General features: G+C 70.8%; 49 protein-coding genes and 1 pseudogene. 32 read left to right on the forward strand and 18 right to left on the reverse strand.

The genetic code is table 11. From position 1 onward, the window contains the following. Positions 1-248: 248 nt before the first annotated feature. The 4 genes from ACWD26_RS07995 (at position 249) to ACWD26_RS08010 (ending at position 4,866) form a co-directional block, all read left to right on the forward strand. Positions 249-2,024 (forward strand): protein kinase domain-containing protein, encoded by a 1,776-nt coding sequence (locus ACWD26_RS07995; RefSeq protein ID WP_451267427.1) that lies wholly within the window; start codon positions 249-251, stop codon positions 2,022-2,024. A gap of 63 nt (positions 2,025-2,087) precedes the next feature. Further along, a complete protein-coding gene (locus tag ACWD26_RS08000) occupies positions 2,088-2,870 on the forward strand; it encodes a prepilin peptidase (RefSeq protein ID WP_451267429.1) in 783 nt (260 codons plus the stop codon). Between the two features lie 137 nt (positions 2,871-3,007). After that, entirely contained in the window at positions 3,008-4,207 is a 1,200-nt protein-coding gene (gene mqnC, locus ACWD26_RS08005) for a cyclic dehypoxanthinyl futalosine synthase (protein WP_451267431.1), read from the forward strand. Positions 4,208-4,215: 8 nt separating this feature from the next. Then, positions 4,216-4,866 carry a hypothetical protein gene (locus tag ACWD26_RS08010; protein WP_451267432.1) on the forward strand — a complete coding sequence of 217 codons (651 nt, stop codon included), beginning with the start codon at positions 4,216-4,218 and terminating at the stop codon, positions 4,864-4,866. A gap of 27 nt (positions 4,867-4,893) precedes the next feature. Here the strand turns inward: ACWD26_RS08010 and ACWD26_RS08015 are convergent, their stop codons facing one another. Further along, positions 4,894-5,898: a chitinase gene (locus tag ACWD26_RS08015; RefSeq protein ID WP_451267434.1), complete on the reverse strand. Its 1,005-nt coding sequence runs from the start codon at positions 5,896-5,898 to the stop codon at positions 4,894-4,896. Positions 5,899-6,060: 162 nt separating this feature from the next. On the opposite strand from ACWD26_RS08015, the gene ACWD26_RS08020 reads away from it, so the two are divergent. From ACWD26_RS08020 to ACWD26_RS08035, 4 genes and pseudogenes are all read left to right on the forward strand, one after another. Next, on the forward strand, positions 6,061-6,246 hold the full coding sequence (locus tag ACWD26_RS08020) for a hypothetical protein (protein ID WP_451267436.1): 186 nt from the start codon (positions 6,061-6,063) through the stop codon (positions 6,244-6,246). After that, a pseudogene (locus tag ACWD26_RS08025) lies at positions 6,237-6,407 on the forward strand (acyltransferase family protein); the annotation flags it as partial. The gene ACWD26_RS08020 and the pseudogene ACWD26_RS08025, both read left to right, overlap by 10 nt. Before the next feature lie 56 nt (positions 6,408-6,463). Further along, positions 6,464-7,162 carry a demethylmenaquinone methyltransferase gene (locus ACWD26_RS08030; protein WP_451267438.1) on the forward strand — a complete coding sequence of 233 codons (699 nt, stop codon included), beginning with the start codon at positions 6,464-6,466 and terminating at the stop codon, positions 7,160-7,162. A 198-nt stretch (positions 7,163-7,360) separates the two neighbouring features. Further along, positions 7,361-9,190: a zinc ribbon domain-containing protein gene (locus ACWD26_RS08035; protein ID WP_451267440.1), complete on the forward strand. Its 1,830-nt coding sequence runs from the start codon at positions 7,361-7,363 to the stop codon at positions 9,188-9,190. Between the two features lie 209 nt (positions 9,191-9,399). Here the strand turns inward: ACWD26_RS08035 and ACWD26_RS08040 are convergent, their stop codons facing one another. Continuing rightward, positions 9,400-9,723 (reverse strand): PASTA domain-containing protein, encoded by a 324-nt coding sequence (locus tag ACWD26_RS08040; protein WP_451267442.1) that lies wholly within the window; start codon positions 9,721-9,723, stop codon positions 9,400-9,402. Positions 9,724-9,873: 150 nt separating this feature from the next. Further along, the gene (locus ACWD26_RS08045) at positions 9,874-10,380 is read right to left on the reverse strand and encodes a GNAT family N-acetyltransferase (protein ID WP_451267444.1); all 507 of its coding nucleotides are present in this window, start codon (positions 10,378-10,380) and stop codon (positions 9,874-9,876) included. A gap of 180 nt (positions 10,381-10,560) precedes the next feature. On the opposite strand from ACWD26_RS08045, the gene ACWD26_RS08050 reads away from it, so the two are divergent. Continuing rightward, the gene (locus tag ACWD26_RS08050; RefSeq protein WP_451267446.1) at positions 10,561-11,853 is read left to right on the forward strand and encodes a geranylgeranyl reductase family protein; all 1,293 of its coding nucleotides are present in this window, start codon (positions 10,561-10,563) and stop codon (positions 11,851-11,853) included. A 245-nt stretch (positions 11,854-12,098) separates the two neighbouring features. Here ACWD26_RS08050 and ACWD26_RS08055 read toward each other — a convergent pair whose 3' ends face one another. Beyond that, the gene (locus ACWD26_RS08055) at positions 12,099-12,935 is read right to left on the reverse strand and encodes a C40 family peptidase (RefSeq protein WP_451267448.1); all 837 of its coding nucleotides are present in this window, start codon (positions 12,933-12,935) and stop codon (positions 12,099-12,101) included. A gap of 713 nt (positions 12,936-13,648) precedes the next feature. Between ACWD26_RS08055 and ACWD26_RS08060 the strand changes: the two genes are divergently transcribed. From ACWD26_RS08060 to recQ, 15 genes are all read left to right on the forward strand, one after another. After that, positions 13,649-14,008 (forward strand): NADH-quinone oxidoreductase subunit A, encoded by a 360-nt coding sequence (locus ACWD26_RS08060; protein WP_009310323.1) that lies wholly within the window; start codon positions 13,649-13,651, stop codon positions 14,006-14,008. A 14-nt stretch (positions 14,009-14,022) separates the two neighbouring features. Next, on the forward strand, positions 14,023-14,577 hold the full coding sequence (locus tag ACWD26_RS08065; RefSeq protein ID WP_003998928.1) for a NuoB/complex I 20 kDa subunit family protein: 555 nt from the start codon (positions 14,023-14,025) through the stop codon (positions 14,575-14,577). Next, positions 14,574-15,344 (forward strand): NADH-quinone oxidoreductase subunit C, encoded by a 771-nt coding sequence (locus ACWD26_RS08070; protein WP_451267451.1) that lies wholly within the window; start codon positions 14,574-14,576, stop codon positions 15,342-15,344. Before ACWD26_RS08065 ends, ACWD26_RS08070 begins: the two co-directional genes overlap by 4 nt. Then, on the forward strand, positions 15,341-16,681 hold the full coding sequence (locus ACWD26_RS08075) for an NADH-quinone oxidoreductase subunit D (protein ID WP_451267453.1): 1,341 nt from the start codon (positions 15,341-15,343) through the stop codon (positions 16,679-16,681). Before ACWD26_RS08070 ends, ACWD26_RS08075 begins: the two co-directional genes overlap by 4 nt. Positions 16,682-16,710: 29 nt before the next feature. Next, a complete protein-coding gene (gene nuoE, locus ACWD26_RS08080; protein WP_451268012.1) occupies positions 16,711-17,541 on the forward strand; it encodes an NADH-quinone oxidoreductase subunit NuoE in 831 nt (276 codons plus the stop codon). After that, positions 17,538-18,896, forward strand: coding sequence for an NADH-quinone oxidoreductase subunit NuoF (gene nuoF / locus ACWD26_RS08085; protein WP_451267455.1), 1,359 nt, complete (start codon positions 17,538-17,540; stop codon positions 18,894-18,896). Before nuoE ends, nuoF begins: the two co-directional genes overlap by 4 nt. Next, entirely contained in the window at positions 18,893-21,397 is a 2,505-nt protein-coding gene (locus ACWD26_RS08090; protein ID WP_451267457.1) for an NADH-quinone oxidoreductase subunit G, read from the forward strand. Before nuoF ends, ACWD26_RS08090 begins: the two co-directional genes overlap by 4 nt. Beyond that, positions 21,394-22,755 (forward strand): NADH-quinone oxidoreductase subunit NuoH, encoded by a 1,362-nt coding sequence (gene nuoH, locus ACWD26_RS08095; protein ID WP_451267459.1) that lies wholly within the window; start codon positions 21,394-21,396, stop codon positions 22,753-22,755. Before ACWD26_RS08090 ends, nuoH begins: the two co-directional genes overlap by 4 nt. Beyond that, positions 22,748-23,389: an NADH-quinone oxidoreductase subunit NuoI gene (gene nuoI, locus ACWD26_RS08100; protein WP_451267461.1), complete on the forward strand. Its 642-nt coding sequence runs from the start codon at positions 22,748-22,750 to the stop codon at positions 23,387-23,389. Before nuoH ends, nuoI begins: the two co-directional genes overlap by 8 nt. Then, positions 23,386-24,264 carry an NADH-quinone oxidoreductase subunit J gene (locus ACWD26_RS08105; RefSeq protein ID WP_451267463.1) on the forward strand — a complete coding sequence of 293 codons (879 nt, stop codon included), beginning with the start codon at positions 23,386-23,388 and terminating at the stop codon, positions 24,262-24,264. Before nuoI ends, ACWD26_RS08105 begins: the two co-directional genes overlap by 4 nt. Then, the gene (gene nuoK / locus ACWD26_RS08110; RefSeq protein ID WP_009310327.1) at positions 24,261-24,560 is read left to right on the forward strand and encodes an NADH-quinone oxidoreductase subunit NuoK; all 300 of its coding nucleotides are present in this window, start codon (positions 24,261-24,263) and stop codon (positions 24,558-24,560) included. The genes ACWD26_RS08105 and nuoK overlap by 4 nt, the downstream gene beginning before the upstream one ends. A 15-nt stretch (positions 24,561-24,575) precedes the next feature. Further along, a complete protein-coding gene (gene nuoL / locus ACWD26_RS08115; RefSeq protein ID WP_451267466.1) occupies positions 24,576-26,549 on the forward strand; it encodes an NADH-quinone oxidoreductase subunit L in 1,974 nt (657 codons plus the stop codon). Positions 26,550-26,554: 5 nt separating this feature from the next. Further along, positions 26,555-28,126, forward strand: a complete 1,572-nt coding sequence (locus ACWD26_RS08120) for an NADH-quinone oxidoreductase subunit M (protein ID WP_451267468.1) — start codon at positions 26,555-26,557, stop codon at positions 28,124-28,126. Then, positions 28,123-29,772, forward strand: a complete 1,650-nt coding sequence (gene nuoN / locus ACWD26_RS08125) for an NADH-quinone oxidoreductase subunit NuoN (protein WP_451267470.1) — start codon at positions 28,123-28,125, stop codon at positions 29,770-29,772. The genes ACWD26_RS08120 and nuoN overlap by 4 nt, the downstream gene beginning before the upstream one ends. Positions 29,773-29,968: 196 nt before the next feature. Then, positions 29,969-32,113, forward strand: coding sequence for a DNA helicase RecQ (recQ, locus tag ACWD26_RS08130; protein WP_451267472.1), 2,145 nt, complete (start codon positions 29,969-29,971; stop codon positions 32,111-32,113). Positions 32,114-32,259: 146 nt separating this feature from the next. Here the strand turns inward: recQ and fahA are convergent, their stop codons facing one another. Then, entirely contained in the window at positions 32,260-33,525 is a 1,266-nt protein-coding gene (fahA, locus tag ACWD26_RS08135) for a fumarylacetoacetase (RefSeq protein WP_451267474.1), read from the reverse strand. A 237-nt stretch (positions 33,526-33,762) separates the two neighbouring features. On the opposite strand from fahA, the gene ACWD26_RS08140 reads away from it, so the two are divergent. The 3 genes from ACWD26_RS08140 to ACWD26_RS08150 all read left to right on the forward strand — a co-directional run bounded on the left by ACWD26_RS08140 (position 33,763) and on the right by ACWD26_RS08150 (position 37,306). Beyond that, complete coding sequence (locus ACWD26_RS08140; RefSeq protein WP_451268014.1) at positions 33,763-34,998, forward strand: carboxylate--amine ligase; 1,236 nt, start codon at positions 33,763-33,765, stop codon at positions 34,996-34,998. Between the two features lie 50 nt (positions 34,999-35,048). Continuing rightward, a complete protein-coding gene (locus tag ACWD26_RS08145; protein WP_451267476.1) occupies positions 35,049-36,251 on the forward strand; it encodes an NAD(P)-binding domain-containing protein in 1,203 nt (400 codons plus the stop codon). Between the two features lie 248 nt (positions 36,252-36,499). Next, a complete protein-coding gene (locus ACWD26_RS08150; protein ID WP_451267478.1) occupies positions 36,500-37,306 on the forward strand; it encodes an HAD family hydrolase in 807 nt (268 codons plus the stop codon). Between the two features lie 130 nt (positions 37,307-37,436). Here ACWD26_RS08150 and ACWD26_RS08155 read toward each other — a convergent pair whose 3' ends face one another. Continuing rightward, positions 37,437-38,171, reverse strand: a complete 735-nt coding sequence (locus ACWD26_RS08155) for a transglycosylase SLT domain-containing protein (RefSeq protein ID WP_451267480.1) — start codon at positions 38,169-38,171, stop codon at positions 37,437-37,439. A 939-nt stretch (positions 38,172-39,110) separates the two neighbouring features. Between ACWD26_RS08155 and ACWD26_RS08160 the strand changes: the two genes are divergently transcribed. The 5 genes from ACWD26_RS08160 to ACWD26_RS08180 all read left to right on the forward strand — a co-directional run bounded on the left by ACWD26_RS08160 (position 39,111) and on the right by ACWD26_RS08180 (position 44,873). After that, on the forward strand, positions 39,111-40,121 hold the full coding sequence (locus tag ACWD26_RS08160; RefSeq protein WP_451267482.1) for a polyprenyl synthetase family protein: 1,011 nt from the start codon (positions 39,111-39,113) through the stop codon (positions 40,119-40,121). A gap of 168 nt (positions 40,122-40,289) precedes the next feature. Next, complete coding sequence (locus ACWD26_RS08165; RefSeq protein ID WP_451267484.1) at positions 40,290-41,318, forward strand: CHRD domain-containing protein; 1,029 nt, start codon at positions 40,290-40,292, stop codon at positions 41,316-41,318. A 243-nt stretch (positions 41,319-41,561) separates the two neighbouring features. Then, positions 41,562-42,914, forward strand: coding sequence for a LolA family protein (locus tag ACWD26_RS08170; RefSeq protein WP_451267486.1), 1,353 nt, complete (start codon positions 41,562-41,564; stop codon positions 42,912-42,914). Between the two features lie 71 nt (positions 42,915-42,985). Further along, a complete protein-coding gene (locus ACWD26_RS08175; RefSeq protein ID WP_451267488.1) occupies positions 42,986-43,951 on the forward strand; it encodes an ATP-binding cassette domain-containing protein in 966 nt (321 codons plus the stop codon). Then, positions 43,938-44,873 (forward strand): ABC transporter permease, encoded by a 936-nt coding sequence (locus tag ACWD26_RS08180; protein WP_451267490.1) that lies wholly within the window; start codon positions 43,938-43,940, stop codon positions 44,871-44,873. The genes ACWD26_RS08175 and ACWD26_RS08180 overlap by 14 nt, the downstream gene beginning before the upstream one ends. Before the next feature lie 9 nt (positions 44,874-44,882). On the opposite strand, the gene ACWD26_RS08185 is transcribed toward ACWD26_RS08180, so the two are convergent. The 12 genes from ACWD26_RS08185 to ACWD26_RS08240 all read right to left on the reverse strand — a co-directional run bounded on the left by ACWD26_RS08185 (position 44,883) and on the right by ACWD26_RS08240 (position 57,465). After that, a complete protein-coding gene (locus ACWD26_RS08185; protein ID WP_451267492.1) occupies positions 44,883-45,494 on the reverse strand; it encodes a flavodoxin family protein in 612 nt (203 codons plus the stop codon). 84 nt (positions 45,495-45,578) lie between these two features. Next, entirely contained in the window at positions 45,579-46,130 is a 552-nt protein-coding gene (locus ACWD26_RS08190; RefSeq protein ID WP_451267494.1) for an NUDIX hydrolase, read from the reverse strand. A gap of 44 nt (positions 46,131-46,174) precedes the next feature. Next, complete coding sequence (locus ACWD26_RS08195; RefSeq protein ID WP_451267496.1) at positions 46,175-47,488, reverse strand: amidase; 1,314 nt, start codon at positions 47,486-47,488, stop codon at positions 46,175-46,177. 57 nt (positions 47,489-47,545) lie between these two features. Further along, positions 47,546-48,895, reverse strand: coding sequence for a tetrahydrofolate dehydrogenase/cyclohydrolase catalytic domain-containing protein (locus tag ACWD26_RS08200; protein WP_451267498.1), 1,350 nt, complete (start codon positions 48,893-48,895; stop codon positions 47,546-47,548). Between the two features lie 7 nt (positions 48,896-48,902). Then, entirely contained in the window at positions 48,903-49,361 is a 459-nt protein-coding gene (locus tag ACWD26_RS08205) for a hypothetical protein (RefSeq protein WP_451267500.1), read from the reverse strand. A gap of 125 nt (positions 49,362-49,486) precedes the next feature. Beyond that, the gene (locus ACWD26_RS08210) at positions 49,487-49,900 is read right to left on the reverse strand and encodes a DUF4913 domain-containing protein (RefSeq protein ID WP_451267502.1); all 414 of its coding nucleotides are present in this window, start codon (positions 49,898-49,900) and stop codon (positions 49,487-49,489) included. Then, positions 49,897-51,657: a type IV secretory system conjugative DNA transfer family protein gene (locus ACWD26_RS08215; protein WP_451267504.1), complete on the reverse strand. Its 1,761-nt coding sequence runs from the start codon at positions 51,655-51,657 to the stop codon at positions 49,897-49,899. The genes ACWD26_RS08210 and ACWD26_RS08215 overlap by 4 nt, the downstream gene beginning before the upstream one ends. Positions 51,658-52,015: 358 nt before the next feature. Continuing rightward, on the reverse strand, positions 52,016-53,512 hold the full coding sequence (locus ACWD26_RS08220) for an ATP/GTP-binding protein (RefSeq protein WP_451267506.1): 1,497 nt from the start codon (positions 53,510-53,512) through the stop codon (positions 52,016-52,018). Continuing rightward, a complete protein-coding gene (locus tag ACWD26_RS08225; protein ID WP_451267508.1) occupies positions 53,509-55,002 on the reverse strand; it encodes an SCO6880 family protein in 1,494 nt (497 codons plus the stop codon). The genes ACWD26_RS08220 and ACWD26_RS08225 overlap by 4 nt, the downstream gene beginning before the upstream one ends. A gap of 154 nt (positions 55,003-55,156) precedes the next feature. After that, positions 55,157-56,338 (reverse strand): hypothetical protein, encoded by a 1,182-nt coding sequence (locus tag ACWD26_RS08230; RefSeq protein WP_451267510.1) that lies wholly within the window; start codon positions 56,336-56,338, stop codon positions 55,157-55,159. Between the two features lies 1 nt (position 56,339). Then, positions 56,340-57,137, reverse strand: a complete 798-nt coding sequence (locus ACWD26_RS08235; protein WP_451267512.1) for a hypothetical protein — start codon at positions 57,135-57,137, stop codon at positions 56,340-56,342. Positions 57,138-57,168: 31 nt separating this feature from the next. Then, entirely contained in the window at positions 57,169-57,465 is a 297-nt protein-coding gene (locus ACWD26_RS08240; RefSeq protein ID WP_216589855.1) for a hypothetical protein, read from the reverse strand. Positions 57,466-57,671: the final 206 nt, after the last annotated feature.

The raw sequence follows: 57,671 nt of genomic DNA on the forward strand, positions 1-57,671 counted from the left end.
CCTCCGGAGGTCCTCCGGAGGTCCTCCGGAGGACCTCCGGAGGACCTCCGGAGGACCTCGGGAACGTCCCCCGGAACTTCCCCGGAATTTCATTTGACGAATTCCGCGCTCCGTGGGATCGGCCGCCGACGTTCGGATTCCCGATCGGGCGTACGGCACTACGCTGCTGGGGAGCCGTGCGCCGTGGACAGTTCGTCAGGGGCGGCGTACGGGGAGGTATGGGGGGAGGTACGGGGGAGGTGTCGCCCATGCAACCGCTCGATGTCGGCGAGCCCACGGTGGTGGGGCCCTACCGGCTGCTAGGCCGGCTCGGGTCCGGCGGGATGGGCCGCGTCTATCTGGGGCGCAGCGCGGGCGGCCGTACCGTCGCCGTCAAGGTCGTGCACCCGCACTTCGCGCTCGACGAGGAGTTCCGCGCCCGCTTCCGGCGCGAGGTCGAGGCGGCTCGTCGCGTGGGCGGCGCCTGGACGGCCCCCGTGCTGGACGCGGACCCGGAGGCGCCGGTTCCGTGGGTGGCGACCGGCTACGCGGCGGGCCCGTCCCTCGCGGCGGCGGTGACGGACGGCGGCCCGCTCCCTCCCCACTCCGTACGGGTCCTCGGCGCGGGCCTGGCGGAAGCCCTCGCGGCGGTGCACGCGCTGGGCCTGGTCCACCGGGACGTGAAGCCGTCGAACGTGCTCCTGACGGTGGACGGCCCCCTCCTCATCGACTTCGGCATCGCCCGCGCCACGGACGGCACGGCCTCCATCACCTCCACCGGCGTCTCGATCGGCTCCCCCGGGTACATGTCCCCCGAGCAGATCCTCGGCAAGGGCGTCACCGGCGCGGCGGACGTCTTCTCCCTGGGCGCGGTCCTCGCGTACGCCGCGGCCGGCCGGCCCCCCTTCCCGGGCGACTCCTCCGCCGCCCTCCTCTACAAGGTCGTCCACGAGGAGCCCCGACTGGACGGCGTCGAGGGCGACCTGCGGGACCTGGTCGCACACTGCCTGTCCAAGGACCCCGCCGCCCGCCCGACCCCCGACGAGGCCGCCCACACCCTGGCCCCCCAGGGCGCGGCCCGCCTGGTCGCGGCGGGCTGGCTGCCGGGCCCACTGGTGGAACAGGTCGGCCGGAGCGCGGTGCAACTGCTGAATCTGGAGGCGACGGAGGAATCCCCGTCCGGGCCGGTGGGTTTCAGCAGCCCTTCGGTGGGGGCGGGGGAGTCGAGGGTGGGGGCGAGCGAGTCGGCCGTGGGGGCGGGCTCGTCGTACGCGTCGGCCCCCTCCGGCGACGCGATGGCCGAAGTGCCCGCCGCGAGTGGGGTGTTCGGTCCGCCGCCGGTGATGTCACCGTCGGCGCCGCCCGTGACACAGGTGCCGGGGCAACGGGCCGACGCGGCGTTGGCGGAGACGGCCCCGCCCGCTTCGGGCCCGACACCGGGCAAGCTGTCCCTGAGCGTGGCGGCGACCTCCACGACCGCCGCGAACGGACGCGGCCGGAAGGTCAGTTGCTCCGTCGCACTGGCCGTCGCGGGAGCGTTCGCGGTGGTCAGCCTGGGGACGGTTTTCGGCCTCGAAATGCTGAACGACAAGGACGACGCCCACGGGGACGCGGCCGGTCCCGCCCCGTCGTCGAGCGCGGCTCCCACCAGCGACCCACAGGCCTCGGAACCTCAGGGGGACGCGGAGGGCGAGGTACCCGCGAGCTACCTCGGCACCTGGGAGGGCGACGCCTACGCCCTCGACGGCAACCTCCCCGCCGGAACCTTCACCATCACCCTCCAACAGGGCTCGGTAGGTGACCCGTTGGGCACCTTCCGCTCCGTCGACCTCCTCGGCGGCGCCTGCGACGACAGGCTCGTCCTCAAGGAGGTCGCCAAGAGCCACATCGTCGCGACCAGCATCGCGGACACCGAGAACAACCCCAAAACCTGTACCAGTAACACCCACGAGGTCACCCTCACCCCCGTCGGCGACGAGCTCCAGTACACCTCGAACAACGCGGACGCGGGTGACCCGACGGCGCGGCTGGCCAAGGTGAAGTAGAGGGGCCGTCCGGTCAGCCGGCGGACCTCGTCCGCCATCTCCCCCTCCCCATAGGCTGACCGCGTGGATCTCGACCCTTGGCTGATCGCACTGACCGTGGCCGCAGCCCTGTGGGGCGCCGCCACCGGCGCCCTCCTGCCCCGCCCCGCGTACCGCTTCACGGTCGACGAGGAGGACCCCTGGCAGGACGAGTGCCCCGCCGGTCACCGGATCACCGGCGTCGCGGCCGGCTGGCTGGGCCCCGCCCGCTGCACACCCGAGACCCCCGGCAGAACTCCGGCCACCACGCCCCCCACCTGCGTCTACGGCCCCGGTACCCCCACCGTCGCCACCACCACCGCCCTCGTCTGCGCCACCCTCGCCCTGGCCACCGGCCTACGCCCCGAAGTCGGCGTATGGCTGCTCCTCGCCCCGCTGGGCGTGCTGCTCACCCTGGTGGACCTCAAGGCGCAACGCCTCCCGGACCCCCTCACCCTCCCCTTCGCGGGCCTGGCCCTCGCGCTGCTGGGCGCCGTGGCGTTCGTGCCCGAGCACGCGGGCCAGTGGCGTACGGCGGCCTACGGCGCACTCGCCCTCGGCGGCTTCTACTTCCTCTTCTTCCTCATCAGACCCGTGGCCCTCGGCTTCGGCGACGTGAAACTGGCCCTCGGCCTGGGCGCCGTACTCGGCTGGTACGGCTGGGGCGCGCTGTACCTCGGCACCTTCGCGGGCGCGCTCATCGGCAGCGGGTACACCCTGGTCGTGGCCGCCCGGGGGCGCCCCGTGCGCGGACAGCAGGTCGCCCTGGGCCCCTTCATGATCGCCGGAGCGTACGTGGGGCTGCTGCTGGAGGCGTACGCGGCCTGAGCCCGGCCGCGCTCTCGTTCGCCGGGCCTCCGGAGTCATCCACAGGCGGACGGGCTGACGTCGGCCGGTCCGGGCCGCTGGCGTAGGCTGGCCTGGTCCGTTCAACCCTTACGAACCCTACGAAAGGGACGCCGCCGGTGACCGAGAAGGCCGACCTCCAGTCCGTTCTCGACCGTGCCGCCGAGGGTGGGCGGATCACGCCGGAAGAGGCGCTCGACCTCTACCGTGACGCGCCGCTGCACGCGCTGGGCGCCGCCGCCGACGCCGTACGCAAGCGGCGGTACGCGGGTACGGAGCACATCGCGACGTACATCATCGAGCGGAACATCAACTACACGAACGTGTGCGTGACGGCGTGCAAGTTCTGCGCGTTCTACGTCCCGCCGAAGGCCAAGGACAAGGGCTGGACGCGCGATCTCGACGACATCCTGCGCCGCTGCGCGGAGACCGTCGAGCTGGGCGGCACGCAGATCATGTTCCAGGGCGGGCACCACCCGGACTACGGGGTGGAGTACTACGAGACGCACTTCGCCGCCATCAAGAAGGCGTTCCCGCAGCTGGTCATCCACTCCCTCGGCGCGTCCGAGGTCGAGCACATGGCCCGGATCTCCAAGGTGAGCGTCGAGGAGGCCATCCAGCGCATCCACGCCGCCGGCCTCGACTCCTTCGCGGGCGCCGGCGCCGAACTGCTCCCCGAGCGCCCCCGCAAGGCCATCGCGCCCCTCAAGGAGAGCGGCGAGCGCTGGCTGGAGATCATGGAGGCCGCGCACAACCTGGGTGTGGAGTCCACGTCCACGATGCTGATGGGCACCGGTGAGACCAACGCCGAGCGCATCGAGCACCTGCGGATGATCCGTGACGTACAGGACCGGACGGGTGGCTTCCGGGCCTTCATCCCGTACACGTACCAGCCGGAGAACAACCACCTCAAGGGCCGTACGCAGGCCACGATCTTCGAGTACCTGCGCATGATCGCCATCGCGCGGCTCTTCATGGACAACATCGCCCACATCCAGGGCTCCTGGCTCACCACCGGCAAGGAGATCGGCCAGCTCTCCCTGCACTACGGCGCGGACGACCTCGGCTCGATCATGCTGGAGGAGAACGTCGTCTCCTCCGCCGGCGCCAAGCACCGCTCCAACCGCCTGGAGATCATCGACCTCATCAGGAAGGCGGGGCGCGTTCCCGCCCAGCGGACCACCACCTACGAGCACATCGTCGTCCACGACGACCCGGCGAACGACCCCGTCGACGAGCGCGTCATGTCCCACATCTCGTCCACGGCGATCGAGGGCGGCACGGCCCACCCCGAACTGAAGCTGCTGAGCGCCAACTAGGGTTCACGTTGCGCACGATTCACACCGCGCCGCTCGTACTGCCGGTTGGCGCGGAACCCGTTGTGGACGGCGCGGTCGTCGTCGAGGGCGACCGGATCACGGCGTTCGGACGGTACACGGAAGTGGTCGACGCGGCTGCGGAGGGTGCCCGTGTCCGCCGTTGGCCAGGAGTGCTCACGCCGGGACTGCGGCAGTGGCACGGCCGGTGGCTGCTGACCCGTTGCTACCACCCCGACCCCCGCGAGGCCGCCGAGTTGGGCACCGAGCCGATCACCGGCGCGGCCCTCGACGCGCTCGCGCCCGACGCGGCACGCATGGGCGGCAGCGTACGGCGCGGCCTGCAGCGGATGCTCGCGCACGGGACGACCCACCTCGGTGGTCCCTTTCCCGACGGGGTACGGCAGGCCGTGCTGCGGTCGGGGCTGCGCGAGGTGCCGGACGAGTGGCGCGAGGCGGCACCGGTGTGGGACGGGCCGGATCTGGACCCGTTCGTCGAGGGATACGACCTGTCCGGTACCGTCCACGGCCCGCTCCGCGCCGGAGCCCCGGCCGACTTCGCCGTCTTCGACGTGCCTGACGAGGCCACCCTCACGACCAGGGGCGCCGTCAGCTGTGTGGCCACGGTCCTCGGCGGCCGTCTGGTGTACCGCCGCCGCTGAAGCGCGACCCTCCTGCTCCTCCTGACCTCAACCTGAAAACGCCTCCCCGAACGCCCCGTCCTCCTGCTCCACACCACTGCAGTCGGTCAGTTCGTCCGTCGCGCCGTCCCCGCACTCCTGATCCCGGAACGTCGCCCACATCGACACCCAGGCCACCCCCTTCTCCTCCGCGAACTCCCGCACCTGCGCCGCGTCCTCCAGCGTGAACGTCTCGTTGTCCACGTCGTTGACGCCCAGCATCGAGGTGAGCGCCAGCGCCCCCCACGCCGTCGACTCGCTCGTGCCGAAGACGTCCATCAGCTGCTCGTGCGTGGCCTTTGCCGCCTGCTCCGCGTAGTCGCCCATGTCACCGTCGTACGAACTGGCGTAGTTCATGGTCATGATGTTGACCGTGGTGACCTGGACGGCGTGGTCGTTGGCCGAGTCGAGGAGGGCCACGCCGTCGTCGTCGAGGCCGGACGGCATGACGGGGAGGGTGAAGGAGACGGAGAGGTCGGGGCGGTCCTTCTGGAGGAGCGCGATCGCCTCGGAGCGCAGGGCGACGGAGTCGGCGTCCTTGAGGGCGTCGCCCTCGACGTCGAAGTCGGCCTCGGTGGAGCCGGCCGCGTCGAGCACCGCGCCGTAGGCGTCGGCCAGCTCGGACGCGCTGTCGCAGGCCTCCGCCAACTCCGTGCCCGAGGCGCCGCCGAACGAGACCCGTACCGACGCGCCTGATTCGGTGAGTGCCGCGATCCGGGACGTCACCGCCGAGTCGTCGATCGCCTCCGTCCCGTTCCGCGCGGGCGTGCACGCGTCGCCGTCGGCGATCACGAACGCCAGGTTGTACGCGGCGGCCGACCCGGCGCCGTCGAGGTCGGAGGCGTTGGTGGCGTTCACGTAGGGCGCGTACTGCGTGGCGGGCGCTGACGGCGTGGAACTCTTGGACGTCTCCGCTGCGGGCTCCTCGGCACGATTGGTCTTCGTCGTGCAGCCGGCGCAGGTCAGGGCCACCAGACATATCAGCCCGACGGCCGGTTTCAGGGAATTCCTCACGGTACTCACGATGGCAATGAATCACACCTGGCTGTGCTTCATGTGTGCTTCTCGAAGATCTCAATTTCTCTCAGGGAACGGACAGGTCAAGGAGATTCTCATGGGCGCCTCACAAGAGAAGCCGGGAATGGTCCAAATAAAGGCCGCCTAATATCCGGGCACATGCAATCCGAGTCCGCCAAAGAAAACCTCACCCGCGAGCCCGTGTACGAGATCGCCTCGGCACCGGCGGCAGAAGGCCCCGTGTTCGTCGACAACTCCGGGCGCCGCGCGAGACTGCTGCGCCGCTGCGGCATGCTGCTGGGGGCGTCTGTCTCGGTTACGCCGTCGTACTCGGCTTGGCGTTGATCGACCAGTTCTGGAACGTCCCCGCGTTCGAAAAGTACCTGCCGCTGGAGAGCCAGTGGTTCATGTTCGGCATCGGCTGGCTGCTGATCGCCGCGTTCGTCCTGCTGTGCGGGTGGGTGGAGGACGTGGCGGCGAAGAAGCGGCCGCGGCTGTTGCCGTGACCCCTTACGGGCCGGGCGCCGCGGGTGCGTCCGGCCCGTACTGCCACAATGGGCCCGTGACCCGCGCATCCCTGGACAAGCAGCCGCACGAAGTCGCCTCGATGTTCGACCGAGTGGCGAAACGGTACGACCTGACCAACGACGTGCTGTCCCTCGGACAGGACCGGCGCTGGCGCAAGGAGGTCGCGCGGGCGGTGGACGCCCGCCCCGCCCAGAAGATCCTGGACCTCGCGGCCGGTACGGGCACCTCCTCGCTGCCCTTCGCACAGACCGGCGCGTACGTCGTCCCCTGCGACTTCTCCCTCGGCATGCTCCAGGTCGGCAAGGAGCGCACCTCCTGGCTGCCGTTCACCGCCGGTGATGCCACGAAGCTGCCGTTCAAGGACGACACCTTCGACGCGGTGACCATCTCCTTCGGCCTCAGGAACGTGCAGGACACCGACACCGCGCTGCGCGAGCTGTACCGGGTGACCAAGCCGGGTGGCCGGGTCGTGATCTGCGAGTTCTCCCACCCGACGTGGACGCCGTTCCGGACCGTCTACACCGAGTACCTGATGCGCGCGCTGCCGCCGGTCGCCCGCGCGGTGTCGTCCAACCCGGACGCGTACGTCTATCTCGCGGAGTCCATCCGCGCCTGGCCCGACCAGGCGGGCCTCGCCGAGCGCCTTCGGAAGGCCGGCTGGGACCAGGTCGCGTGGCGCAACCTCACGGGTGGGGTCGTCGCGCTGCACCGGGGGTTCAAGGCCCAGGCGTAGGGGGCGAGTTCGCCGCGCAGGGCTCGGGTTTCACCCGCAAGAGGGATACCCGCGAGGGAATCCTGTTGACGGGAACCGGTCAACAGAAACTACCGTCCGTTGATACGTCGGTACGCAGTGGTGGAGTCTCCCGGCACCCCCGCTGTGCCTCCGACCAGGCCGGATCACGGCACGCGTTCTCTGATGCACGGGGGTTCCATGACGTCCTACTGCCCGCACTGCGGGACACCAGGTCCCGACGAGGCACGCTTCTGCATGAAGTGCGGTCGGGAACGCCCACCGAGCCCACCGACGGCACCGCCGACGACCCCGCCTCAGACGGTCCACGCACCCTCGCCACCCTCACCGACCTCACCGGGCGTGGCGCCCCTCGGCCCGCCGCCTCCCCCTCCTCCTCTCCACGCACCCGTCCCCGCCCGGCCCTCACCCGTCGGCGCCTTCTTCGGCCGGGCCTTCCGGGGTGACTGGGGCGGCTCCGCGCTGGCCGCGCTCTGGCCGGTCGGGCTGCTCCTCGCCGCCGCCGTCGCGCTGGCCGTCCCGTCGTACGGCCAGGAGGACGAGGTCGCCGTCGGCTTCGGCGACCGTCTGGGCATCGCCCTCGCCGCCCTCCTCCAGGGGCTCGGCGGCGGCATCGAGGTCTCGGCGATCGACATGGGCTACGGCGGCGATGTCGGGTCGTCGGAGGGCGCCTTCACCATGAGCCTCGTCCCGCTCACGGTGACCGCCCTCTTCATCGGCGCGCTCTTCATCGGCGTACGGCAACTGCGGACGCGCACGGCGACCCGCGGCGCGTACGGCGGACACGGCGAGCAGGCCCCGTACGCCCCGTACGCCGGGTCCGCCCCGTACGGCGGCGGGCGGGGCGCCCCCGGAGGTCGTACCGGCGGGCTCGAAGCGGCCGTACGGGTCACGCTGCTGGTGACCGCCGCCGTACTTCTGCTCGGGCTGTTCGCGCAGCCGGAGATCGCCGGTGTCGCCGAGGTGTCTACGTCGGCCTGGCTCGCGGCGCTGGGCGCGCTGCTGCTCACGGCCGCCGTCTCGGCCCCGCTGCTGCAACGCGACGAGCTGGCCGAGTGGCTGGCCGTCCGCCCCGGACCGCAGGCCCTGTTCCGGGCGGCCGGCACGGCCGTGCGCGCCCTGGCCGTCGTCCTCGCCCTGTGCTCGCTGGTCGCCCTCGTCGTCGTCGCGTCCAGCGACGATCTGCGGTCGGAGTGGGAGAACGACATCAACCCGCTGCTGATCGCGCTGCTGGTCCTGCCGAACATCGCCGTCAACCTGCTCGGCATCTCCTGGGGAGCCTCCGTCGAGATGACCGCCGGGCGCACCCCGTACGGGGACGACACGTCGTACGGAGACGACTCCTCGGGCGAGTACGGGCTCGTCGAGTCCGTGCCCTACGCCAGTGGCTACGAGCACGAGACGTTCGGGCTCTCCGAACTCGGCGACTCGGTCAACTCCTGGGCGGTGGTGGGGGCGCTGGCACTCGGCGCGGTCTGCGCGCTGATCCTCGGCGTCCTGGCCGCCCGTCGCTCGGCCGGCCGTGGCGAGCAACTCCTCGCCGCGGGGCTCTTCTTCGGCTTCTTCCTGCTCCTGGCCGGCTTCGGCGGTCTCGGCATGGAGACCGCCGGCTCGGCGATGTCCGACTTCGGCGAGCTGTCGGCCGCCGGACGGGTCGAACTGGGCCTCGACATCGCCGAGGTCCTGCTCTTCGGCCTCCTGTGGATCTTCGGCGCGGCCTTCCTCGCGCCGTACCTGGTCCAGATGACGGGAGCACGCACGGCGGTGATCGCACCCCCGATCCCGGCCATGCCGAGCAACGGCCCGGCGCCCCACGGGGTCCCGCAGCAGCCTGCGGCTCCCGCCCCGGCCCCGTACGAGCCCCCGCTCGTCGAACTCGGCCACCACCACCTACCGCCCGCTGAACCGGCCAAGCCTCGCAGCCGCACGCTCGTCTGGACCGTCACCATCGCGGCGGCCTTCGTGATCGGCGGGGGAGGCGCAGCGGCGATCCTGCTCTGGCAGAGGTAGAAGGGCGCCTGACGAGAAGAGGCAGAGACCCGCGCCGCAAAAGGGGCGCGGGGCTGTGTCGATGTGCGGCTCCGCCGCGTGGGCGCGATCAGCCACGCGGCGGAGCCGCACTCCGCGACGTACCCGCATGACCACATCGAAGCCGAATCGACCACCCACCGGGCTCCGGAATCACCCACCGGGCCCCGGAACCGACCACCCACCGGGCGTTATCGAAGAACCGCGAACGGATCCCCCGGCTCATCCAACGCCCTGCGCAACCCGGGCGGAGGCCCACCCCGCCGTGGCTCCCGCACGCCCCCACCGTCGTCCCCCAGCTCGAACCACACGGTCACGGCAGCCCCCCGTGGCACTTCGACGCCGGGCGGCGGGTACTGGCGAACGACGTAGTCCACGACGGTGAGTTCGAAGTCGGGCCGGTCGGGCGCGACGAGGGTCACCCCGCCTGCCTCGGCCATCTCGCGCGCGTCCACGGCCATCAGTCCGACGAACCGTGGCACACGCACTTCGAATGACTTGGGTGTTATGCGCACAGACGTTCACCCCCAGCGGTATCGGCAGGGTAACCGCCGCGCGGTACCCGCCGGAAGCACTGAGTGGCAATCCGCGGCAGATCGCTACCGTGCGTGACGAGTTGCCGATATCCCGAACGAACGGAAACGGCCGCGCCCCGCCGACCGGCGTCACAGCATCAGCCGATAGCAGTGCCCCACCTGCCGCGAGACCGGCGTCGTGTAGGTCTCCGCCAGTTCCATGCCGAGCCGCCGGGCGACGGCGATGGACCGCTCGTTGCGGGCGTTGACCATGGCGACGACGCTGCCGACGCCCGCCGCCCGCACCCGCTCCAGGGTCTGCGTCGCGGCCGCGGTCACATACCCCTTGCCCCAGTGATCACGGCCGAGCCGCCAACCGATCTCGATCTCGCCGGTCGGGCCCCACTCCCGGGGCCACGGCTGGGCGCCGGTGAAGCCGATGGCCCGGCCCTCCCCGTCGAGCATCGTCCACAGACAGAACCCGTGCTCGGCGTCGTGGCGGCGCTGGCGCGCGGTGAGCTCCTCGTAGACGGACAGCTCGGCGGACCGGCCGCCGTGGAACTCCATGACGTCGGGATCGTCGAAGATTCGGTGCCAGGCGAAGGCGTCCTCGTCGGTGGGGACGCGCAGCCGTACGTCGGGCAGAGCTAGGTTCACAGGGGCAGCCCTTCAGCCGATGATCGGTACCGCTGAATAGACTGCCCATGTCCGATGCCTGTCGGCACATGTTTTCTGGTCTTCCGGTACCTGGACTTCCAGCCCTTGGACTTCCAGCACCTGGACGTCCAGCGACCGTCCCACTGCTCAGATCCTTCTACTTCTTGGGGAGAACCCGTCGTGACCGAGCCCCAGCCCCTTACCGAACACACCGCCGATGTGATCGTCGTCGGGGCCGGGCCAGCCGGTTCCACCACCGCGTACTACCTGGCGAAGGCCGGGCTGGACGTCCTGCTCCTGGAGAAGACCAGCTTCCCGAGGGAGAAGGTCTGCGGCGACGGCCTCACACCACGCGCCACCAAGCAGCTCGTGTCGATGGGCATCGACATCTCGGAGGAGGCGGGCTGGCTCCGCAACAAGGGTCTGCGGATCATCGGCGGTGGCGTCCGCCTCCAGCTCGACTGGCCGGATCTCGCCTCCTACCCGGACTACGGACTCGTCCGCAAGCGCGACGACTTCGACGAGCAGCTCGCCCGCCAGGCCCAGAAGGCGGGCGCCCGGCTGCACGAGCTCTGCAACGTGGGCGCGCCCATCATCGACGACCGCACCGGGCGTATCACCGGCGTGCACGCCAAACTCGGCGACGAGAAGCGGGAAGTCACCTTCCATGCCCCCCTGGTGGTGGCGGCCGACGGCAACTCCACCCGGCTCTCCCTCGCGATGGGCCTGCACCGCCGCGAGGACCGCCCGATGGGCGTCGCGGTCCGCACGTACTTCACCTCCCCGCGCCACGACGACGACTACCTGGAGTCCTGGCTGGAGCTGTGGGACAAGCGGGGTCCGGGCGAGGACCGTCTTCTCCCCGGCTACGGCTGGATCTTCGGCATGGGCGACGGCACGTCCAACGTCGGTCTGGGCGTCCTCAACACCTCCGCCGCCTTCAAGGAACTGGACTGGCGCGACGTCCTGAAGGCCTGGTGCGCGTCCATGCCGGAGGAGTGGGGCTACACCCCCGAGAACATGACCGGCCCCATCCGGGGTGCCGCCCTCCCGATGGCCTTCAACCGTCAGCCCCACTACACCAAGGGCCTGCTGCTCGTCGGCGACGCCGGCGGCATGGTGAACCCCTTCAACGGCGAGGGCATCGCCTACGCCATGGAGTCCGGGCAGATCGCCGCCGATGTCATCGTCCAGGCGCACGCCCGCGCCACCCCCGGCCAGCGCGAACTCGCCCTCCAGCGCTACCCGCAGGTCCTCAAGGACACCTTTGGCGGCTACTACACGATGGGCCGCGCCTTCGTGAAGCTGATCGGCAACCCGAAGATCATGAAGCTCGCCACGCAGCGGGGCCTGACCCACCCGCTGCTGATGAAGTTCACCCTGAAGATGCTGGCCAACCTCACCGACCCCACCGGCGGCGACGCGATGGACCGCATCATCAACGGCCTGAGCAAGGTGGCACCGAAGGCGTGACCCTCCGGCGGTACCGGAGCGGCGTCGTCAGCGCGCCGCTCCGGCCGCCTGTGAGTGAACCGGGCACCCGAGTGCACTCGGAGTGCTGGAGGGGCTCAGTGAGGCTCCTGGGGCCCCTCAGGCCGTTCTCGGCCCTGTACACGGGCAGCCCGGAGGGCCGCTGTCCCCACCGGGAGAGCGGCCCTCCGAAAGGCGTCTGGGCGACCGCGCGAGGGCGGGGCCGTCCGAGTCGCGTGTGCGGAGCGTCAGAGCACGCGCACCGCACCCGTCGCCGGGTAACCGGAAAGATCCTGGATGACGACGCCCTTGGACGGGTTCGCCGCGTCGAGGTACTGGCCGCCCCCGATGTAGACACCCACGTGGTACGCGGAGCCCTTCGAGCCCCAGTACAGGATGTCGCCGACCTCCAGGTTGGACAGCGAGACCTCGGTGCCCTGCATCGACTGGTCCTGCGAGACCCGGGGGAGGTCCACGCCGACCTGCTTGAAAGCGGCCTGGACCAGCGAGGAGCAGTCCCACGCGTTCGGGCCCGTGGCGCCCATGACGTACGCGTCGCCGACCTGGGCCTTGAGGAAGGCGATGACCGTGCCGACGCTGCCGGTGGCAGGCGTCGTCGTGGTGGCCGTCGTCGAGCCGGACGTGGACGTGAGGGTGGTCCGCTCACTGTCCCGCGCGGCACGCTCGGCCTCGGCCTTGCGCTCGGCCTCGGCGGCGGCCTTCTTGCGGGCCTCTTCCTTCTTTGCCTTGACCAGGTCCTTCTCGGCCTGCTTGGCCGCCTGCTCGGCGGCGGCGTCACGCTCGGCCTGCAGCTGGTAGTCAGCCGCCATCGCCTGCGTGGCGTCCGCGGACTGAGCGGCCTGCGTGGCCAGGTCGGCCGTGAGGGTGGGCAGTTCGAGCGTCTGCGTCACCGGCTCCGCGGCGAACGCGGACGTGGACGCGCCGGCCACTGCCACGGTGCTGAGAACGCCACCGGCGACTCCGGCGCGCATCGCGATCGAGGACGCGTTGCGGCGGGGTTTCCGGTGGCTGCGTATGTGAGCGGTGTGGGACATGGGTACAAGCGGTACCAGCGACTCCTCCATACCTTCAAGAAACGTGTGCTGCGCCACAGTTGTTCAACGGCAGCCACAAATTCCCTGTGCGTCACTCTTTATTGACGCCGTAACGGACATTGCGGACGCGGCTGATCAGGCCCGTGATCATGCACTTTCGTGATTACGCCCGAATTGCCCTGTGCCTACCATCGATTGCGCTGAGTGGCCAAGGCTGGTGGATTTGATCTCGCTCCGGTGTGGCGCAGGTCACGGAACGGTCTCCGATCCGGCCGCGTCTCGCGAGGCCTCACCCCTCCTCGACGCTCGTGAACGCGTGCACGCGTCCACATTCGTCACCGGACCTCCCTCCGAGGTGTGAACGCGGCGCACTATCAAGCGGTCCGATCTAGCACCAATTTGCATGCGTCGGAACCCTCTTGATATAGAGACGCCCCGCGTGACCAGCGGCGATGAGTGAAAATGTCACTTCTGGTGATCAGTCTGGCGCTTCGTGTGTGAAGATCGACGCTCATCCGACTTCATGATCGTTCGTCAGGTGGTGGAGATCACAAACTCGGTGCCGCCCCCGTGTCGCAGATCACAGACCCGCAGGCATAAGATGCACGGCAGTTGGGCTTGTGACCTGCTTCACATGTTCGCGATCTTCGCCGGGACGGGCGGGGCTCGTGGGACAGATGGGGCGGAGAGCAGGGCCACGCAATCCGCCAGCAGTCAGTGCCGACTGAGAGGAGCGAGGAGCGGTGAACGCCTATGCGCCCATCCTCGTACTGGGAGCCCTCGGGGCAGGCTTTGCGATCTTCTCCGTGATCATGGCCACGCTGATCGGCCCGAAGCGCTACAACCGGGCCAAGCTCGAGGCCTATGAGTGCGGGATCGAGCCCACCCCCACGCCGGCCGGCGGCGGGCGATTCCCCATCAAGTACTACCTGACGGCGATGCTCTTCATCGTCTTCGACATCGAGATCGTCTTCCTCTACCCCTGGGCCGTCACCTTCGACGCCCTGGGTGTTTTCGGGCTCGTGGAGATGCTGCTCTTCGTGCTCACCGTCTTCGTCGCCTACGCGTACGTCTGGCGCCGCGGCGGCCTGGAATGGGACTGAGGGGCCTTTAAGCCATGGGACTCGAAGAAAAACTGCCGAGCGGTTTCCTGCTGACCACCGTCGAGCAGGCCGCGGGCTGGGTACGCAAGGCGTCCGTCTTCCCCGCCACCTTCGGCCTCGCCTGTTGCGCCATCGAGATGATGACCACGGGCGCGGGGCGCTACGACCTGGCACGCTTCGGCATGGAGGTGTTCCGGGGCTCGCCGCGCCAGGCGGACCTGATGATCGTGGCCGGCCGGGTCAGCCAGAAGATGGCGCCGGTGCTGCGGCAGGTCTACGACCAGATGCCGAATCCCAAGTGGGTGATCTCCATGGGGGTCTGCGCGTCGTCCGGCGGCATGTTCAACAACTACGCGATCGTCCAGGGCGTCGACCACATCGTCCCGGTCGACATCTATCTCCCCGGCTGCCCGCCACGGCCGGAGATGCTGATGGACGCGATCCTCAAGCTCCACCAGAAGATCCAGACGTCCAAGCTCGGCGTGAACGCGGAGGAAGCGGCCCGCGAGGCCGAGGAAGCCGCGCTCAAGGCGCTCCCCACCATCGAGATGAAGGGGCTGCTGCGATGAGCGACGCGAACGGCAAGAACGGTGCGAACGGCACCGGCGGCTCGAACGGGGTGAACCCCGAGAAGGACCTCGCCGCCTCCAACCTCCCCGGCCAGCGCGGCGACGGCGGTGAGGAGATCCGCGTCCAGCGCGGGATGTTCGGCGCCGACAACGGCGGCGACACCTCCGGCTACGGCGGCCTCGTCCGCTCCATCCGCCTCCCCGGCTCCGCGAACCGCCCCTACGGCGGATGGTTCGACGAGGTCGCCGACGAACTGGAGGGCGCCCTGGAGGAACAGGGCCTCGTCCCCGAGAACGTGATCGACAAGACGGTCGTCGACCGGGGCGAGATCACCTTCCACATCGAGCGCGAGCACCTGCTCCGCGTCGCCCGGACCCTCCGCGACGACCCGGCCCTCCGCTTCGAGCTGTGCACCGGCGTCTCCGGCGTGCACTACCCCGGCGACAAGGGCCGCGAGCTGCACGCCGTCTACCACCTGCGCTCGATCACCCACAACCGGCTGATCCGCCTGGAGGTCTCCGCCCCCGACGCCGACCCGCACATCCCGTCGCTGGTGCCCGTCTACCCGACCAACGACTGGCACGAGCGCGAGACGTACGACTTCTTCGGCATCGTCTTCGACGGCCACCCCGCGCTGACGCGGATCATGATGCCGGACGACTGGCAGGGCTTCCCACAGCGCAAGGACTACCCCCTCGGCGGCATCCCCGTCGAGTACAAGGGCGCCCAGATCCCGGCTCCGGACCAGCGGAGGTCGTACTCATGAGCACGCAGCACGCATCCGCCGCATCAGCCGCCTCGGCGCGCGAGACCACCGAGGGCACCGTCTACACGGTCACCGGCGGCGACTGGGACGAGGTCGCCGAGACCGCGGCGAAGTCCGACGACGAGCGCATCATCGTCAACATGGGCCCCCAGCACCCCTCCACGCACGGGGTGCTCCGGCTCATCCTGGAGATCGACGGCGAGACCGTCACCGAGGCCCGCTGCGGCATCGGCTACCTCCACACCGGCATCGAGAAGAACCTCGAGTACCGCACGTGGACGCAGGGCACCACGTTCGTGACGCGCATGGACTACCTCACGCCGTTCTTCAACGAGACGGCGTACTGCCTCGCCGTGGAGAAGCTCCTCGGCATCGAGGACCAGATCCCGGACCGCGCCTCGATCATCCGCGTGCTCCTCATGGAGCTGAACCGGCTCTCCTCCCACCTGGTCTGCATCGCCACCGGCGGCATGGAACTGGGCGCCACCACGATCATGATCTACGGCTTCCGTGATCGTGAACTCATTCTCGACATCTACGAGTTGATCACCGGCCTGCGCATGAACCACGCGTACATCCGGCCCGGCGGACTCGCCCAGGACCTGCCGCCCGGCGCGGTGGACCAGATCCGCGAGTTCGTGAAGAAGATGCAGAAGAACCTGCCCGAGTACGACAAGCTCGCCACCGGGAACCCCATCTTCAAGGCCCGTATGCAGGACGTCGGCTACCTCGACCTCTCCGGCTGCATGGCCCTCGGCGCCACCGGTCCCATCCTCCGCTCCGCGGGCCTCCCGCACGACCTGCGCAAGGCCCAGCCGTACTGCGGCTACGAGACGTACGACTTCGACGTCCCGACCGCCGACACCTGCGACTCCTACGGCCGCTTCCTGATCCGCCTCGAGGAGATGCGCCAGTCCCTGCGGATCGTCGAACAGTGCCTGGACCGGCTGCAGCCCGGCCCGGTCATGGTCGCCGACAAGAAGATCGCCTGGCCCGCCCAGCTCGCCCTGGGACCGGACGGACTCGGCAACTCCCTGGACCACATCAAGAAGATCATGGGCACCTCCATGGAGGCCCTGATCCACCACTTCAAGCTGGTGACCGAGGGCTTCCGCGTCCCGCCGGGACAGGCGTACACGGCGGTCGAGTCGCCCAAGGGCGAACTCGGGGTGCACGTCGTGTCCGACGGAGGCACCCGCCCCTTCCGGGTCCACTACCGCGACCCGTCCTTCACCAATCTGCAGGCCATGGCGGCGATGTGCGAGGGCGGCCAGGTCGCCGACGTCATCGTCGCCGTCGCGTCCATCGACCCCGTGATGGGAGGCGTCGACCGGTGACCACCACCCCCGAGGGCGTCAGCCTGGGCATGCCGCAACTGCCCGCGCCCGACTACCCGGACGACGTTCGAGCCCGGCTGGAGCGGGACGCGGCGGCCGTCATCGCCCGCTACCCGGACTCCCGGTCCGCCCTCCTGCCGTTGCTGCATCTCGTGCAGTCGGAGGAGGGCCATGTCACCCGCACCGGCATGCGGTTCTGTGCCGAGGTGCTCGGCCTGACCACGGCCGAGGTCACCGCCGTCGCCACCTTCTACTCCATGTACCGGCGCAAGCCGAGCGGTGACTACCAGGTGGGCGTCTGCACCAACACCCTCTGCGCCGTGATGGGCGGCGACGCGATCTTCGAGGCGCTGCAGGACCACCTCGGGGTCGGCAACGGCGGGACCACCGACGACGGCAAGGTCACCCTGGAGCACATCGAGTGCAACGCGGCCTGCGACTTCGCGCCGGTCGTGATGGTCAACTGGGAGTTCTTCGACAACCAGACCGTGGACAGCGCCAAGCGCCTCGTCGACGACCTGCGCGCGGGAGCACAGGTCGAGCCCACGCGCGGGGCGCCGCTGTGCACCTTCAAGGACACCGCGCGGATCCTCGCCGGCTTCCCCGACGAGCGGCCAGGGGCCGTCGAGGCGAGCGGCGGTGCGGGACCCGCGTCGCTGGTCGGCCTCCGCCTGGCCAGGGGAGAGGCCGCACCCGCGCGCGTGGTCCATCCGCGGGACGGCGGCCCACACGACGAGCCGCACGACAAGGTGCACGAGCCGTCACCCAGCGAGCACCTCAGCTCGCACGACGCGCCGCAGGACACATCGGCCTCCGACCCAGCCCATCCGGCAGGGCCTGCAGCCGAGGAGGGGGAGTGATGACGTTGGCACCCGAGATCAAGGGCACCAGCCCGGAGAAGCTGCTCGCACCCGTGCTGTCGGCCTTCTGGGACGAGGACAGGCCATGGTCGCTCGACGTCTACCGAAGGCACGAGGGATACGAGGGGCTGCGCAAGGCGCTGGCCATGTCACCGGACGACGTCATCGCGTACGTCAAGGAGTCCGGACTGCGCGGCCGTGGCGGCGCGGGATTCCCGACCGGAATGAAATGGCAGTTCATTCCTCAAGGTGATGGAAAACCACATTATCTAGTTGTCAACGCCGACGAGTCGGAGCCCGGAACGTGCAAGGACATTCCGCTCCTCTTCGCGAACCCGCATAGCCTCATCGAGGGCATCGTCATCGCCTGTTATGCCATCAGGTCTTCGCATGCCTTCATCTATCTGCGTGGTGAAGTCGTCCCCGTCCTGCGGCGGTTGCACGAGGCCGTACGTGAGGCCTACGAGGCGGGCTTCCTCGGCGAGAACATCCTGGGCAGCGGACTCGACCTCCAGCTCACCGTGCACGCGGGCGCGGGCGCGTACATCTGCGGTGAGGAGACCGCACTGCTCGACTCGCTCGAAGGCCGCCGTGGTCAACCGCGGCTGCGTCCCCCCTTTCCTGCTGTCGAGGGCCTCTACGCGTGCCCGACTGTCGTGAATAACGTCGAATCCATCGCGTCAGTTCCCGCCATCCTGCAAAAAGGCAAGGAATGGTTCAGGTCGATGGGCAGCGAGAAGTCCCCCGGCTTCACGCTCTACTCGCTCAGCGGCCATGTCGCCTCCCCCGGTCAGTACGAGGCCCCGCTCGGCATCACACTCCGCCAGCTCCTGGAGATGAGCGGCGGAATGCGACCCGGGCATCGCCTCAAGTTCTGGACGCCGGGCGGCTCCTCGACCCCGATGTTCACCGACGAGCACCTCGACGTCCCTCTTGACTACGAAGGAGTGGGTGCCGCGGGTTCCATGCTCGGCACGAAAGCACTCCAGTGCTTCGACGAGACGACCTGCGTCGTACGGGCGGTCACCCGCTGGACCGAGTTCTACGCCCACGAGTCCTGCGGCAAGTGCACACCCTGCCGTGAAGGCACCTACTGGCTGGTGCAGTTGCTGCGCGACATCGAGGCCGGCAAGGGCGTCATGAGCGACCTCGACAAGCTGAACGACATCGCCGACAACATCAACGGCAAGTCCTTCTGCGCCCTGGGCGACGGCGCCGCCTCGCCGATCTTCTCCTCCCTCAAGTACTTCCGCGCGGAGTACGAGGACCACATCACGGGCCGGGGCTGCCCCTTCGACCCGGCCAAGTCGACCGCCTGGGCCGACACGGACAAGCACGCGGAGGTGAACGCATGACTGTGACCACCAGCGCTCCCTCCGGCGGAGGCGAGGCGGCGGTCCCGCCGGAAGATCTCGTCTCGCTGAAGATCGACGGTGTCGACATCAGCGTGCCCAAGGGCACCCTGGTCATCCGGGCCGCCGAACAGCTCGGCATCGAGATCCCCCGCTTCTGCGACCACCCGCTGCTCGATCCCGCCGGTGCGTGCCGCCAGTGCATCGTCGAGGTCGAGGGCCAGCGCAAGCCCATGGCGTCCTGCACGATCACCTGTACGGACGGGATGGTCGTCAAGACTCACCTCACCTCGCCCGTCGCGGAGAAGGCCCAGAAGGGTGTGATGGAGCTCCTGCTCATCAACCACCCGCTGGACTGCCCCGTCTGCGACAAGGGCGGCGAGTGCCCGCTGCAGAACCAGGCCATGTCGCACGGCCACTCCGAGTCCCGCTTCGAGGGCCGCAAGCGGACGTACGAGAAGCCCGTGCCGATCTCCACACAGGTGCTGCTCGACCGCGAGCGGTGCGTGCTGTGCGCCCGCTGCACCCGGTTCTCCAACCAGGTCGCGGGCGACCCGATGATCGAATTGATCGAGCGGGGTGCCCTCCAGCAGGTCGGCACCGGCGAGGGCGACCCCTTCGAGTCGTACTTCTCCGGCAACACCATCCAGATCTGCCCGGTCGGCGCACTGACCTCGGCGGCGTACCGATTCCGCTCCCGGCCCTTCGACCTCGTCTCCTCGCCGTCCGTCTGCGAGCACTGCTCCGGCGGCTGCGCCACCCGCACCGACCACCGGCGCGGCAAGGTCATGCGGCGGCTCGCGGCCAACGACCCCGAGGTCAACGAGGAGTGGATCTGCGACAAGGGGCGGTTCGCGTTCCGGTACGCGCAGCGCCCGGACCGGCTGACCACCCCGCTGGTCCGCAACGCGGAGGGCGTGCTGGAGCCCGCGTCCTGGCCGGAGGCCCTGGAGGCCGCCGCCCAGGGGCTTCTCGCCGCACGCGGCCGGGCCGGTGTCCTGACAGGCGGCCGGCTCACCGTCGAGGACGCGTACGCGTACAGCAAGTTCGCGCGCGTGGCCCTCGACACCAACGACATCGACTTCCGCGCGCGCGTGCACAGCGGTGAGGAGGCCGACTTCCTCGCCGCCCGGGTCGCCGGACGCGGACGCGACCTCGACGGTACGGGCGTCACGTACACCGCCCTGGAGAAGGCGCCCGCCGTGCTGCTGGTCGGGTTCGAGGCCGAGGAGGAGGCGCCCGGCGTCTTCCTGAGGCTGCGCAAGGCCTGGCGGGGGCACAAGCAGCAGGTGTTCTCGCTGGCCACCCACGCCACCCGGGGCCTGGAGAAGGCCGGCGGCACGCTGCTGCCGGCCGCGCCCGGCACCGAGACCGAGTGGCTGGACGCCCTCGCGAGCGGGTTCGGCCTGGAGGACGACGGCGTCAAGGCATCCGAGGCGCTGCGCACCGAGGGCGCGGTGATCGTCGTCGGGGAGCGGCTCGCGGCCGTGGCGGGCGGGCTCACCGCCGCCGTACGGGCCGCGTCCCTCACCGGCGCGAAGCTGGTGTGGATCCCGCGCCGGGCCGGGGAACGCGCCGCCGTCGAGGCGGGCGCACTGCCGTCGGCGCTGCCGGGCGGGCGTCCGGCCACCGACCCGCGCGCGCGGGAGGAGGTCGCCGCCGCCTGGGGCGTCGCCGAGCTCCCCTCGAGGTACGGCCGGGACACCGGGCAGATCGTCGAGGCCGCCGCCACCGGAGAGCTCGGGGCCCTGGTGGTGGCGGGTGTGGAAGTCGCCGATCTGCCCGACCCGGCACGCGCGCGCGAGGCACTGTCCGCCGTGGGCTTCCTGGTGTCGCTGGAACTGCGGCCCAGCGAGGTCACCGAGCGGGCGGACGTCGTCCTCCCGGTCGCCGCCGTCGCCGAGAAGGCGGGCACCTTCGTCAACTGGGAAGGCCGCGTGCGGATGTTCGAGGCCGCGTTGAAGCCCGACCAGATGACCCGCCGGGTGGCACCCACCGACGGACGGGTGCTCCAGATGCTGGCCGACGCCATGGACGTCCACCTGGGGCTGCCCGATCTGCGCACCACGCGCGCGGAGCTGGACCGGCTCGGGGCGTGGGGCGGGCCGAAGGCCAACGAGCCGGTGGAGGTCGCGGCCCAACTGCCGCGCCCGGCCGCCGGGGAGGCCGTACTGGCCGGGCACCGGCTGCTGCTCGACCAGGGCCGTCTCCAGGACGGCGACGAGGCGCTCGCCGGGACACGGCACGCCGCACGCGCGCGCGTGTCCGCCGCCACGGCCGCCGAGGCGGGCGTCAAGAACGGCGACGTCCTCGCGGTCAGCGGCCCCGCCGGGGTCGTCGAACTGCCGCTGCAGATCACCGAGATGCCCGACCGCGTCGTCTGGCTGCCGCTGAACTCCACCGGCTCGGGCGTCGGGTCCGACACGGGGGCGACGCCCGGCGCACTCGTCCGTATCGGCCCCGCGACGCTCGCCGCCGAGGCCCCCGAGGAGGTGGAGGCATGAGCCCTTTCCTCGCCGCTGAAGACCTCTCGATGTTCGGCCGTGACCCCTGGTGGCTGGTCGTCGTCAAGGCGGTGTTCTGCTTCGCCTTCCTGATGATCACCGTGCTCTTCTCCATCGTGTGGGAGCGCAAGGTCGTGGCCTGGATGCAGCTGCGCATCGGCCCCAACCGGCACGGTCCCTGGGGCATGCTCCAGTCGCTCGCCGACGGCATCAAGCTGATGCTCAAGGAAGACGTCATCGTCAAACGCGCGGACAAGGTCGTCTACGTCCTCGCACCGATCGTCGCGGCCATCCCGGCCTTCATGGCGATCGCCGTGATCCCCTTCGGTCCGGCCGGCAACGAGATCTCGATCTTCGGCCAGCGCACCACGATGCAGCTCACCGACCTGCCGATCGCGATGCTCTACATCCTCGCGGTCGCCTCGGTCGGCATCTACGGCATCGTCCTGGCGGGCTGGAGCTCCGGCTCCACCTATCCGCTGCTGGGCGGCCTGCGTTCCTGCGCCCAGATGATCTCGTACGAGATCGCCATGGGCGCCGCGTTCGCCTCCGTCTTCCTCTACTCCGGGTCGATGTCGACGTCGGCGATCGTCGAGGCGCAGCAGGACCGCTGGTACATCGTGCTGCTGCCGGTCTCGTTCGTGATCTACATCGTGACCATGGTCGGTGAGACCAATCGCGCCCCCTTCGACATGCCGGAGTCCGAGGGCGACCTGGTCGGCGGCTTCAACACCGAGTACTCGTCGATCAAGTTCGCGATGTTCATGCTCGCCGAGTACGTCAACATGGTGACCGTCTCGGCCGTGTCGGTGACGCTGTTCCTCGGCGGCTGGCGGGCACCCTGGCCCATCAGCACCTTCTGGGAGGGCGCCAACCACGGCTGGTGGCCGATGCTCTGGTTCGTGGTGAAGGTGCAGCTGCTGCTGTTCTTCTTCATCTGGCTGCGCGGCACCCTCCCGCGCGTCCGCTACGACCAGCTGATGAAGCTCGGCTGGAAGGTCCTCCTCCCGGTCTCCGTGGTCTGGCTGATGCTCGTCGCGACCGTACGGACCCTCAGGAACGAGAACTACGACTTCGCCGAGATCGCCCTGTACGTCGCCGGCGCCGTCATCGTCCTCTTCCTGCTCTCGGTCATCGCGGACATGCTCCGCGACCGGCGCGAGGCACAGGACAAGCCCGCCGGACCGGCCGCCTTCGACCCGATGGCCGGAGGGTTCCCCGTACCGCCCCTGCCCGGACAGACCCTCCCGCCGGTGCCGCGCAGGCGTCCGCGCCGCGAGCGGGAGCTGATTGTCAGTGGTGGGTCCGATACTGACAGTGACGGATCTTCGAATGGGAGGGAGGCGTCCGATGGCTGAGGAGCCGAAAGAGAGCAAGCAGGGGTTCCAGAACCCCGTCGCCGGCTTCGGCGTGACCTTCAAGGCCATGTTCAAGAAGCGGCTGACCGAGCAGTATCCGGAGGAGCAGAAGACCACGGCCCCGCGGTTCCACGGCCGGCACCAGCTCAACCGCCATCCGGACGGCCTGGAGAAGTGCGTCGGCTGCGAGCTGTGCGCCTGGGCGTGTCCCGCCGACGCCATCTACGTGGAGGGCGCCGACAACACGGACGAGGAGCGCTACTCCCCGGGCGAGCGGTACGGCCGCGTCTACCAGATCAACTACGCCCGCTGCATCCTGTGCGGCCTGTGCATCGAGGCGTGCCCCACGCGCGCGCTCACGATGACCAACGAGTTCGAGCTGGCGGACAGCAGCCGCGCCAACCTCATCTACACCAAGGAGCAGCTGCTCGCCGGCCTGGAAGACGGCATGGTCGACACGCCCCACGCGATCTACCCGGGCACCGACGAGCAGGACTACTACCGGGGCCTGGTCACCGAGGCCGCGCCCGGTACGGAGCGTCAAGTGGCCCTCTCCAAGGGAGAGGTCCCGCAGGAGGCCGGCTCCACCTTCGGTGAGGACGAGCCGGCGTCGGAGAAGGTGATCCGCCGATGACGCAGCAACTCGCCGCCGCGGCCACTCTTTCCGCCGGCACCTCCACCGGTGAGGCCTTCCAGTTCTGGGTGCTCGGCACGATCGCCGTGATCGGAGCCCTGTGCACCGTCTTCATGAAGAAGGCCGTGCACAGCGCGCTCTGCCTCGCCGGCACCATGATCATCCTGGCCGTCTTCTATCTGGCCAACGGCGCCTACTTCCTGGGCATCGTGCAGATCGTCGTCTACACCGGCGCGATCATGATGCTGTTCCTGTTCGTGGTGATGCTCGTCGGCGTCACCGCGGCGGACTCCCTGAAGGAGACCATCAAGGGCCAGCGCTGGCTGGCCCTCCTCTGCGGTCTCGGCTTCGGCATCCTGCTGATCGCGGGCATCGGCAACGCCTCGCTCACGGAGTTCAACGGCCTCGGCACGGCGAACGCGGGCGGCAACGTGGAGGGCCTCGCGGCCCTGATCTTCACCGACTACGTGTTCGCCTTCGAACTCACCGGCGCCCTGCTCATCACGGCCGCCGTCGGCGCCATGGTCCTCACCCACCGTGAGCGCACCGAACGCGCCAAGACCCAGCGCGAGCTGGCCGAACAGCGCGTACGCGAGGGCAAGCACCTCCCGCCGCTGCCGGCCCCCGGGGTGTACGCCCGGCACAACGCGGTCGACATCGCGGGCCTGCTGCCCGACGGCACCCCGTCCGAGCTGACCGTCAGCAAGACGCTGCGGGACCGGGGCCAGATCCGCGACGTGTCGACGGAGGCGCTGAACGACCTCAAGGCCCTGGAGCAGCGCGCCGAGGACCGCCTGGAGCGCTCCAACAGCGGAAGCGGCGGACGCAGCGGAACCAGCGCAAGCAACGGGAAGAGCGGGGAGGCATCGAAGTGAATCCCGTCAACTACCTGTATCTCGCCGCCCTGCTGTTCACGATCGGCGCCACCGGCGTCCTGATCAGGCGGAACGCGATCGTGGTGTTCATGTGCGTCGAGCTGATGCTCAACGCCTGCAACCTCGCCCTGGTCGCCTTCTCCCGGATGCACGGCAATCTCGACGGCCAGATCATCGCCTTCTTCACGATGGTCGTCGCCGCCGCGGAGGTCGTGGTCGGACTCGCGATCATCGTGTCGCTGTTCCGATCCCGCCACTCGGCCTCGGTCGACGACGCCAGCCTGATGAAGCTGTAAGGGGTCGGAAGAATCGTGGAGAACCTGATTGCGCTGCTGGTGGCGGCGCCACTGCTCGGAGCGGCCGTACTGCTGTGCGGCGGCCGGCGCCTCGACGCCGTCGGCCACTGGATCGGCACGGCCCTCGCCGCCGCCTCCTTCGTCATCGGCGTCGTCCTCTTCGCCGACATGGTCGGCAAGGACGCCGAACACCGCGAGATCGGCCAGCACCTGTTCAGCTGGATCCCCGTCGAGGGCTTCCAGGCCGACGTCGCCTTCCAGCTCGACCAGCTGTCGATGACGTTCGTCCTGCTGATCACCGGAGTCGGCTCGCTCATCCACGTGTACTCCATCGGGTACATGGAGCACGACGAGCGCCGGCGCCGCTTCTTCGGCTATCTGAACCTGTTCCTCGCGGCGATGCTGCTGCTCGTCCTCGCCGACAACTACCTGCTGCTGTACGTCGGCTGGGAAGGCGTCGGCCTCGCCTCCTACCTGCTGATCGGCTTCTGGCAGCACAAGCCCAGCGCCGCCACCGCCGCGAAGAAGGCCTTCCTGGTCAACCGCGTCGGCGACGTGGGCCTGTCCATCGCCATCATGCTGATGTTCACCACCTTCGGGACCTTCGCCTTCGGGCCGGTCCTGGAGGCCACCGGCCAGACGAGCGAGGGCACGCTCACCGCGATCGCCCTGATGCTGCTGCTGGCCGCCTGCGGCAAGTCCGCCCAGGTGCCGCTGCAGTCCTGGCTCGGGGACGCGATGGAGGGCCCGACCCCGGTCTCGGCCCTCATCCACGCCGCGACCATGGTGACCGCCGGTGTCTATCTGATCGTCCGCTCCGCCGACATCTTCAACGCCGCCCCGGACGCGCAGCTGGTCACGACCATCGTCGGCGCGGTCACGCTCCTCTTCGGTGCGATCGTCGGTTGCGCGAAGGACGACATCAAGAAGGCCCTCGCGGGCTCGACGATGTCCCAGATCGGCTACATGGTGCTGGCCGCCGGCCTCGGCCCCATCGGCTACGTCTTCGCGATCATGCACCTGGTGACGCACGGCTTCTTCAAGGCCGGCCTGTTCCTCGGCGCCGGCTCGGTCATGCACGGCATGAACGACGAGGTCGACATGCGTAAGTACGGCGGCCTGCGCAAGTACATGCCGGTCACCTTCGTGACGTTCGGCCTCGGCTACCTCGCCATCATCGGCTTCCCCGGTCTGTCCGGCTTCTTCTCCAAAGACAAGATCATCGAGGCGGCGTTCGCCAAGGGCGGCACCGAGGGCTGGATCCTCGGCGGCGTGGCCCTGCTGGGCGCGGCCATCACCGCGTACTACATGACGCGCGTGATGCTGATGACGTTCTTCGGCGAGGAGCGCTGGCGCAACCAGCCGACAGCCTCCCCGGCGGAGCCGGACGTGGAGCCGGCCGCGCAACACCACGGCGCCGCTGCGTCTGATCATGTCGCTGCCGCGACGGCCGAGCCGCACCCGCACGAGTCGCCCAAGGTCATGACGATCCCCATGATCGTGCTGGCGGTCGGGTCGGTCTTCGGCGGCGCGTTCTTCAGCATCGGCGACCGGTTCATCCACTGGCTGGAGCCCGTCACCGACCACGCGCACGGCCACCCGCCGATCAGCGCGGCGGCGGTCACCTCGGCCACGGTCGCCGTGATGGTCATCGGCGTCGGCCTCGCCTGGCTCCAGTACGGGCGCAAGCCCGTCCCCGTCGTCGCCCCGCGCGGATCGCTGCTCACCCGGGCCGCCCGGCGCGACCTCCTCCAGGACGACTTCAACCACGTCGTCCTCGTACGCGGCGGAGAGCACCTCACGCGCTCCCTCGTGTACGTGGACCACACCCTGGTCGACGGCGTCGTCAACGGCACGGCGGCCTCCATGGGCGGCCTCTCCGGCCGGCTGCGCCGCATCCAGAACGGCTATGCCCGGTCGTACGCGGTCTCGATGTTCGGCGGCGCTGCGATCCTCATCGCCGCGACCCTGCTGATGAGGGCGGTCTGATACCGATGTCCTTTCCTCTGCTGACTGCGACGGCGGCGCTCCCGGCCCTCGGGGCGATCGCCACGGCCGCCGTACCGGCCGCGCGCCGCACCGCCGCGAAATGGCTGGCGCTGATCGTCTCGCTGGCCACGCTCGTGCTCGCGCTGACCGTCCTGGTCCGCTTCGACCCGGGCGGCGACCGCTACCAACTGACCGAGTCCCACGCCTGGATCGCGGACTTCGGCGTCCGGTACGAGCTGGGCGTGGACGGCATCGCGGTGGCGCTCATCGCGCTCACCGCCCTGCTGATCCCGTTCATCATCCTCGCGGGCTGGCACGACGCCGACCCGCTGGAGACCGGGAACAAAAGGTGGCGTCCCACGCAGGGCTTCTTCGCCCTGATCCTGGCCGTCGAGGCGATGGTGATCATCTCCTTCGAGGCCACCGACGTCTTCCTCTTCTACATCTTCTTCGAAGCCATGCTCATCCCGATGTACTTCCTCATCGGCGGCTTCGGGGACCGGGCCCACGAGCACGGCGAGGAGACGGCGTCCACGCAACGCTCGTACGCCGCCGTGAAGTTCCTCCTCTACAACCTGGTCGGCGGTCTGATCATGCTGGCCGCGGTCATCGGCCTGTACGTGGTCGCCGGGAACTTCTCACTCCCGGAGATCGCCGAGGCCCGCGCCAACGGCTCCCTGGAGATGGCGACCGACACCGAGCGGTGGCTGTTCCTGGGCTTCTTCTTCGCCTTCGCGGTGAAGGCGCCCCTGTGGCCGCTGCACACCTGGCTGCCCAACGCCATGGGCGAGGCCACCGCCCCGGTCGCCGTCCTCATCACGGCGGTCGTCGACAAGGTCGGCACCTTCGCGATGCTCCGCTTCTGCCTGGGGCTGTTCCCGGAGGCCAGCGCGTGGGCGACGCCCGCGATCCTCGTCCTGGCGCTCATCAGCATCATCTACGGGGCACTGCTCGCGGTCGGCCAGCGCGACATCAAGCGGTTGGTGGCGTACGCGTCGATCTCGCACTTCGGGTTCATCATCATGGGCATCTTCGCGATGACCAGCCAGGGCCAGTCCGGCGCGACGCTCTACATGGTCAACCACGGCATCTCGACAGCCGCGTTGATGCTGGTCGCCGGCTTCCTGATCTCGCGGCGCGGGTCGCGGCTCATCGCCGACTACGGCGGTGTGCAGAAGGTCGCGCCGGTGCTCGCCGGCACCTTCCTGATCGGTGGCCTCGCGACACTGTCGCTGCCCGGACTCGCCCCGTTCGTCAGTGAGTTCCTGGTCCTCGTCGGCACGTTCGCGCGCTACCCGGTGATCGGGATCATCGCCACCGTCGGCATCGTCCTCGCCGCGCTCTACGTCCTCGTCCTCTACCAGCGGACGATGACGGGCCCGGTCAAGGCCGAGGTCGAGGGGATGCCCGACCTGAGGGTGCGGGAACTCGTGGTGGTCGCCCCGCTGGTCGTGCTGCTGATCTTCCTGGGCGTCTATCCGAAGCCGCTCACCGACATCGTCAACCCGGCGGTCGAGCACACCATGTCCGACGTCCAGAAGAAGGACCCCCAGCCCGAGGTGGAGGCGGCCAAGTGAGCGCATCAGCCGTCCACAGCCTGTGGACAACCGCGGCCGACCCGATCACGAAGATCGACGCGCCGAAGATCGAATACGGGCAATTGTCGCCCACACTGATCGTCATCGGGGCGGCGATCATCGGGGTACTGGTCGAGGCCTTCGTGCCACGCAAATCCCGCTACTACGCCCAGGTGTTCGTCTCCGTCGTCGCCCTCGCGGCCGCCTTCGCCGCGGTCGTCGCGCTCGCGGCGGGCGGATACGGCACCACGAAGGCCGGCATCGCGGCCATGGGCGCCATCGCCGTGGACGGACCGGCCCTGTTCCTGCAGGGCACGATCCTCCTGGCCGGCATCCTCGGCGTCTTCACCTTCGCCGAACGGCGCCTCGACCCCGAGGCGCACGGCAACCGGGTCGACTCCTTCGCCGCACAGGCCGCCTCCGTGCCCGGCAGCGACAGCGAGAAGGCCGCGGTCAAGGCCGGATTCACCACCACCGAGGTCTTCCCGCTGCTGCTCTTCGCGATCGGCGGAATGCTGATCTTCCCGGCGGCCAACGACCTGCTGACCCTGTTCATCGCCCTGGAAGTCTTCTCCCTCCCGCTCTACCTGCTGTGCGCCGTGGCCCGCCGCAAGCGGCTCATGTCGCAGGAGGCCGCGGTCAAGTACTTCCTGCTCGGCGCCTTCGCCTCCGCCTTCACCCTCTTCGGCATCGCACTGCTGTACGGCTACGCGGGCTCGGTGAAGTACGCGACGATCGCCCAGGTCGTCGACGGCACGGTCGGAGAGCTCAACCCCGCCCTCGCCGACACCATGGGCAACGACGCGCTGCTGCTCATCGGCGCCGCCATGGTCGTCATGGGCCTGCTGTTCAAGGTCGGCGCGGTGCCGTTCCACATGTGGACGCCGGACGTCTACCAGGGCGCCCCCACGCCGGTCACCGGCTTCATGGCGGCGGCGACCAAGGTGGCCGCCTTCGGCGCGCTGCTCAGGCTCCTGTACGTCGTCCTGCCCGGCCTGCGCTGGGACTGGCGGCCGGTCATGTGGGCCGTCGCCATCGTCACCATGCTGGCCGGCGCCATCGTCGCCATCACCCAGACCGACATCAAGCGCCTGCTCGCCTACTCGTCGATCGCGCACGCCGGCTTCATCCTCGCCGGTGTCATCGCGGCCTCGCCCGACGGCGTCTCCTCGGTGCTCTTCTACCTGGGCGCCTACTCCTTCGTGACGATCGGCGCGTTCGCCGTGGTGACGCTGGTGCGCGACGCGGGCGGCGAGGCGACACACCTGTCCAAGTGGGCCGGGCTCGGACGCAGGTCACCGCTGGTGGCGGCCGTGTTCGCGGTCTTCCTGCTGGCCTTCGCGGGCATCCCGCTGACCTCCGGGTTCGCCGGGAAGTTCGCCGTGTTCAAGGCGGCGGCGGAGGGCGGCGCGGGCGCGATCGTCGTGGTGGGTGTGATCTCCTCGGCCATCGCCGCGTTCTTCTACATCCGCGTGATCGTGCTCATGTTCTTCAGCGAGCCGCGCCCCGAGGGGCCGACCGTCGCCGTGCCGTCACCGCTGACCATGACCGCGATCGCGGTCGGCGTGGCCGTCACCCTGGTACTCGGCGTCGCGCCGCAGTACTTCCTGGACCTGGCGGGACAGGCGGGGGTCTTCGTGCGGTAGCGCTCCGCTCGGTGGTTCGCATGCGGCGGGACCCGGCCCCGGTGGGGGCCGGGTCCCGCTGTCCGTACCGGGCCTGGCGCGCCCCATGCGGGTGGAGCCTGTGGATAACTCCGAGGCTGTCGGTGCGGGCGCCTATCGTGGCAAGGGCTGGAGGAAGCACGGGCGGCACAGGACGTAAGGGCGCGGGGGACGAACCATGATCGGGACGGGCGGGACGAGTGTGATGACGGACGAGGGCAGGACGGCCGGACCGGTAGCGGGCGGTACGGCTCGTGGGCCGGGCGGAGGGGCCGTGGGCGCGGGACGCGGGGCGGAGAGCGAGGCGCTGGCCGTGCTCCACCGGGTCTTCGGGTACGACGCCTTCCGGGGCGAGCAGGAAGCGGTCATCGAGCACGTGGTCGCGGGCGGCGACGCCGTCGTGCTCATGCCGACCGGCGGCGGCAAGTCCCTCTGCTACCAGATTCCGTCCCTGGTCAGGCCCGGTACGGGCATTGTGGTCTCGCCCCTGATCGCGCTGATGCAGGACCAGGTGGACGCGCTGCGGGCGCTGGGCGTCCGCGCCGGGTTCATCAACTCGACGCAGGACTTCGACGAGCGGCGCGTGGTCGAGGCGGAGTTCCTCGCGGGGGAGCTGGACCTCCTCTACCTCGCTCCGGAGCGGCTGCGGCTGGACACCACGCTGGATCTGCTCGGACGCGGCAAGATCTCGGTGTTCGCGATCGACGAGGCGCACTGCGTCTCCCAGTGGGGACACGACTTCCGGCCCGACTACCTGTCCCTCTCCCTGCTGGGCGAGCGCTGGCCGGACGTGCCGCGCATCGCGCTCACCGCGACCGCCACCCGCGCGACGCACCGCGAGATCACCGAGCGGCTGGCCATGCCCCGGGCCAGGCACTTCGAGGCCAGCTTCGACCGGCCCAACATCCAGTACCGGATCGTGCCCAAGGCCGACCCGAAGAAGCAGCTGCTGTCCTTCCTGCGCCAGGAGCACGCCGGCGACGCGGGCATCGTCTACTGCCTGTCCCGGAACTCCGTCGAGCGGACGGCGGAGTTCCTGAGCAAGAACGGCATCGAGGCGGTGCCGTACCACGCGGGCCTCGACGCGGGCACGCGCGCGGCACACCAGTCGCGGTTCCTGCGGGAGGAAGGGCTCGTGGTCGTCGCCACGATCGCCTTCGGCATGGGCATCGACAAGCCCGACGTACGGTTCGTCGCGCACCTGGACCTGCCGAAGTCGGTGGAGGGCTACTACCAGGAGACCGGCCGCGCCGGCCGCGACGGGCTGCCCTCCACGGCATGGATGGCGTACGGCCTGAACGACGTCATACAGCAGCGGAAGATGATCCAGGGCAGCGAGGGCGACGAAGCGTTCCGCCGCCGGGCCGCCGCCCACCTGGACGCGATGCTGGCCCTCTGCGAGACCGCCCAGTGCAGGCGCGGTCAGCTGCTCCAGTACTTCGGCCAGGAACCGCGGGCCGACGGCTGCGGCAACTGCGACACCTGTCTCGTACCGCCGGAGACCTGGGACGGCACCGTCGCCGCGCAGAAGGTCCTCTCCACGGTGGTGCGGCTGCAGCGGGAGCGCGGGCAGAAGTTCGGCGCCGTGCAAATCGTCGACATCCTGCTGGGGAAGAGGACCGCCAAGGTCATCCAGTTCGACCACGACCAGCTCTCCGTCTTCGGCATCGGCGAGGACCTGGCCGAGGGCGAATGGCGGGGCGTCGTACGGCAGTTGCTGGCTCAGGGACTCCTCGCGGTCGAGGGCGAGTACGGCACGCTCGTGCTCACCGAGCAGAGCGGGGCGGTGCTGCGGCGGGAGCGGGAGGTGCCGTTGCGCAAGGAGCCGAAGAAGCCGGTGACCTCGCGGTCGGCGTCGGGCGCATCGGGCGCATCCGGGTCCTCGGGCTCCGGCCGGGGCGAGCGCAAGGCCAAGGCGGCGGCCGTCGAGCTGTCGGAGGAGCTGGTCCCCGTCTTCGAGGCCCTGCGCGCCTGGCGCGCCGAACAGGCCCGCGAACAGGGCGTCCCCGCGTACGTCATCTTCCACGACGCCACCCTCCGCGAGATCGCGGCGACGGGGCCGACCTCCGTCGCCGAGCTCGGCACCATCAGCGGAATCGGCGAGAAGAAGCTGGCGACGTACGGGGAGGGCGTACTGGGGGTGCTCGCTTCGCTGGGCGGGGCTTCCGACGAGGCTTCCGACGGGTCGTCGGCGTCGGAGTCGGCCTCGGGGCCGGCGCCGAGGGGAAGGGGCGCGTCCGGCTCGGGTTCGGAGGGCGAGTCGGGAGACGACTTCGACTGGCCTGATGTGGAGCCGGAGCCGGAGCATGACGATTGGGCCTAGCACGGCGACCCGGTGACCAGGGAGGACCCGCGCCCCGAAAGGGGCGCGGGAAACTGCGCGAGCGAGCACGGCGGACGGGACCTCGCCCACGGTGGGGCCCCCACGGCGGACAGGCGCCGACCGCCCCCGCCCGGAGGGCCCCCGCGCTATCCCCGGGCCACGATCTTGCCGGTGACCTCGCCCAGCCCCACCCTCGTCCCGCCCGGCCCCGGCGCCCACGCGGTGATCGTCACCTCGTCGCCGTCCTCCAGGAACGTGCGCTTGCCGGTCGGGAGGTCGAGGGCGTCGCGCCCGTTCCAGGTGAGTTCGAGGAGGGAGCCCCGCTGGTCGGCGGCGGGCCCGCTGACCGTGCCGGAGCCGTAGAGGTCGCCGGTGCGCAGGGACGCTCCGTTGACGGTCATGTGGGCCAGCTGCTGCGCGGCGGTCCAGTACATCGTGGCGAAGGGCGGCTCGGAGACGACCTGCCCGTTGACGGTCACCGTGAGGCGGAGGTCGTAGCCGCCCGGGTCGACGTCGGGGGCGGAGTCGTCGAGATAGGGGAGCAGCGGGTGCGTGCGGTCCGGCGGGGGCACCCGGGCCTCGTCCAGCGCGTCCAGCGGCGTGATCCAGGCCGAGACCGACGTGGCGAAGGACTTGCCGAGGAACGGCCCCAGGGGGACGTACTCCCAGGCCTGGAGATCGCGCGCGGACCAGTCGTTGAGGAGGCACAGCCCGAACACGTGGTCGCGGAAGTCGCCCAGCTCCACCGGGCGTCCCCTCTCCGAGGGCACCCCCACCACGAAACCGACCTCCGCCTCGATGTCCAGACGGATGGACGGTCCGAACACGGGCGCCGGATCGGCGGGCGCCTTGCGCTGGCCGGACGGACGTACCACCTCCGTGCCGGAGACCACAACGGTGCCGGATCGGCCGTGGTACCCGATGGGCAGATGCTTCCAGTTGGGAGTCAGGGCGTCCGGAGAGTCGGGACGGAAGATCCTGCCCACGTTCCGGGCGTGGTTCTCGGAGGCGTAGAAGTCGACGTAGTCGGCCACCTCGAAGGGGAGGTGGAGGGTCACCGCGGACAGCGGGTGGAAGTGCGGGGCGACCGTCTCCCGGTGGGACGGCACGGTCAGCCAGCCCGTCAACGCCCGCCGCAGGTCCGACCAGGCCGTACGCCCCGCCGCCAGCAGGGGGTTGAGGGTGGGATGGCCCAGGAGCGCGGCGTACGGGGAGCCCAGCGCGCGGGCGGCCGCGGCGATGTCCAGCACATGGTCACCGAGCCGGACACCCACCGTACGAAGGGGATCGGGACCGGAGTCGACGAGGGAGAAGACGCCGTAGGGGAGGTTGTGCGGACCGAAGGGGTGGCCCTCGGGGACGTCGAAGGGATCGCCTTCGGGGACATCGTCGGGGACATCGAAGGGGGGCATCGGGTGCTGCCTCGCTCTCGTGCGTTCCGTCGTACCTCTGGTCGCGGCACACGTTACGGGGCGGTGAAGAGATCGGGGAGTGTCTAAAGAGTTCGTAATGTCCTGATAGGAGAGGGTCGGAGGGAAAGGTTCCGGCTTAGCTTCCTTTCGGGGACGCGGACGGGGTGGGTCCGGGTCCGGTAGGGGGGACACGTGGGGGGACCCGTGGCCAGGGGTACTCGGGCTGCGCCGGTGCAGATGGACCGGGGCGTTCCGGGGCTCGTCGTCAAGTTCGGTGACTATCCGCTGCACCACGGAGGCGTCGGAGCCATCCGCAGTCTGGGGCGGCTCGGCGTGCCGATGTACGCGATCACGGAGGACCGGTACACACCGGCCGCCGCCTCGCGCTATCTGCGGCGGGCGTTCGTATGGCCGACCACCGGGACGGAACAGCCCGGGTGCCTGGTCGAGGGACTGCTGCGCATCGGCCGGGAGATAGGGCGCCCCGCCGTGCTCATCCCGACCGACGAGGAGGCCGCGGTGCTCATCGCCGAGCACCAGGAGGAGCTGGGGTCCCGGTTCCTCTTCCCCCGGGTCGAGGGGAAACTGCCTCGGCGGCTCGCCAGCAAACAGGGCCTGCACGAACTGTGCGCGGAGCACGGGATCTCCAGTCCCGTGAGCTCGTTCCCGCAGTCGTACGACGATGTCGAACGGTTCGCGGAACGGGCCCGCTTCCCCGTGGTGGCCAAGAACCGGGAGGCGTTCGAGCGGCGCAGGCAGCCCGCGGTGAACGGGACGACACGGATCGCCGACCGGGCGGGCCTGCTGCGGCTGGCCCGTGGGTGGGGTGAGCGGCCCGGGGTGATTTTGCAGGAGTACCTGCCCCGGGAGGACGCCGAGGACTGGATCGTGCACGCGTACTTCGACGCGGACTCGACCCCGCTGGCGATGTTCACCGGGGTGAAGGTGCGGTCGTGGCCGCCGCACGCGGGGATGACGGCCAACGCGTACGTCGTCGACAACCCCGAACTCGCGGACCTCGCCGCACGGTTCATCAAGCAGATCGGGTTCACCGGGGTCATCGATCTCGATCTGCGGTTCGACCGGCGGGACGGGCGGTACAAGCTGCTCGACTTCAATCCGCGGATGGGCGCGCAGTTCCGGCTCTTCGAGAACGAGGCCGAGATCGACGTCGTACGCGCCATGCACCTCGATCTGACCGGGCGTCCGGTGCCGGAGGGGGAGCAGCTCGCCGGACGCAGGTACATCGTGGAGAACATCGATCTGCCGGCCCTGCTCGCCTACCGGCGCAGCGGGTACACCACGCCGCACGCGCCGGCGCGCGCGAGCGGTACGGAGCTGGCGTGGCTCGCGGGTGACGATCCGCTGCCGTTCCTCACGATGCTCGCGCGCTTCGTGCGGCCGGGCGCGAAGCATCTCTACCAGCTGTGGCGGACCAACCGCCTCGGCACCGCACGTGTGCGCCCTCAGTGAGAGGGGCGCCCGACACGAAGTAGGCACAGAACGTCCTGGGGAGGGACTTCGTGATTCAACCGGTAGCAGTCATCGGTGCCGGGCCGTTCGGCCTGTCCACCGCCGCCCACCTGCGGGCGCATGGCATTCCGGTCCGTGTCTTCGGTGAACCCATGGTGAGCTGGCGGGACAACATGCCCGCCGGAATGCTCCTGAAGTCGACCCCGGTGGCCTCGAACATCGACGCCCCGCAACGCGGCCACACCCTGGCCGACTACTGCGACGCCGCCGGCGTCCGGCGGCTCGTGACGGACGAGGACATCATCCCCGTCGAGACCTTCATCTCCTACGGGGAGTGGTTCCAGCAGCGGCTCGTGCCCGAGTTGGAGCGGGTGCGGGTGGTCTCCGTGGACCGGAGCAAGGGCGGCGGCTTCGAACTGAAGCTGGACTCGGGGGAGTTGTTCGCGGCGCGGGCCGTCGTCGTGGCGAGCGGGCTGTTCGGGCTGGCGCACCTGCCGGCCGAGCTGGCGGGCGCGGCCGTCGACGGCCCCACCCCCACGGGGCCCGTTTCCCACAGCTCCCAGCACCCCGACCTCAGCCGCTTCCAGGGGAAGGACCTGGTCGTCGTGGGCGCGGGGCAGTCCGCCCTGGAGACGGCGGTGCTGGCGGCCGAGGCCGGTGCGCGCGTGCGGGTCGTCGCGCGCGGGCGGGGGGCCGTGGCCTTCGGCGCGCCCCCGTGGAAGCAGCCGAGGCTGCGCCCCGAGTCGCCGTTCGGGCGGGCCTGGTCGCTGTGGGCGCTCAGCTATTACCCGCATCCCTACCGGTACCTGCCCGCCGCCACCCGCCACCATCTGGTCCGCCGGGTGCTCGGGCCGCTCGGCGCGTGGTGGCTGCGGGAGCGGTTCGAGGGGCGGGTCGAGGTGCGGGAGGTGGAGCGGGTCGTGCGGGCCGGCGTCATCGACGGGCGGCCCCGGCTGGTGCTCCGTGGGCATGACGGCCGTACGTCGGAGATGACGGCCGACCATGTCATCGCGGCGACCGGGTACCGCGTCGACCTCGGGGCGATGGGGTTCCTGGGGCATGAACTCCGTACGGAGCTGGAGGTGAGCCGGGGGACGCCGGTGCTCGGGGCCGGGTTCCGGTCCTCGATACCGGGGTTGTACTTCACGGGGTTGCCCGCGGCGGCTTCGTACGGGCCGGTGATGCGGTTCGTGTGCGGGACGGAGTTCGCGTCGCCTCGGTTGGCCCGGCATCTGGCCGCGGCTCACGGGTGAACGGAAAGCCGGAAGAGCTCGGTCGGTTCGGTGCGTCGCGGGGTGCGGGTGAGTGGGGGTCGTTCGCGCACTTCCCCGCGCCCCTGAAAGCGAAAGCGGCTGAAGCGGGCCTCGGCGCCTGGTGAACCCCCGTTCGGGCAAAGGGGGTTGACATCAGGACGTACCGGGGCGCCCTGGGGCCGTCGGGATGCCGGACGTCGTCCGGTTCGCGTCGAACCGATGGGGCCCGGCATCCGTATTCTCTGATCATGGCCGCTCCCACCGCATATTCACTCATCGCCACTGACCTGGATGGAACGCTCCTGCGCAGTGACGACACGCTCTCCGACCGGTCCCTCGCCGCGCTGGCGCGGGCCACGGAGGCCGGTGCTCAGCACCTCGTGGTGACGGGACGGCCGGCGCCGAGAGTGCGCCCCCTCTTCGACGACCTCGGCAGCAGGGGGCTCGCGGTGTGCGGACAGGGCGCCCAGTTGTACGACCCCGGCGCGGACCGGCTGCTCTGGTCCGTCACCCTGGACAGGGAACTCGCCGAGACCGCGCTCGGCAAGATCGAGGCCGAGGTCGGACAGGTGTACGCGGCCGTCGACCAGGACGGGGTCGACGGCCTCACCCTCATCGAGCCCGGCTACCTCATGCCGCACCCCACGCTGCCCGCCGTACGCGTGCCGCGCCGGGACGACCTGTGGTGCGAGCCGATCAGCAAGGTGCTGCTGCGCCATCCCTACCTGTCGGACGACGAGTTGGCCTCGGCGGCACGGGCGGCGGTCGGTTCGCTGGCGACGGTCACCATGTCGGGGCCCGGCACCGTCGAACTCCAGCCATGCGGCATCACCAAGGCGACGGGCCTCGCCCTGGCCGCCGACCATCTGGGGCTGACCCCGGAGCAGACCATCGCCTTCGGTGACATGCCCAACGACATCCCGATGTTCGACTGGGCCGCGCACGGGGTCGCCATGGCCAACGCCCACCCCGAACTCAAGGCCGTCGCCGACGAGGTGACGCTCTCCAACGAGGACGACGGGATCGCGGTCGTGCTGGACCGGCTGTTCCGTTGAAACGCACGCGTTGAAACGCACCCGCTGAAACGGACGCTCCGCTGAAACGCACGTTCCGTGAAAACGCTCGTTCCCCTGGGCCCGCCGGAGCCCAGGGGAACGAGGAGGGGAGCCCGAGGGCTCAGCAGGCTCAGTACGGGCCGAACACGTTGTCGATCGAGCCGTAGCGGTCGGCGGCGTAGTTGCACGCCGCCGTGATGTTCGCGACCGGGTCGTAGGGGTCGTACGGGGTCCCGGACACGTGGTACGCGGCGAACGTCGGGTCGATGACCTGCAGGAGGCCCTTCGAGGGGGTGCCCTTGGCGGCGTTGGAGTCCCAGTTGTTGATGGCCAGCGGGTTGCCCGAGGACTCGCGCATGATGTTGCGGTGGATCCCGTTGTACGACCCGGGAATTCCCTTCTGCGCCATGATGTCCAGCGACTCGCGGATCCAGCCGTCGAGGTTGTTCGGGTACGTCTTGACCGACGCCTGCGTGGCCGTGGAGGCAGTCGACGCCTTGGTGGCCGCGGACGACTTCGTCGAGCTGACCTTCAGCTTCAGGCCCGGGCGGATCAGGGCCGGGTTGTCGCCGATGGCCGCGCGGTTGTCCTTGTAGAGCCGCTGCCAGCCGCCGCTCGTGCCGTGCTTGCGGGCGATCGAGGAGAGCGTGTCACCGGAGACCACGGTGTGCGTCACGGTCTTGGCCGCGGCGGGCGCGGACTGCGGGGCCGACTGCACGGAGGCGGCGGCCTGGGTCGGGGTGGCGGCGTTCGCCGTCGTGGAGACCATGAGCGGGAGGGCGAGTGCGGCCCCGCCCGTTCCGGCGGCGACGATGCCACGGATCAGTGCGTTGCTTCTGGGACGGCGGTGCTTGCCTGAGGGCATGGCGGATTCCTCTCCGTCGCCTGCGAGGTGAGCTGTCGGGTTCGGGCTGGAGATGCCCGGCCGTGCGCGTCGTCCGGCGGTCGCTGTGCGTGCGGCGTCCGCTGGGCGTACTGCGCGTGGCTTCACCCCGAGCCGGTCCGATGTGGAAAGACGGACCGGCGACTTACCTGGGTCCCCCGCTCCTGCCGTGCGTGGATGAGTGGTGATGGGTGGGGAGTCCGGGCGGCGGCAGGATTCGGCGGTCCGTCCGGACGGGGTGTGAACGTATGCGAGAGCACACGAGCTGAACAAGTCCCGGTTTGGCGGTTTGGTCTAGTTGACCTTGAGTTTGACGTGATTCGGCCGCAATATCCGGTGCGGAATTTCGGCTCAACTTGCCTACCGCAAAGGGAAAATCGACGAGATGGGGTGGGGATGCCGTGGAGGGGGCGGGTGACTCAACTCACGGGAGGAGTGGGGTGAAGTGCTGGGTATGCCGCAAATCGGTCAACTCGGGCCTGGTGGAGAGGGTGTGCGGGGGAGGTGGACGGGGCGTGCGCGGGTGGTGGAGCGGCCGTGGTTGAGCGGGGGAGCGCGCGCGTGATGGGTGCAGGGGGCGTACGGGAGCGGGGGCGTACGGGAGCGCGGGCGCGGCTTCGGTCGGCCGTGGAGTGCGGGGCGTCTCCGAGGGAGGGGCGGGTACCCGGGGCGCGCCGTCGCGTGTGTGCGCGGTGAGCGCGTCGGTGGATATCGGCGCGTATCAGTTGATCAAGAATGGGGAGCGCGCGGTCCCATACCACCCGGGGCGAACCCGTGGGCGCTCGTGGTGATCGAAAGGTGACCGGATACGCTGACTCGGGTGATGGCAGCGACAGATCGACAAACTTTGTCATCGACCGTGAGACCGACCTAGACCGACCGTGTGACCGTCAGCAGACGTCAGCAGACAGGAGAACCCTCGTGACCGTCGTCGAGCCGTTTGGGCTGAGCGCGCGGGACCAGGCTCTCGAAGCCGATGTCCAGGCCGGAATGGCGGCCGTCGAGGAGGGTCTGCTCGAGGCGACCAAGAGCGAGGTTCCCTTCATCCAGGAGGCCGCCCAGCATCTGCTGCGGGCGGGCGGCAAGCGGTTCAGGCCGCTGCTCGTGATGCTCGCCGCGCAGTTCGGCGACCCGTACGCGCCGGGTGTCGTGCCCTCGGCCGTGGTGGTCGAGCTGACGCATCTCGCCACGCTGTACCACGACGACGTCATGGACGAGGCCGAGGTGCGCCGGGGCGTCCCGAGCGCGAACGCCCGCTGGGGCAACTCCCTGGCCGTCCTCACCGGCGACTTCCTCTTCGCCCGTGCCTCCCACGTCCTCGCCGACCTCGGCCCCGACGCTGTCCGCATCCAGGCCGAGGCCTTCGAGCGGCTGGTCACCGGGCAGATCCTGGAGACCGCCGGGCCGCGCGACGGGCGCGACCCGATCGAGCACTACCTCGACGTCCTCGGCGGCAAGACCGGTTCGCTGGTCGCGGTCGCCGGGCGGCTCGGCGCGCTGATGGCGGGGGCCGACGAGACCGTGGTCGACGTGCTGACCCAGTACGGGGAGCGCCTCGGCGTCGCCTTCCAGCTCGCCGACGACGTCCTCGACATCGCCTCCGACTCCCACGAGTCGGGCAAGACGCCGGGCACGGATCTGCGCGAGGGCGTACCGACCATGCCGGTGCTGCGGCTGCGCGAGCGGGCGGGCCGGCTGGGGCTGCCGGACGACATCGCGCTCTGCGAGCTGCTGGACTCCGACCTGACCGACGACGCGCGCCACGCCGAGGCTCTGGCCCGTCTCCGTGTCCACCCCGCGCTGGAGCAGGCCCGCCGCGACACGATCCGCTACGCGGAGGAGGCGCGGACCGTACTGGCGCCGCTGCCGGAGTGCGACGCGAAGGCGGCACTCGTGGAACTGTGCGACGCGGTGGTGCACCGCGCGGGTTAGGCACCCTTCCCGCCTCCCCGGGCTCGTCCGCAATCGGCGGACGGGCCCGATTTGTTGTGTGACCCGCATCACGGCACTGGACTGAGTCCAGATTCAGATCCACTCCGTATCGACGCCCAGAAGCTGACGCAGGGGGCGTCGGCTCCTGTACGGGGAGAAAACAGAATCATGGGATCTTTCATTGCGTACGCGTCGCGTCGTAAGGCTCTGATCGTGTCCGGTGTCGCGGTGGCCGCCGCGGCCGGTGTCGCCGCCGCTGTCCTCCCGGCGATGGCGGCCGGCGGGGACGGCGGGGCGGGCCCGGCCGGGCAGGAGATCGTGGCGCGGCACGGCGGGCACACCGCCGCCGGCGGTCTCCTCGGTGCCGGCACCGGGCGGGGCGGGACCATCCTCGCCGCCAGTCTGAACGGCGCCAACGAGGTGCCCGTGCAGGGCGGTCCCGCGGTGGGGGACAAGGACGGCGCGGCACTGGAGTTCGTACGGATCAAGGGGGACAAGGTGTCCGTCGCCGTGACCTGGCGCGGCACCGACAAGCCGAGCGCCCTCCACATCCACCAGGGCGCCAAGGGCGTCAACGGCGGCATCAAGGTCGACTTCACCGGGCTGATCAAGAAGCACGGCAAGGGCCGCAGCCTGACCGGCACCGTCGAGGTGAAGGACGCCGCGCTGCTCAAGAAGCTCGGGAACGACCCGACCTCGTTCTACGCCAACCTGCACACCGCGCGGTTCCCCGGCGGAGCCGTCCGGGGCCAGTTCCACAAGGTGACGACCGACTTCGACTTCCGGTACGCCCTGCGCAACTTCCAGGCCTCGGTCGTCAAGGGCAAGCAGATCTACGCCTGCGAGAAGACCGACGGCGGTGGTTACGCCTTCGCCCAGCGGGACGTCTCCGCCGTGCTCGGCGGCCGCATCGCGCACTCCTTCGTGCGGCCCGGCTCCGGTACCCCGCAGTGGATCGCGCCCGACCGCAGCACGGTCACCGGGTCGCTCATCTCCAAGTCCCCGAACGGTGACGGCAACATCCCCGAGCTGGACCTCAGGGCCACCCGGTCCGGCAAGCACCGCGGGCTGCTGGCGGGCACCGCCGAGATACTCCGGCTCAACACCGTCGGCGGGGTCGCCCCGGCCGGCTCCTGCTCACCGGGCGCCATGGTCGGCGTGCCGTACCAGGCGGACTATGTGTTCATCAACCGCTAGGGCGTCAGTTCGAGCGGCGGTGTCTCCCCTGATGACCCCTACGGGTCGGGGGGAGGCACCGCCTCGCCGTGTCATCCCGTGCGGTCGGCGATGTCATCCCGTAGCAGTACGTCGAGTTGAGTCCCGAGTCTGACGATTCACGGCGGCCGATTTGGTCAGATGGGTATCACCACTCCTCACCGATTCGGGTGAGAATGGCGGCTCCGAGTAGACGCCGCCGCCGACGACGGAGGTAAGGCACACATGGCACCGTACGAAACCGACGACAGCGCCCGGTCCGGCGACGCCGGCGCGCTCGCGGCCGAGGCCGAGGAGATGCGCTCGGCACGGCGACGCAAGGCCGCGCGGTACGTCGTCCCGGTCACCGTGCTGGGCGTGGCGGCGGCGACCATCGGGCTCGTCCCGGCCTTCGCCGGCTCCGGTGACCCCGATCTGCCGAAGATCAGCGCACAGGAACTCATCGAGAAGATCGCCGCCTCGGACGTCCAGCAGGTGTCCGGCACGGTGAAGATCACCACGGATCTGGGCCTGCCCGACCTGGGCGGTCTCGCGGACAGCCTGGGCTCGCAGGCGCCCTCCGGGGGCGACGGCGGTTCCTCCGCCGACCCCTCCTCCAAGCTCCTCGAACTCGCCACCGGCACCCACACGTTGCGGGTCGCCACCGACGGCCCCGACAAGCAGAAGCTGTCCCTGCTGGACGACGCCGCCGAGTACAGCGTCATCCACAACGGCGACGACCTGTGGGCGTACGACAGCGCCTCCAACGAGGTGTACCACGCGACCGGCGCCGGAGAGGGCAAGGACCAGCGGGCCCCGAAGGGCGCGCCCGACACCGCCGAGGACGTGCCCGCCACGCCTCAGCAGCTCGCCGAGGAGGCCCTGAAGGCCGTCGACGACACCACGTCCGTGACCGTCGACGGGACCGCGCAGGTCGCCGGGCGGGACGCGTACAAGCTCGTGGTCAAGCCGAAGCAGTCCGGTTCGACGGTCGGGGCGATCTCGATCGCCGTCGACGCGAAGACGGGGCTGCCGCTGAAGTTCACGCTCACCCCGGCGAGCGGCGGCGCGGCCGTCGTGGACGCGGGCTTCACGAAGGTCGACTTCGCCAAGCCGAGCGCGTCGACGTTCGACTTCACCCCGCCGAAGGGCGCGAAGGTCACCGAGGCCGACGAGCTCGAGAAGTCGGGCAGCCACGAGTCCGGGTCCGGCGACTCCACGTTCGAAGGGCCCGGCGAGAACGGGGCGTTCAAGGACGGCAAGGGGCTCAAGGGGCTCAAGGGGTCCGAGGGCTCCGAGGAGGAGTTCGCGAGCGGGCTCGACGGGCTGAAGACCATCGGCAAGGGCTGGAGCACCATCGCCGTGATCGACGGCGGCGCCGAGGGCGGCATGCCCACCGGCGGCGGCTCCGACTCGACCGGCGACGCCCGCGTCGACGGTTTCCTGAACTCCCTCGGTGACCAGGTCAAGGGCGAGTTCGGCTCCGGTACGGTCTTCAAGACCCGGCTGATCAATGTCCTCTTCACCGACGACGGCACGGTGTACGCGGGTGCCGTCACCAAGGACGCGCTGGTGAAGGCGGCCAACGAGGCGAAGTAGCGACGCCCGGCCGGTGGGCCGGGACGGCGAGGCGGCCGTCCCGGCCCACCGGCCTGTACCCGAGGGGAGCCATGAACGACGCAGCAGCCATTCACACCCAGGGTCTGACCAAGACCTTCCGGGGCGGCCAGGTGGCCGTGGACCACCTGGAACTGACGGTTCCCAGCGGCAGCGTCTTCGGGTTCCTCGGCCCGAACGGCTCGGGCAAGACCACCACCATCCGCATGCTGATGGGCCTGATCGAGCCGACTTCGGGCACCGCCCGGGTCCTCGGCCGGCCCATGCCGCGCTCCACCCGGACCGTGCTCCCGCACGTGGGCGCCCTCATCGAGGGCCCCGCGCTGTACGGGTTCCTCTCCGGGCGCGACAACCTGATCCGCTACGACTCCGCCGACCCGACCGCCGACCCGCGCACCCGGCGTACGCGGGTCGCGGCCGCGCTCGACCGGGTGGGGCTCACGGCCGCCGCCGGCAAGAAGGCGAAGGCGTACTCGCTCGGTATGAAACAGCGGCTGGGCCTCGCCTCGGCGCTGCTCCAGCCGCGCCGCCTCCTCGTCCTGGACGAGCCGACCAACGGGCTCGACCCCCAGGGGATGCGGGAAATCCGTGGCCTGGTGCGGGAGTTGGCGTCCGACGGCACCACCGTCTTCCTCTCCTCCCACCTGCTCGACGAGATCGAGCAGGTCTGCACCCATGCCGCCGTCATGGCCCAGGGCAGACTCGTCACCCAGGGCCCGGTGAGCGAACTGGCCGCCGGGGCGCGCGGCCGTCTCGTCGTCGTCACCCCCGACACGGCGGACGCGGCCCGGTTGCTCAAGGAACAGGGCCTCGGGGACGTGGTCGTGGCGGACGGGGACCGCGCCGGCGAGGGGGGCCGGGTGACGGCCGAACCGCCGCCACCCGACCGCGACCTCGCCGAACTGAACGCCGCACTGGTCACCGCGGGCGTCCGCGTCCGCGGCTTCAGCCTCGAACGCGCCTCCCTGGAGGACGCGTTCGTGGCGCTCACGGGGGAGGGCTTCGATGTCGCGGGTTGAGACGCCCCACGGGAAGACCGGGGGAGAGGTGACGTCCGACGCCGCCTCACCTGCCGCCCGTACGCCCAGCCTCCTGTGGACCTTCGGGCTGTTCCGCAGCGAGTTGGTGACGACCTTCCGGCGCTGGCGGACCCTCGCGCTGCTGGCCGTGCTCGCGGCGGTGCCGATCCTCGTCGGCATCGCGGTGAAGATCGAGACGGGTGACGGGTCGTCGACGGGTGGCGGACCGGGCGGTGGGCCGGGCGGCGGCGGGCCCGCCTTCATCGCGCAGATCACCAACAACGGGCTGTTCCTGGTGTTCACGGCGCTGGCCGCGACGCTCCCCTTCTTCCTGCCGATGGCCGTCGGAGTGGTCGCCGGGGACGCGATCGCGGGCGAGGCGAACGCGGGCACCCTCCGCTATCTGCTGGTCTCCCCCGCCGGCCGGACCCGGCTGCTGCTCACCAAGTACGCGACGACCATGACGTTCTGCCTGGTCGCCACGCTGGTCGTGGCCGCCTCCGCACTGGCCGTAGGGGCGTTGCTGTTCCCCCTGGGCGACCTGACGACGATCTCCGGGACACGCATCAGCTTCGCCGAGGGGCTGCTGCGGGCGCTGCTGATCGCGCTGGCGGTGGCCGCGTCACTGATCGGGATCGCGGCCCTCGGCCTGTTCATCTCGACCCTCACCAACAGCGGCATCGCCGCGATGGCGACGACGGTCGGGCTCCTCATCACCGTCCAGATCCTCGACCAGATCCCCCAGCTCGACGCCCTCCACCCGTACTTCTTCTCCCACTACTGGCTCTCCTTCGCCGACCTCATGCGCGAGCCGGTCTACTGGGAGGACCTGCAACGCAACTTCGGCCTCCAGGCCGTGTACGCGGCAGTGTTCGGCTCGGCGGCCTGGGCGAGGTTCACGGCCAAGGACATCACCGCCTGACGCGCCCCCTCAGGCGGCGGTCGCCGCAGTGGTCTCCGTGTCGTACGGGAAGCGGGCGTACGGCGGTTCCCCGGCCTCGGTGAAGAACGTCTTCGCGCGGGTCAGGGCCGCCGTGTCGCGGAGTACGTCACCGGGCTTGCTGCCGTTGCCCAGCAGCACTCCTCCGAACCGCATGCCCAGGTACGCGGCGGAGTTGTTGAGGGTGCCGACGAGGGGCTCGGCGACCTCCTCCTCGTAGTGGGCGAGCGCGGTGACGCCCCAGAGGGTGCGGCCGGCCATCGTCTTCTTGAAGTCGAGGCCGGGGGTGCGCAGCCAGCCCGACCAGTGGTCGAGGTACCGCTTGACGTGGGCGGAGACGGAGTACCAGTACAGCGGCGACACGATCACCAGGTCGGTGGCCGCGAGCGTCGCGTCCAGCAGCAGCGCCCTGTTGTCGCCCCGCGGACGTACGTGGTCGCTGTCGTGGCGCAGGTCCTCGAAGTCCGGCAGCGGGTGCTCCGCGAGGCTCAGCCAGTGTTGCTCCACGTCGGCGGGCAACTGCTCGGCGGCCGAGCGGGCCAGCGTCTCGGTGTTGCCGGCGGGCCGGCTGCTGCCGAGAACGAAGAGGAAGCGGCGGGTCATGGGATCCCCCTGGATGCATAGCGTACGACGATTACACGCATGAACAATAGTTGCACATGCATGAGATGCCAAGGGGGTAGGCCGTCACGCCCGTACGGCCGGGTCCGGGGGAGGCAGTTCCAGGAGCAGGGCCATGACGCCGACGAGGGTGGCGCTGCTGACGATCTCCCGGCGGGTGATCAGGCCGGGCACGTCGGACAGGGGGATCCACTCCAGGCGGTCGGATTCGTTCTGTTCCGTGGGCTCGCCGACGCGCCGGGCGTCGTCCGTGCGGAAGACGAAGTGCCGGGTGTCGGTGATTCCGGCCGCCGGCTGTGCGTGGAGAAGCTCCCGCAGCGACCCCGGGCGCCACCCCGTCTCCTCCTCCAACTCCCGGGCCGCCGCCTCCTCCGGCCGCTCCCCGTCCTCGACCAGGCCCATGGGCAGTTCCCAGGCCCAGGTGTCCGTGACGAAGCGGTGGCGCCACATCATCAGGACCCGCCGCCGGTCGTCCACGGCCGCGGTCACGGCGAGGTCCCGCAGGCGGACCACGTGGTAGTCGCCACGGGTGCCGTCGGGCCGTTCGACGTCCAGCGAGCGCAGCCGGACCCACGGGGTGTCGTGGAGCGTGCGTTCGCCGTGGACGGTCCATCTCATGTCGGGCTCTTCTGTGCTCACTGGGCAGCGGGGTCGGTGTGGTGTCAGGGGCGGGGTCGGGAAGGCGAAAAGGGACCGGGGCGCGGGAGACCGGCTTCGGCGGCTGCCACACGCAGCAGTGTCAGCTCCTCGCCGTGCCGGGCCACGAGGTGCAGCCCGACCGGACAGCCCTCGGAGTCGAAGCCGGCCGGGATGCTCATGGCGGGATGTCCGCTCAGGTTGAACGCCCAGGTGAGAGCCGTGGAGTAACGCTCACCGGGGCCGTCGTGGCCGTGCGGGGCGTTGGGTGTGGCCGGGGTGAGGACGAGGTCGGCCTCGGCGAAGAGCGCGGCGAGCCGCCGGTCGTTCGCAGCACGCAGCTCCCGGGCGGCCCGGAGGGCGGCCCCCCCGAGGCCGGACGCCACCCCGGCTTCGGGCGCCGGCGCGGAACGGAGGGCCGACCAGGCCGGCGCGGGGTTCTCCAGGCGTAGGGGCGTGTCCAGGCGTACGAGTCGGACGAGGCCGGTGTCCGCGAGGCGGAGCGCCGCACGGTGGGCCACGGCGGCGGGTTCGGGATCGGTGTCGGCGAAGCCGAGGTCGGCCGACCAGACGGCGGTGAGGGGACGGCACGCACCCTCGGCGGTCTCACCCGTCACGCAGCGCCAGTACGCCGCCGCGTCCGAGGCGTACCGGGTGAGGACACCGGCCGCCGCGAGGCCTGTGCGGTCGGCGGAGGGCAGGCGCCCGTTCGTGGTCTTCAGGCCGACGACTCCGCACCACGCGGCCGGGATGCGTACCGACCCGGCACCGTCCGTGCCGGTCGCCATCGGCACCAGGCCCGCGGCGACCGCCGCAGCGGACCCGGCGGAGGAGCCGCCCGGCGTCCGGTCGGCCCGCCAGGGGTTGACGGTCCGGCCGCCGGCCCCCAGGCCCCAAGTCTGCCAGGGGGTGCCGGGGCCGGGCACGGAGGTCGCCCCGACCGGCACACATCCGGCCTCGATCAGGGCCCGCGCGGGCGCCGTACGCAGCCCGGACCGCCCCTTCACCCCGACCGGCACCCCGGCCAGCGGCAGCCGTACGCCCGAGTCGACCCGGGCGTCCACCTCCGCCGCCCGCCGCAACGCCTCCTCGGCCCACACCTCGACGAACGCGCACAACGCGGGCTCCGCCTGCTCGATCCGGGCGAGAGAGGCGGTGACCACGTCGACGGCACGGACCTCGCGGGCGCGTACGGCGGCGGCGATCCGCTCGGCGGAGGGGAGGGAGAAGCCGCCGGGGGGAGAGGAGTTGGGCGGCAGAGTGCCGGGTGGCGGGCAGTCGGGCCGTGGGTGGATGTGCGGCTGCATGGCCTTCTCGAACTCGTCGAACTTCGCGGGCATGTCCAACTTTCCGAGTCGCTCTGGCCTTCCGGTTCTCCCTGGCCTCTCCGGGCCGGCTCAGCGGCCCCGGCCGCCCGGGGCGGGTGGCTTCGGCGGGGTGGGGGTCTGCGCGCGGGCCGTCGCGGACGGGCCGGCGGTGGGTCCGGCCGAACCGCCGGGCCCGACGGCGCTGCGGCCGATACCGCTGGTGCCGCCGGCGCCACCCCCGCCGGTACGGCGCTTTGCGGCCTCCGCGATCGGGTTGCCCGGGCTGCCGGAGGCCGACGACTGCCGCGCATCACCCGCGCCCTGCCCGCCGGCCTGCGGCGATGCCCCAGGAGCCCGAGGGGCGGGAGCCTGAGGGCTCGTCGCGCCCTGGCCGGTCGTCGACCCCTGGTCGGTCGTCGACCGCCGGCCCGCCGCACTGCGCAGGGCCGCCGATCCCTGCCCCGGCCCCTGTTGTTCGCCGGCGGCCCCACTCCTCGCCTGTCCGGCGGACGACGACGCCGCCACCGATGCCGTCGTCGCCTCCGGGGCCGGCTGGGTGAGCTGCTCCTTGGTCAGGTACGGGCGCGGCTCGACCTTCCAGGCAGGGGCGCCCGGGTCCACCTCGCGGCGGACGACGCGTTCCATGAGGGTGGCCATCTCGACCGGGCCGATGCCGCCGGGGACGGGGGTGAGGTGCTGCGGGATGTCGTAGGCCGCCCGCTGGACGTCGCCCTTCACGCTGCCGTCCGGCTGCGGTACGAACCCGGAGTCGACGACGAGCCGGTGATGGGGACGGAGGTGGTCGGGGCCGAGGATGCCGGGGTTGCCGGTGACGGAGACGACGATGTCGGCGTCGCGTACCCGCCGGAGGTCGTCGCCGGCGTCGAGTTCCATCAGCCGGTGCCCCTGTTCGCGCAGGGTGGTGACGACGCCCTGCCCGACGAACCCCTTGCTGCCCACGACCGCGATCACCGGGTCGTCCTGGGCGAAGGGCTCCACGACCCGGCAGATCCCCTCGGCTGTGGCGCACGCGGTGTAGGGGGAACGGCCCTTGGTGAGCGCGTCGATGTCCTTCGCGGGGTCCATGCGCTGCACGAGCGGCTGGAGATGGGCCGGCGGCGGGAACTGCACGATGATCGCCCGGGTCGCCGGATCCTGGTTGGCCCGCTCCAGCACCGCCGCGAACTGCGCACGCGTGGTGCCCGGCGGCATCACCACATGGTTCGCCTCGAAGCCCAGGTGCTCGAAGCTCTTCACCTTCTGCTCGGCGGAGACCTTCGACGCCTCCAGCTTCACCTTCCAGTCGGGTGGATCGTCCTCCGCCGGTTGGAAGCGGATGATCGCCACACGCTGTCCGGTCGGGGCCACGGCATCCCGGTAGGGGGCGTACAAGTCCTTCGCCTGGCGCAGGACGTCACGCCCCGACACATGCTCGGTCATCCCCGGCTCACCCCCGAGTCGCTTCGTGCTCGATCCGGGCGAGCACCTGGGCCACCGGTTCGAGCTTGTGGCCGAGGAGTTCCTCCACGTCCCGCGCGGTGAACGTCCGGTCGCCCGACAGGTCGTCGGTGTGACCGTCCGGGCCCGCCGAGAGCGTGATCAGGGTGAAGGACTCCGGCCCGGTCGGGTCGTGGTACGAGAACGCGCCGAAGTGGGCGATCCAGAAGACCTCGACCGGCTCGGTGCCGAACGCCCGGTGCAGGGCGGGCAGTACGGCGTCCGCGACGCTGCCGAAGTCGTCGGTGATACCCCGGTCGTCGGGGTTGCTCGCCAGCTCGGACACGACCGCGACGGCCCTGCCCGTGACGGTGGAGTGCGCCGCCCGCACCAGGGTGTGCGCCCGGCCGGCCCGGCGGTGGCGCCAGTCGACGACGTCCTCGAAGTACCGGAGGGTCGAGTTGTTCATGGCTGCTCTCCTGTCGGCCGCGGACGACGACTCCGGGCCTGTTTCCGCTGGTGGTCGCCTTGTGATCCGTTGTTGCGTCGGTCCAGGGTAGGGGGGTTGGTCTCCCGGCCCGGGAGCCTGCCGGCTCATGCGCCCGTCCCGTACGGCTCGACGGCCGGCGGCTGCTTCGCGCGGTGGGTGCCCGCCTTGCAGCCCGCGAACGGGCCGCCGGGGGAGCGGAGTTCGGCCATGACGGGGCCGAGGTGGTCGCGGTGCCAGACGGCCGGGCTCGACGCGCCCGCCGTCGGGTCGGTGAGCTCCTGCCAGGCCAGCCAGAGCGCGTGCAGCCGGGCCACCGCCTCCAGGTGCTCCCACCAGCGAGGGCACCAGGGCTGCTGCGAGGTGGCCTCGCGGCCGTAGACCGGGAGGAGCAGGTCACCGACCCAGACGGCCAGGGCGTGCATCTCCTCGGCGTACTCGGAGCCGTCGAGGTAGAGGATGAACGGCGGAGCGGGGGGAAGCGCCTGTTCGTGGCCGGGCTGTTCGACTGTCGTGGTCATCGGGCGATCCCTTCGATCCCTGTCGCCGCCCTGGCCGTGATCGCCTTGACCTCGGCCTGGGCGGCGCGTGCGATGCGGTCGGCGCCGGGTTCGGCGTACCAGGGGCGCAGGCGGACGAGCGCGGGCTTGACTCCGGTGGCGAGGAGGAGGGCGGTGCCCTTGGGGAGGGCGCGGATGCGGTCGGCGGGCAGGATGCGTTCGAGGCGGTACGAGGTGGAGCGCGAACGCCCGTCCTTGCCGCGCGAGTAGCTCACCGTCGACACGTCATGCTCGCCGACCAGGCGCGAGACCTTCTCCACGAAGTCCGCGTCGTCCAGGCCCGCGCCGAGCAGCTTGATGGTGGCGGCGCCCCACAGCGCGTCCATGCCCGCCTCGCCCCACACCCGCGTGCCCTGGCGGTAACTCTGCAGCAGGGTCACCACGTTGATGCCGCGCGAGCCGAAGTGGGAGTAGAGGTCCGGGAGGTCGGAGATACGGCAGACGTTGGCGGCCTCGTCCAGCACCGCCGTCATCGGCGGATCGAGACGGCCACCCATCCGCTCGGCGGCCATGACTCCCGCGCGCAGGACGGAGTCCGCGCACGCGGCGATGACACCGGCCGCCGAGCCGCCGCCGTCCTTGGAGAGGAGGTAGAGCGTGTCGGAGGACAGGGCGTGCCGCTCGGGCAGGAACCGCGGCAGCTCCGGGTCCGGGCTCACCCAGGCCGCGATCGCCGGGTCGAGCAGGCAGGCCACGCACTGGCGGGCCGTCTCGTAGATGCCGTCCCGGGTCTCCACCGCGCCCTGGACGGTGCCCTGGAGCTGGTCGGCGAGGGCCGCCATGCCCGCGTCGCGGAGCAGGTCGACCGGCGTACGGTCGGCCGGGTCCGCGAGCCAGGCCAGCACCTCGTCGACGCGTCGCCCGCCCCGGTTGGCCGCGTGGAAGAGCGCGGTGAGCGTGTTCTGGGCCGCCGAGATCCAGAAGTCGCGTTTCGACGCGTCGTCGTTGACCGCGCCGACGAAGTGGCCGGCGAGGCGGCGGGCGCCCTCGATGGTGGCGGCGTCGGCGAGCATGTCCCACCACAGGCCGCGCGGGGTGTGCGCGATGCCCTGCGGGTCGAACGTCCAGACCGTGCCCGCGCGTTCGCGCTCCGCTCGGGTCACGCTGTACACGTCCGCCTTGTTCGAGGTCAGCAGGACGCTGCCGCGGGCGCGCAGGACGCGCGGGACGGCGATGCCGGTGGACTTGCCGGCGCGCGGTGCCATCAGGTCCAGCTCCACGTCCTCGTAGCTGCTGCGGAGTTCGGGGCCGCCGGGGTCCAGGTCGCCGAGGAGGTTGCCCGTGTCGTCCGGGGGGAGCTTGCCCGACCTGGGAAGTGACGGGCGGAGTTGGCGGGCGCGGGCGGCGGCGCCCTTCGGGAGGAGGGCGGAGAGTTCGCGGCGGCCGGCGAGGCCGGGGGGTTTTCCGCCTTGGCGGCGGACCAGTACGACGAGGGTGACCAGCAGGGCGGTGGTGGTGCCGAACACGGTGGCGATGCCCGCCGTGACCGCGCCGGGCGAGGCCGTGGGCCATACGGCCGCCGGGCCCTCGGTGACGAGGGTCTTCAGTGTCTCCAGGGAGAAGGGGGGCGGGTCCCAGCCGGCGCCGGTGAGGGCGGCGGCCAGGGTGCCGCCGAGCCAGGCGCCGCAGAAGAGGGTGGCGAGGAGGAGGGCGGCGGCGGGGATGAGCCAGGGGAGGAGTTCGTCGGTGGTGGTGTGCTGGTGCTTGCGTGTGGCCATTTCTGTTCCCCCGTCAGCTGATCGATTCTTGTCTCGCCCCCGCCGCCCCTACCCGTCCCTCCCCCACTCTCCGCTTCGCTCGAGCGGGAGGTGCCCCCATCCAGGGGCTGCCGCCCCTTCGACCCCGCCACGCATGAGCGCTCGGGGCGGGGGGACGTACGGCGGGTGCGGGTGCGGGTGCGGGTGCGGGTGCGGGTGGTTGGTGGTTGCTCGCGCAGTTCCCCGCGCCCCTTGAGCGCCTGCGGCCCTCCCGGGGTGAAAAGCATGGGGCGAAGCCCCTGCTGTTCAGGGGCGCGGGGAACTGCGCGAGAAGCCCCCACTCACCCGCACCCGCCAGACAAACCCGCACCCCCCGAGCTCATAGGCGCCCGGCGGCCTTGGAAAGGGCCGGCTTCGGCGTCCACCTCGTGTTCGTGTTGTGCAAGTCCCGCTCCGTGTCCGTGATCGACACCTTGATGGGGATCCCGGGCCGGCCGCCGACCTTGATCAGGAAGCGGCCACGACCCGGCGGCTCCTCGTTGCCCCCGGTGCTGGCCCAGCCGGGCGGTGAGGACCATGACGAGACCAGGTCGATCTCGCGCTCCGACAGGCCGACGATCTCGCCGAGTTCCCTCATCTCCGTACGGGGGAGGCCGGCGCACACCACCATCCCCGCACGCTCCACGAAGCCGCGCGCCTTCGCCCGGTCGGCCTCGCTGCCGAGCGCCTCCGCGTCCTTCAACGTGTGTGTGATCTTCGCGTCGCCGAGGCCGAGGGAGCGGTTGAGGCGGGTGAGCGCGTCGATGCGCTCGACGATGCCGGAGGCGGCGCGCAGGGGGCGCCACAACTCGTCCAGCACGGTGAAGAACCAGCGCTGCGGCGCCAGGCCCGCGTCCGCGAGGGCGTGGGCCGCCGCCACCGTGCCCAGGCCGTCCGACCACGCCGCCAGCATCGCCGCGGCCGTGAGCTGTGTGTCCGCCTCGCCGATGCGGGAGATGTCGACACAGACGGCGGGCGAGGCCGGGTCGATACGGGTGGAGGTCTCGGACGCGAACGTGTCGCCCAGCGGGCCGTCCAGCACGCCCAGCAGGGAACGGTGGAGCGGGTCCACGGCCTCCTGGTAGCGCGCCACGTCGCCCCGGTCCAGCGTCACCGCGCGGACCCGGTCCGGACCGTCGTCCAGCACCTTCAGCAGGTCGGGCAGCAGAGGGGCCCGGCCCGGCTTCGTACGTTCCGCCAGGTGGTGGAGACAGGCCGACAGCACCGACTGCTCGTGGTCGTCCATCGGGCGGCCCCGGACGATCGTGATCAGCGCCGCGACCATGTTCAGGACACGGCCGTGCGCCTCCGCCGCCAGTACGCGGCCCCGTTCGCCGCCGATCCGGAGCGCCGCCTCGCCCATCGCGCCGGGGTCGAGGACGTTGATGCCGCCCACCCCGCGCCCGATGGAGATGACCTGGCCGCCGAGCGCCCGCACGGTGTCGGCGTAGTCCGGCTTGAGGTCGCCCAGCACCAGCGGGGTGATACCGGTCGCCGCCATCCCGATCAGCATCCGGTTGACCAGCGTGGACTTGCCGAGGCCCGGCATGCCCAGCATGAAGAGGGACGGGTTGGAGATGTAACGGGCGCGGGTGAACCAGGAGATGGGGTCGCCGCAGACCGTGGCGCCCGTGTGCAGGTGCTGGCCCAGCGGCACGCCCGTCATCGGGGCGCCGGAACCCGCCGCGAAGGGCCACAGGCCGCACGCCTGGACCGTCGTCGCCCGCCACAGCGCGGGCGGGTCGACATGCGCGACCTGGCCGCCGCCGGGGCCGAACCACCCACGCGGCGGCGCCGTCTGAGGACGAACAGGACGTGCAGCAGCGTGCTTGCTCACAGCGCCTCCCGGATCTGGTACGGAACGAGGGTGTGCTCCCACGGCAGCAGGCCGACGGGGAGGGTGCAGGTGAACGCGGAGGCCTGCATGCGGTCGGCGGGGCGCATCAGGATGCGGGACGACGCCTGGAGGTTGCGTACGGTGATCGCCGCGTCCGGCAGCTGTTCCTCGCTGTCCACGGTGACCGTCACCATCAGCGAGAACTCCACGAGCCCGGCGCCCGCCGCCTCCTCGGCCGCCGTCTGCTCGGCCGCCTGCATCTCGGAACTGGCCCGCGCCTGGACCAGACCCCGCTTCGAGCCGGCCATGAAGTGCGCGGCGCGACGGTCGGCCTCGACGATGCGGGCGGAGGTCGCCGGGTCGATCGGGCGGTAGATCAGCGAGACCCGCTTGCGGCGGGTGCCCGACGCGGGCTCCAGCAGGCCCCGCAGCACGCTCGACCGGACCGTGCCGCGCGGCGCCAGCGTCAGCATCCAGGTCCGTGAGACACCCGAGTCGTGCTTGTACGACTGCACCGACTCGACCGCCGCCGCCGGGCCAGCGTCCGCCCATTCCAGCCCGGTGCTCGACTGCTCGGCGCGGGTGCTCAGCACATCGGGGGCGACGGCCGGGTCGTACGCCACGCGCACGATCTCCGCGAGCCGCTCGGCGGACAGCGGGTACGCGGAGCCGCCGCCGGCCGCGACCAGGCCCGACAGCAGACCGGGCAGCCGCATCGACAGGTCGGTGATGACGTCCTCGACGTCCCGCTTGGGGCCGCCGGTGGGGCCGTAGGTCAGGGCGATGTAGGTGTGCATCTCCGAGGAGGCGGACGGGTAGCGAGCGACGACCTCCTCCATGACCGCGCGGGCCGCGGCCGGCGCGTCCGGTGAGATGCGCGGCAGGACCTCGGCGGCCAGCCGCGTCCCCGTGTCCGGCGCGGTCTCCACGACGACCTGGGCGCCGCGCAGGCCCGGCTCGTGCGAGAGCCGGGAGAGCCAGTCGCCCCAGGACGCCACCCAGATGTCGACCTGCTCGGGGTCGACCAGCGAACCGCCGTCCGGCTCGCAGGCGAGGACGACCGTGCAGAGGTTGCGGCCGGGGTGGTGGATCACCCCGAAGGCGCGGTTGTAGGCGTCCCGGCCCTCGTACATCTTCGTACGGGCGAGCAGACCCGGCGGGTGGTAGCGGCCCCCGGGGCGCTTGGAGAGCGGGCCGGAGACGTACGTGGTCGAGCCGTTCGCCTTGCGCCTGAGCCAACCGATACGCACCGCGGCCACCTGGTAGATGTTGCGGCCGTCCACCGTGCGCAGCGCGAGCGGGGCGAGGAAGAGGCCGAGGGGGATGAGGACGAGGATCGCCGCCGTCAGCGAGACCAGCGAGGCGAGCAGTGCGACCAGGAGTCCGCCGAAGGCCACGACGGTGCCGAGGAGGCCCAACGGGCCGAGGCCGGGGCGGCGGGGGCGGCGCCAGTTTCCGTAGGTGGGACGCGTGAGGGCGTCGGTGGACATGGGGGTTCCTTCTTCCGGCTGAGGTCGCTGGGTTTTGAGTGCCTACGAGCTCGGGGGGTTCCGCGGTCTGGCGGCTGCGGGCGCGTCGTGGTCGCTCGCGCAGTTCCCCGCGCCCCTGAGGGCCTGCGGCCCCTCGACGGGCGCGGGGCTCGCCCTACTGGTTGTGGCCCTTCATCCCGTCGTTGTCGTCCAGGGAGCCCGCGACCTCGGATGCCGCCTGCATGCCGGTCTGGACGACGACCGCGGCGGCCTGGACCGCGACGGCCGCGCCTGCCGTGGCCGCTCCCGCGGCGGCGGTACCGGCCGCCGCGCCGGCGCCTCCGGCACCGCCCACGGAGGAGCCCGCGCCCGAGGAGGGCGAGCCCTGGGGGCCCGCGGAACCGCCGCCCCCGCCGCCGCCCGACTGACCGGCGGCGCCGACGGCACTGCCCGCGATGCTGACCGCGCCGGAGGCCATGTTCTTGGCGGCGCCCAGGGCGACCGTGCCGCCGGAGGTGGAGCCGAGGGCGGCCGTGGCGGGGACGATCAGCTTGAGCAGGGCGGGGAGGGCGAACACCGCCATGATCAGCATGCCCATGCCCGCGATGACCTGGTCCAGGTCCTTGGTGTCCTTGGTCATCGAGGTGGCCGAGTAGATGATCAGAGCCGCCGCCGGCTTGTACAGCAGCCAGGCCGCGAGCCAGCCGATGTGCTTCTTCCACCAGCCCTCGCCCCACCCGGTCATCGAGGAGGCGGCGGCCAGTGGCAGGGTGCCGACCAGCATGATCAGGACACCGATGCGGATGTACATCAGCACGATCTGCACGAAGCTCGACAGCATCACCAGCAGGCCGAAGATCAGCACCAGACCCGGCTGGTTGAGCGTCAGCACGCCCAGCATCTCGTTGGCCTTGTCACCCAGATCCGATCGCGCGTAGACGTCCTTGGCGTACGCGTCCGACGCCTTCATCAGGGCCGTGACCACGGGTACGGAGGCCGCGCCGACGAGGATGACCTTCCACATCCCCAGGAACGCCTGTCTCATCGACTGGCCCTTCCGGTCCACGGCCATCCGGATCGCCGCGAGCAGCAACGACGCCACCGCCACGTATCCGACGATCCAGTTGACCTCCGCGGTGATCAGTCCGATGGGACTGTCCGAGGCCGCCTGGCCGTGGCCGCCGCCGTTTCCCGCCGGGTTCTCCACATCGATGTTCAGCCAGACGCCGTTGAGTGCCTTGAGCACCTCCGCAGCGCCGTCGCCGATCGCCTTGGCGAAGACGACCACGGCACCCTCGGTGAACTGCTTTCCGCCCTCTTCGATCAGGCAGTCGTAGATCTTCCAGGAGCAGCCCATCTCACGCCTCCCAGGTGACGAAGCCGTCGGTGCCGCTGACCTGCGACACACCGCTGTAGACCGTGCCGTCCCGGTCGGGGGAGAGCTTCCAGTCGCCGTCCTGCCAGCGCACGGTGACCGAGGCGGAGCCGTAGCCGCCCTCGCCCATGCCGCGCACCAGGACCATCACGGTCGCCTGCGTCTCGTCGTACGACAGGACGGCGAAGCCCGCGTAGCCGCCGGCGTCCGGTGAGCCCGTGGTGGACTTGTCGGCCTCCTGGGAGCGGCTCGCGATCAGCGCGTCCCGCCCGGCGCCCGGCACGACCTGCCGGTCGACGACCTCGCGCCAGCCGTCGTAGCTGAGGTGGTCGGTGATGGAGTGGACCGCCATGACCGCGCCCAGCGGGGTGTGGGCGAAGCAGGACCAGACCGGTCCGTCGTACTTCAGCGGGCCCGCCGCCTTCGAGACCGGGACCAGGCCGGTGCCGTTGGCCTTCCAGTGGAAGTCGCGCGGCGCCTCGGTCGGCTTGGCCTGGTCGCGGTCGTCGGTGCGGCAGCCGGCGGGCCGGGCGTCCGAACCGCCGCCGCCACCGTCGCCCTCACCGGAGTCCGAGGTCGAGTCCGACGTCGAGGTCGGCGCCGGGCTCGGGCCGCCGGACGCGCCGGCCGGCTGTTCGGAGCCGTTGCCCGTCACCGCGAAGAGGACCGCGAGGACGAGCAGCACGGTCAGGAACCCGGCCGACAGGATCCAGCCCCGCTGCTGCCAGAACGGCTGTTCCCACTCCCCGCTGCCCCCTTGGGCCCGGCCGGAGTTCAGCATCGTCGCTCCCCCTTTCGACTCGCTCGGACGACTAGAAGACGAAGTTCACGAGCGGGCCCGCGGTCGCGACCAGGACACAGCCGCCGAGGACCATGCCGAGCCGGCCCATGTGCTCCGAGCCCTCGCCGCGGCGCATGGAGATCGCCATCATCGCGCCGGTGATCAGCACACCCGCGACACCGGCGGCGGTGCCGGCCCAGGCGACGATGCCGAGGACGGTGTCGACCTTTCCGGTGAGTTCGGCGGGGGCGTCGCGGTTGGGGTTGGGGACCGTGCCGTCGGCCAGGAAGACGGACTGGTGCGCCTTGGCGGCTATCGCGTGCAGCATGTGGTTTCTCCCGTTGTCTCGGCCGGCCGCCGTGGGCGGGCAGACCGACGTCAACTGATGTGAGCGGATGGGACATTGGGATGCTTTCGGGGCCGGTGTGACGTACGCGGGTTCCCGGTCGCCCTGTGAGCTTGGCGACTCCTGTGAGCCGAAACCAAGCGATGTAGTGATCCAGCACCTGTCGGTGACGTGCTCGTGACAGACGG

The organism is Streptomyces sp. NPDC002787 (assembly GCF_053592095.1).

Bases quoted from the DNA above. Each gene is read 5' to 3' on its own strand.
- ACWD26_RS08090 (WP_451267457.1), top strand. From the start codon at position 18,893: ATGACTGTGACCACCAGCGCTCCCTCCGGCGGAGGCGAGGCGGCGGTC.
- ACWD26_RS08180 (WP_451267490.1), top strand. From the start codon at position 43,938: ATGTCGCGGGTTGAGACGCCCCACGGGAAGACCGGGGGAGAGGTGACG.
- ACWD26_RS08155 (WP_451267480.1), bottom strand. From the start codon at position 38,171: ATGCCCTCAGGCAAGCACCGCCGTCCCAGAAGCAACGCACTGATCCGT.
- ACWD26_RS08070 (WP_451267451.1), top strand. From the start codon at position 14,574: ATGAGCGACGCGAACGGCAAGAACGGTGCGAACGGCACCGGCGGCTCG.
- ACWD26_RS08240 (WP_216589855.1), bottom strand. From the start codon at position 57,465: ATGCTGCACGCGATAGCCGCCAAGGCGCACCAGTCCGTCTTCCTGGCC.
- ACWD26_RS08055 (WP_451267448.1), bottom strand. From the start codon at position 12,935: ATGGAGGAGTCGCTGGTACCGCTTGTACCCATGTCCCACACCGCTCAC.
- recQ (WP_451267472.1), top strand. From the start codon at position 29,969: ATGATCGGGACGGGCGGGACGAGTGTGATGACGGACGAGGGCAGGACG.
- ACWD26_RS08215 (WP_451267504.1), bottom strand. From the start codon at position 51,657: ATGGCCACACGCAAGCACCAGCACACCACCACCGACGAACTCCTCCCC.
- nuoE (WP_451268012.1), top strand. From the start codon at position 16,711: ATGCCGCAACTGCCCGCGCCCGACTACCCGGACGACGTTCGAGCCCGG.
- ACWD26_RS08065 (WP_003998928.1), top strand. From the start codon at position 14,023: ATGGGACTCGAAGAAAAACTGCCGAGCGGTTTCCTGCTGACCACCGTC.
- ACWD26_RS08185 (WP_451267492.1), bottom strand. From the start codon at position 45,494: ATGACCCGCCGCTTCCTCTTCGTTCTCGGCAGCAGCCGGCCCGCCGGC.
- ACWD26_RS08205 (WP_451267500.1), bottom strand. From the start codon at position 49,361: ATGAACAACTCGACCCTCCGGTACTTCGAGGACGTCGTCGACTGGCGC.
- ACWD26_RS07995 (WP_451267427.1), top strand. From the start codon at position 249: ATGCAACCGCTCGATGTCGGCGAGCCCACGGTGGTGGGGCCCTACCGG.
- ACWD26_RS08035 (WP_451267440.1), top strand. From the start codon at position 7,361: ATGACGTCCTACTGCCCGCACTGCGGGACACCAGGTCCCGACGAGGCA.
- ACWD26_RS08170 (WP_451267486.1), top strand. From the start codon at position 41,562: ATGGCACCGTACGAAACCGACGACAGCGCCCGGTCCGGCGACGCCGGC.
- ACWD26_RS08235 (WP_451267512.1), bottom strand. From the start codon at position 57,137: ATGCTGAACTCCGGCCGGGCCCAAGGGGGCAGCGGGGAGTGGGAACAG.
- nuoH (WP_451267459.1), top strand. From the start codon at position 21,394: ATGAGCCCTTTCCTCGCCGCTGAAGACCTCTCGATGTTCGGCCGTGAC.
- ACWD26_RS08020 (WP_451267436.1), top strand. From the start codon at position 6,061: ATGCAATCCGAGTCCGCCAAAGAAAACCTCACCCGCGAGCCCGTGTAC.
- ACWD26_RS08175 (WP_451267488.1), top strand. From the start codon at position 42,986: ATGAACGACGCAGCAGCCATTCACACCCAGGGTCTGACCAAGACCTTC.
- ACWD26_RS08230 (WP_451267510.1), bottom strand. From the start codon at position 56,338: ATGGGCTGCTCCTGGAAGATCTACGACTGCCTGATCGAAGAGGGCGGA.
- ACWD26_RS08210 (WP_451267502.1), bottom strand. From the start codon at position 49,900: ATGACCACGACAGTCGAACAGCCCGGCCACGAACAGGCGCTTCCCCCC.
- ACWD26_RS08075 (WP_451267453.1), top strand. From the start codon at position 15,341: ATGAGCACGCAGCACGCATCCGCCGCATCAGCCGCCTCGGCGCGCGAG.
- ACWD26_RS08120 (WP_451267468.1), top strand. From the start codon at position 26,555: ATGTCCTTTCCTCTGCTGACTGCGACGGCGGCGCTCCCGGCCCTCGGG.
- ACWD26_RS08225 (WP_451267508.1), bottom strand. From the start codon at position 55,002: ATGTCCACCGACGCCCTCACGCGTCCCACCTACGGAAACTGGCGCCGC.
- ACWD26_RS08140 (WP_451268014.1), top strand. From the start codon at position 33,763: ATGGACCGGGGCGTTCCGGGGCTCGTCGTCAAGTTCGGTGACTATCCG.
- nuoI (WP_451267461.1), top strand. From the start codon at position 22,748: ATGGCTGAGGAGCCGAAAGAGAGCAAGCAGGGGTTCCAGAACCCCGTC.
- ACWD26_RS08200 (WP_451267498.1), bottom strand. From the start codon at position 48,895: ATGACCGAGCATGTGTCGGGGCGTGACGTCCTGCGCCAGGCGAAGGAC.
- ACWD26_RS08105 (WP_451267463.1), top strand. From the start codon at position 23,386: ATGACGCAGCAACTCGCCGCCGCGGCCACTCTTTCCGCCGGCACCTCC.
- ACWD26_RS08165 (WP_451267484.1), top strand. From the start codon at position 40,290: ATGGGATCTTTCATTGCGTACGCGTCGCGTCGTAAGGCTCTGATCGTG.
- ACWD26_RS08190 (WP_451267494.1), bottom strand. From the start codon at position 46,130: ATGAGATGGACCGTCCACGGCGAACGCACGCTCCACGACACCCCGTGG.
- fahA (WP_451267474.1), bottom strand. From the start codon at position 33,525: ATGCCCCCCTTCGATGTCCCCGACGATGTCCCCGAAGGCGATCCCTTC.
- ACWD26_RS08150 (WP_451267478.1), top strand. From the start codon at position 36,500: ATGGCCGCTCCCACCGCATATTCACTCATCGCCACTGACCTGGATGGA.
- ACWD26_RS08195 (WP_451267496.1), bottom strand. From the start codon at position 47,488: ATGCCCGCGAAGTTCGACGAGTTCGAGAAGGCCATGCAGCCGCACATC.